The organism is Hydrogenophaga sp. (assembly GCF_030651625.1).
Lineage (GTDB): Bacteria > Pseudomonadota > Gammaproteobacteria > Burkholderiales > Burkholderiaceae_C > Hydrogenophaga.
On the sequence record NZ_JAUSCF010000002.1, the window covers coordinates 1 to 57671 of the forward strand.

Sequence of the window (57671 nt, forward strand, 5' to 3'; positions counted from 1 at the left end):
CCGCGTTGGCTTGCTCAAAGATCGGCGCTACCGATACCCGGTGCCGCTCAGTTCCTTATCGACGCTGGAAGGCGGGGTGGGGGCAATCTCCGCCAGTCGGTCAGTGCCGTTAGCCGGTATTTCAGGCCCTCCACCCCAACACCTCAACCATACAAGCCGGGTCCTCGGCGTCACTGGAATGAGGCATTTCGCTCCGGAAGTGTTGTAGTGAAACACCCTGCACCGCTTCGCGTCGCCCCCAAGGGGAGTGGGACCGGACGTCTGGCAAAGCCGGCCCGGCGGTGCCCCTGGGTTGGACCGTTTCAGGCGGCGCGCGGTGGAGCAACTGAAGTGCAGCATCGCCCATGCAAAAGGCCCGCTGGTGCGGGCCTTTTGCATGGGCGATGCGTGAAACGCGAAGGCGGGTCAGCCGCCCTTCTTCGAACGCTTGCCGGGATTCTTCTTGCTGCGAGTGGCCACGCCACGCTCCAGGCTCACGCGTTGACCGCGGCCGGGGGAGGTCAGCGAAACGCCAGGCACGGGGGTGGGACGGGGGGTGGCTCTGCGGTCGGCTTCGGTGACGATTTTGTTGCCCATGGCTGCATCCTGAGAAAGTTGGAGAAAAACCGCTATTGGACCACAAGCGCCGTGCCGGACGCCAGGATCAGGCTGCGTCCACCATGTTCCAGGTGAATGCCGAGTCGGTGGACAGCGCTTCTTCACGGTGCACAGGCATTTGCCAGCCGTTCTGCGGATTCGCCTGAGCGGAAATATCGATGCGCGGCGCCTGTGCAATCACGCCGCCAAAGATGGTGGCAAACGACGCGTCGGCCGCATCGCGCCCGGTGCCGATGCGGATGAAGCCCATGGGAATGGCGGTGCCTGAGGGGTCGAACATGTACCAGCGGTGGCCCAGGTACACCTCCACATAGGCATGGAAATCGGTGGGGCCCAGCGCGGGGTCTGCGCCATAGTCGATGGCAGTGGTGAAACGGGCGGGAATGTTCAGCGCGCGGCACATGGTGATCATGAGGTGCGCGAAATCGCGACACACACCTTTGTGGTCGTTGAGCGTGTCCAGCGCCGAGGTCATGGAATTGCTGGTGTTCGACTCGAACGTGACCTGGCTCTGCACCCAGTCCTTGATGGCCTGCACACGCCGGTAGCCCTGCGGCATCTGACCAAACAGCTCCATGGCCATCGCTGTCACACAGTCGGACTGGCAGTAGCGGCTGGGATAGATGTAGCTCAGCACATCGGTGGGCAACTGGGCCACCGGGGTCTCAAACACGCTGTCGGGCTGGGCCACATGGTGGGTGATGTCCAACGTGGCCCGGTATCGCAGCGTGAGCGGACCAGGACCCGCCGTGAGGCGCAGCGTGCGGTTGCGGGTGGCGGCATCTGTGTGCATGACCATGGGCACCGGCTGGCTCACCTGTAGCTCTTCCCACACCACCTTCTGCTGCGGTGCGTGGGCGGCTTGCACGTTGAAGATGAAATCGGCGCAGGGAGGCGCCACGTCGTACTGCAGGTCGATAGCAAGGTGGATGCGGACCATAAATCACCGTGTTGAGGAATGTGGGTGCCTTTGCGGCGGATGCAGCGCGTGACAGCGCCAGTGAACGGTGAAACATTCAAGACCGATGGTCCATCTTACGCCCAGCATGCTTTTCTCTCTGTGCGATGTCGAACCATAGGAACTCTTCATGTCCCCCCTTTCGCGGAAGCCGCTCAGGAGCGCGTAAGCTTGAAAACATGCGCGCCCTGCTGACGACTTTTTCACTGCAAGAACTGCGCCACCACCCGTGGCGCAACGCGTCGGCGGTGGCGGCGGTGATGCTGGGCGTGGCTTTGGCCTTTGCAGTGCACCTGATCAACGCATCGGCGCTGGCTGAATTCTCGAGTGCGGTCAGCTCCGTCAACGGTCAACCCGATCTGGAACTGCGCGCGCGTCAGGGCCTGATGGACGATGCGCTGGTGGAGCATGTGAGTGCACACCCTGGTGTGGCATTGGCCAGCCCGGTACTGGCGCTTTCCACGGCCGTGCTGGATGCGCGCGGCGAAAAGCTGGCGGTGCAGTTGGTGGGCGTGGACGCCCTGTCGGTGGCCGGCGTGTCACCCGCACTCATGCCGCGCATTGAACAAGCAGACGATGGCACCGGGGGGCGACGGCTGGACCTGTTCGCGCCCGACGCTGTGTTTCTGAATCCGGCAGCACGCCTGGCGCTCAGCGCAGAAGGCAAACTGCCCGCCACACTTCAAGTGCAAAGTGGTCTGAGCCTGCGCACCGTGCGCGTGACCGGCACAGTGAGCGCACCGGGTGGGCCCATGCTGGTGATGGACGTGGCCGCGGCGCAGGCGCTGATGGACCGCGTCGGCGATATCAGCCGCATCGACCTGCGGCTGGCACCTGGCACGCAGGCAGATGCACTGCTGGCTTCGCTGGAGCTGCCGCCACAGGCGGTGGCGCAGCGCCCGGAACAGGCCACCGAGCGCGTGAGCAACCTATCCCGGGCCTACCGCGTGAACCTCACGGTACTGGCGCTGGTGGCGCTGTTCACTGGCGCATTCCTGGTGTTCAGCGTGCTGTCGCTTTCGGTGGCGCGGCGTCAGCAACAGTTTGCGCTGCTGGGCGTGCTGGGATTGTCTGCGCGTGAACGGCTGAACCTGGTGCTGGCCGAATCGGCCCTGCTGGGCCTGCTGGGCAGTGTGCTGGGCGTGGCGCTGGGCACGGCACTGGCGGCAATGGCATTGAGTCTGATGGGGGGCGACCTGGGGGGTGGCTACTTCTCAGGCGCCACGCCGCCGCTGCAGTGGCAGCTCTGGGCCGCGCTGCTCTATGGCGGGCTGGGAATGGCCGCCGCCGTGGCGGGTGGTTGGTGGCCGGCGCGCGCCACCGCGCAAATGGCGCCCGCCCTTGCCCTCAAAGGCCTGGGGGGTGCAGGCAGCGACACGGTGCGCCGACGCCACTCGGCGGCACTCGCGCTGGTGCTGCTGGCCGCCGCACTGGCCTGGGCACCGCCCGTGGCCGGTATTCCGCTGTTTGCCTACCTGTCAGTGGGCTTGCTGCTGGTGGGCGGTATCGCGGCGCTGCCGCTGGGGGTGAGCGCCTTGCTCGACCGACTGGCGCCCTGGGTGGCCCGCCATGCCTTGCCCCTTCTGGCGGTGGAACGATCACGCCGCATGCGCGAAACCGCTGCCGTGGCCACCAGCGGCGTGGTGGCCAGCCTGGCCCTGTCGGTAGCGCTCACCGTGATGGTGGCGAGCTTTCGCGATTCGGTCACGCAGTGGCTCGATGGCGTGCTGCCCGCGCCGCTGTACGTGCGCGCCGCAGGCAGCAGTCTGAGCGAGAGCAACACCTTGCCACCCGATTTTGTGCAGGCGGTGAGCCAGGTGCCGGGTGTAGCGCGGGTGGACCCGCTGCGCGCCACGTCGCTGCAGTTCAGCCCCACGCTGCCTGCGGTGGTGCTGCTGTCCCGCCCGCTGGACAGCGCAGGCACTTCCGGCCAGAGCCTGCCGCTGGTGGGCAACCCACTGCCGGTACCCCCTGCTTCACAAACCCAGGACGTGGTGCCGGTCTACGTGAGCGAGGCCATGCTGGACCTGTACGACGCCCAACCCGGTGGCTGGCTGCCAGCACTGGGGCTGGCCTTTCCTCCAGCGAGCAAGGGAGCGCCCGAACCCCGCTTCTTTGTGGCAGGCGTATGGCGAGACTATGCGCGCCAGCACGGCAGCGTGGTGATGGACCGGTCCGATTTCGTGCGTCTCTCTGGCGACGAGCGGGTGAACGATCTGGCGCTGCATCTGGATGAAGGCACGGATGAAACAGCCGTGCAGGAAGGTATCCGGGCACTGGCGAGGAAGCAAGGTGCTGATGAGCTGATCGAGTTCGCGTCGGCCGGGCAGATACGCGCCGTGTCGCTGCGCATTTTTGACCGCAGCTTCGCCGTGACCTACTGGCTGCAGGCGGTGGCGATTGCCATCGGCCTGTTCGGCGTGGCCGCCAGTTTCAGCGCGCAGGTGCTGGCGCGCCGGCGCGAATTCGGCCTGCTCGCGCACCTGGGACTCACGCGGCGGCAGATCCTGGGCCTGGTGGCGCTCGAAGGCCTCGCTTGGACGGTGCTGGGCGCCATTGCCGGCCTGCTGCTGGGCCTGGCGGTGAGCCTGGTGCTCGTGCACGTGGTGAACCCGCAGAGTTTCCACTGGACCATGGACCTGGCCCTGCCCTGGGCGCGGCTGCTGGCCCTGTGCTTCGCCGTGGTGCTGGCGGGTACGGCCACCGCCTGGCTGGCGGGCCGTGCGGCGGCCAGCCGCGACGCGGTGCAGGCGGTGAAGGAAGACTGGTAAAACCCCAGCCATGAACTTCACCCCGTCTGCCCCGGTCTGGACCCACCAGGCGATCGCCCTCATCGAAGCCGATTTCTGCCGCAGCGCCGACACGCACCTGATCGCCCTGCCCGTGCCCGGGTGGGCAGCGCACGGCATCGACCTCTACCTGAAGGACGAATCCACCCACCCCACCGGCAGCCTCAAGCACCGGCTGGCGCGCTCGCTGTTCTTGTACGCGCTGTGCAACGGCTGGTTGCACGAGGGCACCACCGTGGTCGAAGCGTCGAGCGGCTCGACCGCCGTGAGCGAGGCCTACTTCGCCCGCCTGCTCGGCTTGCCGTTCATCGCGGTGATGCCGCGCAGCACCTCGCAGGAAAAGGTCGACCAGATCACGTTCCACGGGGGGCGCTGCCACTTCGTTGAAAAAGCCGGTGAGGTGTATGCCGCCGCGCAACAACTGGCGCAGGACACGGGCGGCCACTACATGGACCAGTTCACCTACGCCGAACGCGCCACCGACTGGCGCGGCAACAACAACATCGCGCAAAGCATCTTCGAACAGATGGCCCGCGAGCGCCACCCGGTGCCGCGCTGGATCGTGGTGGGCGCGGGCACCGGCGGCACCAGCGCCACCATTGGCCGCTACCTGCGGTACCAGCGTCACGCCAGCCGGTTGTGCGTGGCCGATCCCGAAGGCTCGGTGTTCGCGGCCTACCACCGCAGCGGCGACGCCACACTCACCGCACCGGGCTCGCGCATCGAAGGCATCGGCCGCCCGCGCGTGGAGCCCAGCTTCATACCCAGCCTGATCGACCGCATGGTCGAAGTGCCCAACGCCGATTCATTGGCCGCCATGAACGCGCTCTCCGCGCTGCTCGGCCGCCGCGTGGGGCCCAGCACCGGTACCAACCTGGTGGCCATGCTCACGCTGGCACAGGAGATGAAGGACCAGGGCGAAACCGGTGCGATTCTTTCGCTGCTGTGCGATAGCGGAGAACGCTACCGGCCCACCTATTTCGACAACGACTGGGTCGCCGCCCAGTTCGGCGACTGCAGTGCCGCGCAGGCGCGTATCGCCAGTCAGCTTCAGGGCCCATGACGACCTTGCCCTCAAGACCAACCATCGCAGACGCTGCCTGGATCGACCGGCGACGCTGGCTGCTGGGCACGGCGGCTGCGCTGGCGTTGCCGGGTGCGCGCGCACAAACTCCCCCCCACCAGCCGGGCGATGTGCTGCAACCGAGAGCCTTGGTATTTCCTCGCGACCACGGCAGCCACAACGAGTCCCGCACCGAATGGTGGTACCTCACTGGCCACGGAAAAGACGCACAAGGCCGCGCCTTCGGCTACCAGATCACCTTTTTTCGCAGCCGCGTCGACGAGGCACAGTCGCTGCAGAGCCGACTGGCGGCGCGACAACTGCTCTTCGCTCACGCCGCCATCACCGACGTGCAAGAGGCCAAGCTGTGGCACGACGACCGCATCGCCCGCTGGAACGGCCTGCCACCCACGCAGACGGAGCGCGGCGTGTTCGCCAGCGAAAGCGACATGCAGGTGGTGCTGCGCGACTGGTCGTTCCAGCGCCTGGCCGACGGCCGCTACCGCTCTCGCATCGAGGGTAGAGACATCAGCATCGACCTCACCGGAACGCCCACACAGGCGCTGCTCTTGCAGGGTGAGCAAGGCTTTTCACGCAAGGGGCCTGAGCAAGCACAGTCCAGCTTCTACGTCACCCACCCGCAACTGGCGGTAAGGGCTGCCCTCACGGTGCGGAGCCAGCGGTTCGATGTGCAAGGCACCGCCTGGCTGGACCACGAATGGAGCGAGGCCGTGCTGGCGCCCGACGCGGTGGGCTGGGACTGGATCGGCATGAACCTGTTCAACGGCGACAGCCTCACTGCTTTCCAGTTGCGCCGTCAGGATGGCAGCGCACTGTGGAGCGGCGGGTCGTTCCGCAGTGCCGCCGATGCTGCCGACCCGCTGGGCGGCCAGCGCTTCGCCGCCGATGCCGTGCGCTTTGAACCCTTACGCAACTGGACCAGCCCCCTCACCCGCGCCACCTACCCGGTGGCCTGGACCGTCACCACACCGGCAGGGCGCTTCACCGTGCAGGCGGTCATCGACCCGCAAGAGCTCGACAGCCGCCAGAGCACCGGCACCATTTACTGGGAAGGCCTGTCCGACCTGCTCGACAGCCAGGGCCGGCTGGTGGGGCGTGGGTACCTGGAGATGACGGGATATGCCACGCGACTGGTGTTGTAGCGAGCCCCGGAGGTCAAACCGTGCCCGCGAGCACTTCGACAGGCTCAGTACGACCCTCTTTCCAGAGCCTCCTGATCTGGGCATCGCTACCGCAGGTAAGGCGGTAGTGGTGATAGCGCACCGAGTGCTTTTTGTAGAAGTCCTGGTGCTCATCTTCGGCCAAATAAAAAGGACTGGCCGGCGCCCGTTCGGTGTGAATGACCTTGAACCGACCACTCTTCACCAGCGCCAGATGGCTGGCCTCCACCACCTGGCGTTCATCGTCGTTCTGCCAGTAGATAGCGCTGCGGTACTGGGTGCCAATGTCGCAAAACTGCCGGTTCTTCACGGTGGGGTCGATCTGGCGCCAGAAGTGCTCCACCAGCGCGGCGTAGCTCACCTGGGTGGGGTCATAGATCACGCGCACGGCCTCTGCGTGACCCGTGTGGCCGTTGCTGACCTCGGTGTAGGTGGGGTTCTTCGTGCGGCCGCCGGTGTAACCGGACTCGGCCTCCCGCACGCCCGGCAGGCTCTCGAAGGCTTTCTCCATGGACCAGAAACAACCGCCGGCAAAAATCGCGGTGGCGGTGGCGGCGTGGACCACACCGGTCTGCGCGGTCAGGCAGGCGCTGACGAGCAGGGTTGCAAGCGTCTGGTTCATGGAGAGGAAAACGGGTGGGGTAATGGCATCCTGCGAATCTGCTGTGGAGCCTTTCAGACGCGCAGCGCCGGCAGCTCAGCACCCTCAGGCACAAACGCCAGCGCCACGCCGTTGTTGCAGTAGCGCTTGCCGGTGGGGCGAGGCCCGTCATTGAACACGTGCCCCTGATGCCCGCCACAGCGTGCACAGTGGTACTCGGTGCGCGGGAAAATGAGTTTGAAGTCGGTGGACGTGCCCACCGCATCCGGCAGGGGCTGCCAGAAGCTGGGCCAGCCCGTGCCGCTGTCGTATTTGTGTGCGGCACTGAACAGCGGCAGGTTGCAGGCAGCGCAGACAAAGGCGCCCGGGCGCTTTTCACCGTCCAGCGGGCTGGAGCCAGGGGGTTCCGTGCCGTGTTCGAACAGCACGCGGTAGGCAGCGGGTGACACGATCTGCCTCCATTCAGCCGCCGTTTTTTTGAGCGGGAACGGCGCGGTGGCAAGGGCGCTGGCCGGCACAGAAGCACCAGCAAGCAAGCCAGTCAGGGTCTTCAACATGGTTCGTCGCTCCATCACTTGTTCCTCGGTTCGCTACGCGTGGGCACTGCGCCTGCGCACGGCCTTTCCAGGTCGGAGATTCAACCCCTTTTTCCCTACCATAGGGCAGATTCCGTTCACATGAGTCGGACCATGTGCAACATCCTTACAGACCAGACTGGCAGTAGCGGCAGCAGAGGCCAAGGCGGCCAAGCGGCTACATTGGTGCGGCTCCCAATCTGCCCACCACTTCATGACCCCCATCCCCGAACGTCCGCTGTCCGTGCGCTTCCTGCGCTTCCTCGGGCCACTGGTGCTCACCAATGTGCTGAACGCCCTGTCTGGCACGCTCAACATCATCTTTCTGGGGCAGTTGCTGGGCGCGGCCTCCATGGCGGCCGCAGTGGGCTTCTTCCCTGCGTTCATGTTCCTGATGGCCTTCGTCATCGGACTGGGCACGGGCGCTTCCGTGCTGGTTGGCCAGGCCCATGGCGCGCGCGCGCCGGAGAAGGTGCGCGAGGTGGCCGGTGCCGTGTTACTGGGAGGGGTGCTGCTGGGCGTGTTGGTGGGTGTGGCAGGTGCTGTGTTCGCGCAGCCCCTGATGGGCTGGCTGGGTACCCCACCAGAAATACAGGCGGACTCGGTGCGCTATGCGCGGGTGATGATGTTCGGTCTGCCGGTATTTTTCACCAACATGCTGGTGGCGTCCGTGCTGCGCGGCATGGGTGACTCGGTCACGCCGCTGCGCATGCTGATGGTGTCGTTCGCCTTGTCGGCCGTGATCACACCCGCGTTGATCCTGGGCTGGTTCGGTCTTCCCCAAATGGGTGTGGCCAGCGCCGGCTGGGGTACGTTGATCGGCACACTGGCCGCTCTTGTCTGGCTGGTCTGGCGCTTCCATCGCCAGAGCCACCTCTTGGCCTGGACGGCGCTGATGCCCCATCTGCGGCTGTCCCGCCGGTTCTTGACGGTGGCCCGACTGGGCGTTCCCACCGCGCTGTTCTTCATCACCAGCGCGGCGGCCGACATGGGCTTGCTGGCCCTGGTCCACGGCCATGGCGTGCACGCCACAGCGGCATGGGGTGCGGTGAGCCAGACCACCGCCTACGTGCTCTTCCCCGCCATGTCCATCGCCATTGCGGCTTCCGTGTTCACTGCGCAGGCCGTGGGAGCCGGCGATACGGCGCGCATCGATCAGGTGACCCATGTCGGCCTGATCATGAACCTGGTGCTGACCGGATCTCTCGCGGTTGTGGTGGCGTTTCTCGCGCCACAGATCGCTGCCCTGTTCGTGCAGGACCTCGCCGTGATCGAGCTCGCCGCCACGGTGCTGCGCATCGCGGTCTGGGGGAACATCATCTTTGGTATGGCCAGCGTATTCAGTGGCGTGATGCGCGCCACCGGCACAGTGCGGGTGCCCACCCTGATGTCGCTGGGATGCCTGGTTTTCCTGCTGTATCCGCTGGGCCGGATATTCGACAGCACCCTTGGCCTGCCGTTCATCTGGCTGACCTACCCGGTGACGTTTGCCATCGCGTTGCTGCTGCAAGTCGCCTACTTCTATGGTGTGTGGAAGCAGCGACCTGTCCACCGTCTCATCTGAACACCCTGCTCAAGAAAACCCGGCACACTTGCAGCATGAGCCTCACTTCTGCGTCTGAACGCCCCAAGGCGTCTTCTGCCACTTCACTCAGTGGCCTGCTGCCTTTCATGCGCCCCTACAAGGTGCAGATCGCACTGGCGGTGCTGTTCCTGACGCTCGCCGCGGTCGCCACACTGTTGTTTCCGGTCGCGCTGCGTCACCTGATCGACACCGGGCTCGTGCCGGAAGACCGCAATGCGCAGGCGATGGCCCTGCAGGGGCACTTCCTGGAACTGTTCGGCGTGGCCGTGGCCCTCGGCCTGTTCTCGGCCGCCCGTTTCTACATCGTGAGCTGGCTGGGCGAACGCATCACCGCCGACCTGCGCAACGCGGTCTACAGCCATGTGCTGCGCCAGAGCCCACAGTTTTTCGAGACCACGCAAACCGGCGAGGTACTCAGCCGCCTCACCACCGACACCACGCTGGTGCAGACGGTGGTGGGTTCGTCACTGTCCATGGGGCTGCGCAACGCGTTCATGGGGCTGGGAGCGCTGATCATGCTGGTGATTTCACACCCCTACGTGATGATCCAGGTGTTGCTGGTGATCGGCCTGGTGGTGCTGCCCACCATGTGGTTCGGCCGCCGGGTGCGCAAGCTCTCACGTGCCAGCCAAGACCGCGTGGCCGACTCCAGCGCCATTGCAGCCGAAGTGCTCAACGCCATTCCCATTGTGCAGAGCTACACCGCCGAAGACCGCGAAGCCAGGCGATTCGACAACTCCACCGAACACGCCTTCCACACCGCCGTGCGCCGCAGCCGGGCCCGTGCCGGGCTGGTGGCCTTCATCATCATTGCCAACGCGGCACTGGTGCTGTGGGGTCTGTATCAGGGCACGCAAGCCGTCATTGCGGGTGACCTCAGTGCCGGCCAACTGGGGCAGGCGGTGCTCTACACCATCATCTTCGTGGGCGCGGTGGCGGTGCTGGGCGAGGTGTACGGCGACCTGCTTCGCGCGGCCGGCGCCAGCGAACGCCTGGTGGAGTTGCTGAACACCCAATCGCCCGTTCAGTCGCCTGAGCGGCCACAAGTGGCCCAGGCGCCCCAGGGCGGCAGCAGGGTGCGGTTCGACGACATCACCTTCCACTACCCTTCGCGACCGGCGCAGGCGGCACTTTCGGAATTCAGCCTCGACATCCCGCCTGGCCAGACGGTGGCGCTGGTGGGCCCGAGCGGAGCAGGCAAGAGTACCGTGTTCGGGCTGCTGCTGCGCTACTACGATCCCTTGGTGGGCAGCATCCGGCTCGACGGGGTGCCCATCGACCACCTCAGCCTGCACGACCTGCGGGAACGCATCGGCATCGTGCCGCAGGACCCGGTGATTTTCTCCAGCAGTGCCATGGAAAACATCCGCTATGGCAAGCCCGATGCCACCGATGAAGAGGTGCGCGCCGCCGCTCATGCTGCGTTTGCAGACGAATTCATCGCCAAGCTGCCTGAGGGCTACGACACCTTCCTGGGCGAACGCGGCGTGCGACTTTCAGGTGGTCAGCGCCAGCGCATCGCGATCGCCCGTGCCATGTTGAAGAACCCGCCCCTGCTCTTGCTCGACGAAGCCACCAGCGCGCTCGATGCACAAAGCGAGCGCATGGTGCAGGCCGCACTTGAATCGGCCATGAAAGACCGCACCACGCTGGTCATCGCCCACCGACTGGCCACCGTGCAACAGGCCGACCTCATCGTGGTGCTCGACCACGGCCGCCTGGTCGAACAAGGCACACATGCCGAGCTGGTGGCCGCAGGAGGCGTGTACGCCGGGCTGGCGGCACTGCAATTCAATGTGTAGCTCCCCCCTGCGCCGCTGACGCGGCTTCCCCCCTCTCTGGCGCGCCTGCGGCGCTTGGAAGGGGGACGACCTCTCGGGCCGGCGAAGCCGGACCCTTGAGGTCCCTGGACGGGGGCACTTCACGCGATGCAGATCACACGCCGGGAGACAATGCACTTTCTGCGCGACATTAGAAGAGGCGTTTCCAGGTGGAGATGTCCCCATCCAGGGGCACCGAAGGTCCGGCTCTGCCGGCCCAAGGGTGCCGTCCCTCCTCCAAGCGCCGCAGGCGCGCCAGAGAGGGGGGAAGCCGCGTCAGCGGCGCAGGGGGGTGTTACGCAAATCCGCGCAGTTCGCGCAAAGCCACCGACACCGGGGCCAGGTCAGGCGTTTGTCCCGCGATGCTCTCTCGCATGGCATTGAGGCGTTCGATGGCCTTGGCATGGTTTTCCAGCCATTGCGCCAGGGGTTGCCGGCTGGACAGCAGCGACAGCGACATCTGCGCTGCGATGGAATACACGTCGTCTCTGGCGCTCGCGCGGGCCTGTGTCTGCCACAGAGATTCGGTGGGCAACTTGCCGATCTGCTGGCGCCAAAGCACGAGGCCAAGCGTCTGCTCGAGGGCGAAATACGTCCGAGCGGCCTGCTCCAGCGTGCAGTCGGCCTTGGCAGCCACGTCCACCAGATCCAGCACCGGGTATAGGTAGTCCAGCACCGTGAGGTCGTCGGCCAGCTGCACGTCCACCCCGGCCTCGGTCAGTCGTGTGCTGTCTGCCTTCCATTGCGCCAGGGCCGTGGCAGGCAGCCACTGGTCCACGTGCTGACGCAGCGTCAGGGCCGCTGGCTGGTAGTGCGCAATCATGCTCGGCAGATCACCCTGGCCCCGGTGACGCAGCATCCAGCGGCTGGCGCGCTGGGCAATGGCCGCCAACTGGGTCAGCAGGTTCAACTGCAAATCGGAACCGATGCGGTTGTCCAGTGCGTCGATGCGATCCCAGATCTGCTCCAGCCCAAACACCTCACGCGCCAGCGTGTAGGCGCTGACCACGTCGCTGGCTGTGCACGACGCCTCATTGGCCAGGAAGTTGACGAAGGTGGCCCCCACCCGGTTCACCACTGCGTTGGTCATGTAGGTTGCAATGATTTCCCGGCGCAGTGCATGGCGGCCGATGTATTCGCCAAAGCGTTCACCCAGTACTTTCGGAAAGTACATCTTCAGCACGCGAGCGTAGAAAGGATCGTCTGGCAGCGTGCTGGCGCACAACTCCTCGAACAGGTTCATCTTGGCGTAGGCCATCAGCACCGCGTTCTCTGGTCGCGTCAGGCCCTTGCCTTCGCGTTTGCGCCTGGCCAGCTCCTCGTCGCTGGGCAGGAACTCGATGGTTCTATTGAGCAGTCCCGTGCTTTCCAGCCAGCGCATCAGGCTTTGCTGCCCGTCCAGCAGGTATACGGGGCGTGCGGCGGCCAGTTCGATCTGCTGGGTCTGGTAATAGTTGTCCTGCAACACCAGCAAACCAACCTCGTCAGTCATGCTCGCCAGGAGCTCGTTGCGGCTGTCCAGCGTCAAGGCGCCAGCCTCCTGCACCGCGCCCACCAGGATCTTGATGTTGACCTCGTGATCCGAACAATCCACGCCGGCGGAGTTGTCGATCGCGTCGGTGTAGATCAGCCCCCCCGCTTGCGCAAATTCAATGCGGCCATTCTGCGTACAACCCAGGTTGCCACCCTCGCCGAACACCTTGCAACGCAGTTCGTTGCCGTTGACGCGAAACGCATCGCCGGCTTTGTCGCCCACCTGCGCATGGCTCTCAAAGCTGGCTTTCACATAGGTACCGATGCCACCGTTGTAGACCAGATCCACGGGCGCCTTGAGAATGGCGTTCAGAAGTTCGTTTGGCGCCATCTCGGTGGCCTCGGTGCCCAGAACGGCCCGCGCCTGCGGGCTCAGGCGAATGGATTTGGCGCTGCGGGGGAACACTCCGCCACCCTCGCTGATGAGTGACTTGTCGTAGTCTTCCCAGCTGGAGCGCGGCAGCTTGAACAGCCGTTCGCGCTCGGCATAACTGACAGCAACGTCCGGGTTGGGGTCGATGAACACATGGCGGTGATCGAACGCCAGCACCAGTTTGATCTGGGTCGACAGCAACATGCCATTGCCAAACACATCGCCCGACATGTCGCCGATGCCGGCCACGGTGAAGGGCTGGCTTTGCGTGTCCACACCCAGGCCACGGAAATGGCGCTTGACCGACTCCCAGGCCCCGCGTGCGGTGATACCCATCTTCTTGTGGTCGTATCCGACCGACCCTCCCGAAGCAAAGGCGTCGCCAAGCCAGAAACCATAGGCCGCACTCACGCTGTTGGCGATGTCGCTGAAGGTGGCTGTACCCTTGTCGGCCGCCACGACCAGATACGGATCGTCCTCATCATGGCGCACCACATCGGCGGGCGGCACCACGGCACCCTTGACCAGGTTGTCGGTGACATCGAGCAGACCCGAGAGGAAGGTCTTGTAGCAGGCCACGCCTTCGGCCAGATAGGCCTCACGGTCCGAGGCCGGTGGCGGATTCTTGAGCACGAAGCCACCCTTTGAACCTACTGGCACGATCACGGTGTTCTTCACCATCTGCGCCTTCACCAGGCCAAGGATTTCGGTGCGAAAGTCTTCGCGCCGGTCCGACCAGCGCAAGCCGCCACGCGCCACCTTGCCACCTCGCAGGTGCACACCTTCAACCCGGGGCGAGTACACCCATATCTCGAACAGTGGCTTGGGTTCGGGCATGCCGGGGATGCTGCGCGGGCTGAGCTTGAAACTCATGTGGTCGCGCCCCTTCTGGTAGGCGTTGGTGCGCAATGTGGCATTGATCGTTAACAGGAACTGACGCAGCACGCGGTCTTCTTCCAGACTGGCCACCTCCGCGAGCAATGCCTCAATCGCTTGCACCTTCTCGTCGGTTCGTTCCTGACGGCGGTCGGCTTCGGCTGGGTCGAATCGCAGCGCAAACAGCTCGAACAGGTTTTGCGCGATCTGCGGATTCCTGTTGAGCGTGTCTTCAATGTAGCTCTGACTGAAGGCAAAAACCAGTTGCTTGAAGTAGCGCACGTAGGCCCGCAGCACAGAGATGGCGCGCGCATTCAGATCCGTGGTCAACACCAGCCGGTTGAGCGCGTCGCTTTCCACTTCCTGGCGCCACACGGCATGAAACAACTCTTCAAAACGCGGCTTGAGTTCGGCCACATCCAGAGGATGGGAAAACGCCATGCCCCAGTCGTGGATCCAGTGGCCCTGGGGCGCAAAAAGATAGGGGTGTTCGTCCAGCACGCGGGCGCCCATGGCTTCCATCACCGGCATGGCATCGGACAAAGGGATCTTCTGCGTGGAGTAGGTTTTCAAGCGCACCTGGCCCTGGCGGTCGTACAGGTTCAGTGCCAGCGGCTGCTGTTCGCCCAGTTGGCTCAGGATGACCGCGTCCTGGGCGGCGGTCTCGGCATCGAAGTCTTCACGGTACGCCGTGGGGAATGCGTCCAGCAGGTCGCTCAACCTGGCCGCTCCCTTGCCATTGCGCGCCAGCAACACGGCATGCACGCCGTCGACCCAACGCTTGCATGCCTGGGCCACCTGTGCCTCCAGCTTGAACAGGTCCACGTCCTGCGGTAGCTGGCCCTTGGCCCGCACGATGTAGTGAATGCGCGCCAGGGCACTGTCGGTGAGCATGGGCGTGAATTCGACCGACTCCGCATCAAACGCCTCTGCCAGCAAGGCGCCCACCTTGACGCGCAGCTCTGTGGTGTACACATCGCGAGGCACATACACCAGCACCGAGGCCAGGCTGCCAAAAGCGCCGCGACGCGCGAACAGGCGCACCCGCTGTCGCTCCTGCAGACGCAAGATGCCAATGGCGTGTTGAGACAGCGTGTCCGGGTCAATCTGCAAGAGTTCGTCGCGCGGGTAGGTTTCCAGAATGGCCTGCATGGCCTTGTGAGCGTGGCTGCCCTTGACCACGCCTGCATCGTCCATGACCTTGGCCACGTGCTGACGCACCACCGGAATCTGCTCCACCGACGCGGCGTAAGCAGCAGCCGTGTAGAGGCCGAAGAAGCGGCTCTCACCCACCAGCTTGCCCGATGCGTCAAGGCGCTTCACGCTGATCGCGTCGAGCCAGGCGGGGCGATGCACGGTGGAACGCCGCATGGCCTTGGTCGAGAGTACAAGGACCGTGCTATCAAGGAAATGTTGCGGGGGCTGGCTGGGCAAAGCCTGTTCGCCGGCGTTCTTCAGCAAGCCCAACGCCGTACCGGGCACGGGTTCCAGCTGCTCACCATTGAATGCATAGTCTTCTGCCGCCAGAAAGGTGAAATGCCCCTGTTCCAGCCAGGTCAGAAAGGCCTTGGCTTCGTCGGCGCCCGGCGAATCCAGTGCCGTGAAGCTGGCATTGAGCACCTGCACGCGAGACAGCATGGCCCGCCAGTCCTGCACAGCACACCGAACATCGCGCAAAGTGTCTTCGATCCTCCGGCACAAGCCTTCGCCATCCGGATCCGAGGCGAGCCGGTCGCACTCCACCAGAATGCACGACACCATCTGCCCCTTTGCCGGTGCGTGATCCACCGCGCCTTCGATGCGTGTCACCTTGCCCGAGGCGTCTCGCGTCACGCTCAGCAAAGGATGGACAATCCAGTGCACTGTGCGACCGGTGCCGTTGACCGCCATGGTGACCGAATCAACCAGAAAAGGCAGATCAGGATGCACGATCTGCACCATGTTCGTCGCGGCATCCAGTGCATGATCGACGGGCTGTGTCAACAGTTGGACCCGCACCTCGTTGGCGGCTGACGCCTCCAGCAATGCCTGGTGTGCTTCTGCCATGAGCTTGAGCATGCCGGGATCGCGGTTGCGCATCTCGTCGGGGTCGGCAGCGGCAAAAAACAGTTCCTGAAAACTCGGTTTCATCGTTTTTATCCAGTCGGATGGGGTCAGGGAGAAGTCACTGAGCAGGTCTCAGGTCGCGCAAATTCTAGGAGCGAACAGTGCCTCCCAACCGGGTCAGTAGTGGATTGCATGGACCCATACCATGGCTTTATGCATGAAATGCATGGAGAAAGAAGTACGCCAACCGGAGCAGCCAAGGCCACGGTACCGCAAAAACCAGGTTTGGCAAACACGCTCCAGCAAGGGGCGGCATTCGCGCACTGGCGCATCCCATGCGTCTCTGCGCACGGCTGAAGGGGTGCTACTGCAGCGTTTCCTTGAGCGGTGGAAGATCGGGCAGTGGCAGGACCTCGATGCCCTCCTCGATCAAGGCAAGCGCTTCTTCCGGACTGGCGCGTCCCCTGATGCTTCGCTGATCGATCTCTCCCTGATGCATGGCCCGTGCTTCGTCGGCAAAGCGCTCACCCACGTCTTCGGTATGGGCGAGCACATGGCGCATCGCCATGAGCATTTGCGTCTGCAACGTCGTTTGCGCGCCTCTGGCCTGCACCGCCTGCTTCTGTAACGGATCCGGACTGGAACCTTCGGGCTCGCGCGCCGCACCCAGATTCAACCGGGGCGCCGAAAGCATCTTGTGCACCTGTGCATCGCCACACATGGGGCACGTGACCAGGCCGTCCGCCAACTGGTCACCGAAATCGCGCTCAGAAGCGAACCAGCCTTCAAAGCTGTGCTGCCGAGAACACTGCAGGTCAAGAACCTTCATGGGGCGGATTATCCGGCAGAGGCATGGCTGGATCTGCCGACCAGTCCAGTGCCCAGGCGCCTTGCAGCACTTGTTGCAACCACAAAGTGCCAACCAGGGTCTTGCCATCGACCACTTCGCCATTGCGGCACCACGCATGCAGTTGGTTCGGTGTGGCAGTGATCACGTCGAGAAATTCGCCCTCATCCAGTTTGCGTTCTCCCAGGCTCAATCCGCGAGCGAACCAGATATCGATAAGCTCATTCGAATAGGCAACGGTGGGAGCGAGGCGCCCTGCAAAAGCCCATTCTCTGGCGCTGTAGCCGGTTTCTTCCCGCATTTCACGTCGGGCGCAGGCCAGGCTGCCCTCCCCTGCATCCAGTTTGCCGGCAGGAAACTCGATCATCACGCGCTGCATCGGGTGGCGGTACTGGCGCTCCAGCACCACCTGGCCATCGTCAAGCAGACCAACCACCATCACAGCACCGGGGTGCAGCACGTATTCCCGCGTGGCATCGCGACCACTGGGCAAACGCACCGCATCACGCACCACGTGCAAGAAATGACCATTCAGCAGCTCGGTGCGATCGAGCGTGGTCTCTCGCAGATGGTCATCGCTGCCCATGGGTAAGTCACTCATTCAGATGGGTCTGGTAGGAAGGAGGTGGCGCAAGGCGACGTGGAGGTGTTGTCAGTACTTTCCGGAGCGGACTGCCCCCCATCCAGCGACACCCAGGATCCGGCTCTGCCGGTCCGAAGGTGTGCCCCCTTGAGGGGGTGGCGCAAAGCGACGCGGGGGTGCTTCATGTTCTCCGCTTGAACAGGTAGCGGTAGACAAAACCCGGGAAAGCAAGTGTCAGGAACAAGGCTCCCGTGGTGGCGTAAAACTCCCACCCTTGCGGGGAGATCTGACCAGCGTATTGCTCAAGTGCCAGACCGACCGCCCCCACCAGCAAATAACAAACGAACAGTTCGGCAGCGCGCATCCCCAAGGTCTTGGGATTGGCGCGCGGTATCACAGCCAGCCAACGGTCATTCAAAAATGGGATATTCGCGGCCACGAGCGCGGCCAGCAGCACCAGCCAGATAGAGGTTTGATGGGTCATGGTGGGACGTTCGACTGAACCTGGGGCAGTGAGTTCACCCCGATGATCAAACGCATCTTCAGATAAACAGCGTGGAAACCGCCTGCGCACACAAGGTCATCAATCCCCCGGGCACGATGCCCAGCAAGAGCACAAGGGCACCATTGATCGAGAGCACGGAGCGTGCGTCTGCGCCCGCGACGATTTCTGCGGTCTGGGTAGCTGCGTCAAAGTACATCACCTTGACCACGCGAAGGTAGTAGAAAGCACCTACCAGCGACATCAACACCGCAAACACCGCAAGGCCGATGTAGAAAGCGCCGCTGGACGCCAGCAATGCCTGCAGCACCGAGAGTTTGGCGTAGAAGCCCACCAGCGGCGGCACGCCAGCCAGGGAAAACATGCAGATCGCCATCACGCCGGCATACAACGGACTGCGCTGATTCAGGCCTGCGAGGTCACTGATGTTTTCCGACTCAAAACCGTCGCGTGACAGCAGCAGAATCACACCGAAAGCGCCCAGCGTGGTCAATACATAGGTGACCACGTAAAACATCGACGATCCGTAAGCGTTGGCCATGTTGCCGGTATCCCCATCGACCACACCCGCGAGCAGGCCCAGCAACATGAACCCCATCTGGGCGATGGTGGAGAAGGCCAGCATGCGCTTGAGGTTGGTCTGTGCAATGGCCGCCAGGTTGCCCACCAGCAATGAGGCCACAGCGAGCACGCCAAGCATCTGTTGCCAGTCGAACGCCAGCGGCAACATGCCTTCAACGAGCAAGCGGATGACGATGGCAAAGGCCGCCAGCTTGGGCGCACCACCAATCATCAGTGTGATCGCGGTGGGCGCACCGTGGTAAACATCTGGCACCCACATGTGGAAGGGCACCACGCCCAGTTTGAAGGCCAGGCCCGCAACCACAAACACCAGGCCCAGCACCAGCACCTGACTCGAGCCCTTGAGCGTGGCTTCGCCACCTGCAATCGCCTGCATCACCGTCGACAGGTCCAGCGAGCCGGTCGCGCCGTACACCATGGACAGGCCGTAGAGCAAAAAGCCGCTGGCCAGGGCGCCGAGCACGAAGTACTTCATGGCGGCTTCGGTGGCCTGCACGTCATCGCGCCGCAACGCCACCAGCGCATAGCTGGAGAGCGTCAACAATTCCAGCCCAAGGTAGATCACCAGGAAATTGTGGCCCGAGATCATGACGAACATGCCCAGCAGCGCAAACAGCGCAAGGGTGAACATTTCACCGCCGCGCAACATGTCTCGCGCACCTGCATAGGTCCGGCCATACACGAGTGTGACCATCACGGCCAGTGCAGCGAAGCACTTGAGCCAGTTGCCCATGGGATCGCTGACGACCATGCCACCCCATCCCATGATGGTGATGCCCGTGCTGGCGTAGTAACCCTGCAGCACCGCCACGACCGCCAGGGTCAGCAATGTCAGTACGTAGGTGGCGCCGCGCAGCGGACTCTTGACGGCGAGGTCCAGCAACGCGATCACGCAGGCCATCACCAGCAACAGGATTTCAGGGTAAGCCGCGACCCAGCTGAGGTTGTCAATCATGTAAGCGCTCTCTTGCATTTTGCTGGTCACGGAATCAGTTCAGTTTGGAGATGGCCACGTGGCGCAGCAATTCGGCGACCGAGGCGTCCATCACATCGGTGAAGGGCTTGGGATACACGCCCATGAACAGCACGGCAATGGCCAGCACAGCCATGACGAGGAATTCACGCGCATTGATGTCGGTCAACCCCTTGACGTTGTCGTTGGCCGGCGCACCCAGGTACACCCGTTTGAACATCCACAGCGAATAAGCAGCGCCAAAGATCAGCGCCGACGCGGCGCCCATACCAATCCAGAAATTCGCTTTGACGGCCGACAGGATCACCATCCACTCACCGACAAACCCGGCCGTGCCCGGTAAACCTGCGTTCGCCATCACGAACAGCAGCGCAAATGCGGTGAAATTGGGCATGGTGTTGACCACACCACCGTAGTCGGCAATCTCACGGGAGTGCACGCGGTCGTAGAGCACGCCGATGGCCAGGAACATGGCGGCCGACACAAAACCGTGGGCGATCATCTGCACGATACCGCCCGCCATGCCGAGATCATTGAAGACGAAGAAGCCCAAGGTGACGAAACCCATGTGGGCCACCGACGAATACGCCACCAGCTTTTTCATGTCCTGCTGCACCATGGCCACCAGACCCACGTAGATCACCGCCACCAGCGACAGCGCAATCATCAGCCAGGCCCATTCGTGAGAGGCATCCGGCAGGATCGGCATCGAGAAACGCAGGAAACCATAAGCCCCGAGCTTGAGCATGATGGCGGCCAGCACAGCCGATCCGCCGGTGGGTGCCTCGACGTGCACATCCGGCAACCAGGTGTGCACGGGCCACATCGGCACCTTGACCGCAAAAGCCGCGAAGAAGGCGAAGAAAAGCAGTGTCTGCGCCGTGCTGCTCAGCGGCAACTGGTACCAGTCGGCCAGAGCGAAACTGCCTGCCGATTCGGTGTAGAGGTAGATGAGCGCCACCAGCATCAACAGGGAGCCCAGCAGCGTGTAAAGGAAGAACTTGAACGCGGCGTAGATCTTGTTGGGGCCGCCCCAGATACCAATGATCAGGTACATCGGGATCAGCGTGGCCTCAAAGAACACGTAGAACAGCATCGCATCCTGCGCACTGAACACACCGATCATGAGGCCCGAGAGAATCAGGAAGGCGCCCATGTACTGGTTGACACGCTGCGTGATGGACTCCCAGCTGGCAACCACCACCACCACATTGATGAAGGCCGTCAGCAACACCAGCCAGAGCGATATGCCATCCACACCCAGGTGGTAGTGCACATTGAATCGCTCAATCCAGGTGGCCTTCTCCACAAACTGCATGCTCGCCGTGCCCAGCTCGAAGCCGGCGTAGAGCGGCACGGTCACAGCCAGTCCGGCGATGGCGCCCACCAGCGCCATCCAGCGCACCATGTGTGCCTGATCGTCACGGCCCAACGCCAGCAGCACGACGCCAAAAAATACCGGCGTCCAGATCGCAAGGCTCAACAAACCCATCTTGTTCTTCCTCTTATTTGGCGAGCCAGACGAAATACGTCATGAACAGCAGCACGCCCACGATCATTACCAGCGCATAGTGGTACAGGTAACCGGTCTGCGCGCGGCGCACCACGGACGACACCAGCCCCACCAGCTTCCAGCTGGCGTTGACCACCCCTCCTTCGATGACCCCTCTGTCACCACCCTTCCACAAGCCAAGCCCGAGCCCGCGTGCCCCACGTGCCAGCACGTTCTCGTTGAACCAGTCCATGTAGTACTTGTTCTCGAGGATCGTCACGACGGGGCGCAGCGCACGGCCAATGGCCGCTGGCAGTGCCGGGTTCACCAGGTACATGTACCAGGCCGTGATCGCACCTGCCAGCGCCAGGTAGAGCGGTGGCGTGAAGAAGGCGTGGCTGACCATGGCGAGAGGGCCATGGAAGATCTCGGCGAACTTGACCATCGCCGGATGGATTTCGGTGTTGATGTAGATCGCATCAGCAAAGAAGCTGCCAAAAACCATGGGCTGGATCGTCATGTAGCCGATGACGACCGATGGGATGGCCAGCAGCAACAAGGGCACGGTGACCACCCAGGGCGACTCGTGCGGCTTGCCGTCGCCATGTCCGTGGTCGTCATGGTGACCATGGTCATCGTCATGGTGCGCTTCCGGATTCTGGTCGTAGCGCTCCTTGCCATGGAAAACCAGGAAATACAGACGGAACGAATAGAAGGAGGTGACAAACACACCGGCCAGCACTGCGAAGTAGGCAAAGCCCGAGGCTGGCAATGCGCTGAAATACACCGCCTCGATGATGCTGTCCTTGGAGTAGAAGCCTGAGAAAAATGGCGTGCCGATCAAGGCCAGCGTGCCCAGCAGAGACGTGATCCATGTGATGGGCATGTATTTGCGCAAACCACCCATCCAGCGGATGTCCTGGTTGTGGTGCATGCCGATGATCACGGAGCCCGCTGCCAGAAACAGCAGCGCCTTGAAGAAGGCGTGCGTCATCAAGTGGAACACCGCCACCGAATAGGCGGAAGCGCCCAGTGCCACGGTCATGTAACCCAGTTGGGACAAGGTCGAGTAGGCCACCACACGCTTGATGTCGTTCTGGATGATGCCCAGAAAACCCATGAACAGCGCGGTGATGGCACCGATCACCATGATGAAGTTCAGCGCCGCATCAGACAGCTCGAACACCGGCGACATGCGGGCCACCATGAAGATGCCCGCCGTGACCATGGTGGCCGCGTGAATCAGCGCCGAAATGGGGGTGGGACCTTCCATGGAGTCGGGCAGCCATACGTGCAGAGGAAACTGGGCCGATTTGCCCATGGCGCCAATGAACAGGCACACACCGATCACGGTTACGAGCAGCCACTCCGTACCCGGGAAGAGAACGGTGCTGAGCTCCGGGATCTTCGTGAAGATCTCCGTGTAGTTCAGCGTGCCCGTGTAGGCCACGATCAGGCCAATGCCGAGGATGAAGCCAAAGTCGCCCACCCGGTTGACCAGGAAAGCCTTCATGTTGGCGAAGATGGCCGTGGGCTTGTTGAACCAGAACCCGATCAGCAGGTAGGACACCAGGCCCACGGCTTCCCAGCCAAAGAAGAGCTGCAGCAGGTTGTTGCTCATGACGAGCATGAGCATCGAGAAGGTGAAGAGCGAGATGTAGGCGAAGAAGCGGTTGTAGCCGGCGTCTTCCTCCATGTAGCCAATGGTGTAGATGTGCACCATGAGCGAAACGAAGGTCACCACGCACATCATCATGGCGGTCAGACCGTCCACCATGAAACCGATTTCCATCTTCAGGCCGCCCACCACCATCCATTCATAGATGGTCTGGTTGAAGCGGGCACCACCGATCACGTCCTTGAGCGTCATTGCCGACAGGATGAAGGCCAGCAGCACACCCAGGATGGTGAAGGTGTGGGAGGCACGGCGCCCGATCACGTTGCCGCCAAACGTGGTGCCCAGGATGCCGGCCAACGCGGCCCCGACCAGGGGGGCCAGCGGGATGGCCAGCAGGGTGCTTGCAGAAAGGGTGGAGCTCATCGTTGTGGTGTCTCGTCTGAATCGGGCTTCAACCCTTGAGGGTGTTGATTTCTTCGACGCTGATGGACGATTTGTTCCTGAACAGCAGCATCAGGATTGCAAGGCCAATGGCCGACTCGGCCGCTGCCACCGTCAGGATGAAGAACACGAAGACCTGGCCGTGCATGTCACCCAGGAAATGCGAGAAAGCCACAAAATTCATGTTCACGGCGAGCAACATCAACTCGATCGCCATGAGCAGGACGATCAGGTTTTTGCGGTTCAGGAAAATGCCGATGACCGAGAGGGCAAAGAGGATCGCGCCCACGGAAAGAAAGTGTCCCAGCGTGAGGCTCATGCCTTGCCCTCCTCGGTGGCAGCCGCGTCAGAGGCAGGCGCCTGTTTTTGAGTCGCTGCCATGGGCACCACCACCAGGCGGTCGCCCGCACGCACATGCACCTGCAGGCCAGGGTTGATGGCCTTGCTGTCCTTGCGCTGGCGCAGGGTCAGCGCAATAGCGGCGATCATGGCCACGAGCAGGATCACCGCAGCCACCTCAATGGGGTACAGGTACTCGGTGTAGAGCAACAAACCCAGTTCGCGGGTGTTGGAATAGTCGGCCGCGTTGACGCCCACGCCCGCCGCATCCGGACTGGCAGACACGGAAGGAAAGCCGACCCAGAGCACGGCGATCAGTTCGGCCGCAACCAGAGCACCCAGGATTGCCGCGAGCGGAAAGTGCTTCCAGAATCCCTGGCGCATCGAATCCATGTTGATGTCGAGCATCATCACCACAAACAGGAACAGCACCATCACCGCCCCCAGGTAGACCAGCACCAGCGTGATACCAAGAAACTCGGCTTTAAGCAGCAACCAGAGGGCTGCCGCCTGAGAAAAAGCCAGCATCAGGAAAAGCACTGCGTGCACAGGGTTGCGCGCAGTGATCACGCGGAAGGCTGCAAAAAGCAGCACGGCCGCGAACAGATAGAAGAAGCCGGTCTGGTAGTCCATAGAGGGGGTCTGGCTGGATGCGCGGGGCGATTTCGCAGGTGGGGTGTCGCTGAACGGTCAACGGTATCTGGCGTCAGCCGCCTTGGCCGCAGCGATCTCTGGCTCGTATCGGTCACCGACGGCCAGCAACATCTCTTTGGTGAAGTAAAGGTCGCCCCGCTTTTCACCGTGGTATTCAAGGATGTGGGTTTCCACGATCGCATCCACCGGGCAGGCTTCTTCGCAGAAGCCGCAGAAAATGCATTTGGTCAGGTCGATGTCGTAGCGCGTGGTGCGACGGGTGCCGTCTTCGCGCTGGTCGGATTCGATGGTGATGGCCACGGCCGGGCACACGGCTTCGCACAGCTTGCAGGCAATGCAGCGCTCTTCACCGTTTTCGTAGCGGCGCTGGGCATGCAGGCCACGGAAACGCGGCGACAGCGGCGTTTTCTCTTCTGGAAACTGCACTGTGATCTTGCGACGCAAGGCATAGCGCCCGGTCAGGGCCATGCCCTTGACCAGTTCGACCAGCAGAAAGCTCTTGAAAAAATCGCGGAACGAGAACGGTGCGACAACCGCTGGCGATGCGGCTGTGGAGGCGGTGGTGGTAGACATGATCGGTCGCCCTGCTTAGTTCCAGATATTCCAGGACGTCTGCATCAGGCCGCCAACCAGCAGCAACCAGATGAGGGTCACGGGAATGAAAATCTTCCAACCCAGACGCATGATCTGGTCGTACCGGAAGCGCGGGAAGGTGGCTCGGATCCAGATGAACATGGACACCACCACAAAGGTCTTGAGACCCAGCCAGATCCAGCCGGGCACCCAGTTGAAAACGGCGCTGTCCACAGGCGGCAACCAGCCACCCAGGAACATCAGCACGCCCAGGATGGAGACCAGCCACATGCTGGCGTACTCGGCCAGGAAAAAGATGGCGAAGCCCATGCCGGAGTACTCCACCATATGGCCGGCCACGATCTCGGCCTCGCCCTCGACCACGTCGAACGGGTGACGGTTGGTTTCGGCCACACCGGAGATCAGGTACACCACGAAGATGGGCAGCAGCGGCAGCCAGTTCCACGACAGGAAGTTCAGCCCCATGTCGGCGCCCATACCGCGCGCTTGCGACGCGACGATTTCGCCCAGGTGCAGACTGCCAGCGGTCATGACCACCACCAGGAAACAGAAACCGATGGCGATCTCGTAGCTCACCATCTGCGCCGATGCGCGCAACGCTCCCAGAAAGGCGTATTTGGAGTTGGACGCCCAGCCCGCAATGATCACGCCGTAAACCTCGATCGACGTGATGGCCAGAATCACCAGCAGCCCGGCATTCACGTTGGCCAGGATGGCATCGGGCCCGAAAGGCACCGCCACCCACGCGGCCAGCGCCGGCATGATGGCCATGATGGGCCCGAGGCGGAACAGACCGTTGCTGGCGGCCGTGGGGCGAATCATTTCCTTGGTCAGCAGCTTGACCGCATCGGCAATCGGCTGCAGCAGACCAAACGGGCCCACGCGGTTGGGGCCATGGCGCACTTGCATGAAACCCAGCAGCTTGCGCTCCCAGAGCGTGAGGTAGGCCACGGCGCCCATCAACGGCGCAAGCACCGCCACGATCTTGACCAGGATCCACAGCACAGGCCATGCGGCCGTTGTCCACCACGGCGCTGCGATCAGGCCCAGCCCGCCGTTGTACATCGCATCGATCATGCTGCCACCTCTCCCGATGAGACCTTGCCATCGCGGCCGTCGGATGTGATTTGCAAGGCGGGCGCGCGGCGCACCAGACCATCGAGCTGGTAAATGGACGCCACGCAGGGCACACGAGCGGCGGGCGCCAGATCGGGCACCACGCTGCCGGCGTTGTCCAGGCGCATGACATCCACGAACGCACCCGAAGCCACGCCGGGCAATGCCTCGGCAAGCACCGCCTGTGAAGAATCGGCATCAAAACCGCCCAGGCCCAACAGATTTCCCAGCACCCGCAGCACCTTCCACGCGGGTCGGGTCTCGCCCAAGGGCTTGACCACGGCATGGAAACTTTGCAGTCGCCCTTCGGCGTTGACGAACGAGCCGGACGTTTCGGTGAACGGCGCAATGGGCAGCAGCACATCGCTGAACTCAAGGTTGGTCTTGAAAGGGCTCAGTGTGACAACCATGCCGGCCGACGCCAGGTCTTTTGCTGAAGCGGCTGAATCGCGGCCAGGTTCTGTGTTCAGGAGCAACACGGCCTTGAGCGCACCGCCCAGCATTTGGGCGACATTCAGTCCGCCACGCCCTGGTACGGCACCCACAAGTTGTGCACCGACCGTGTTGGCGGCCTCACTCAGGTAACCCACGGTGGCACCCGTGTGTTCGGCAATCCAGTTGGCGAGCGACAGCAGGCTGGCCGCTTTCTCGTGGTGAGCGGCTGCATTGCCAAGCAGCACGGCTTTGCGCTCACCGCCCAGCAGTGACTTGGCAATCGCACGCGCTTCGTCGCGCACCTCTTCGACAGCCACTGGCGCCTGAACACCGGCTTCAGCAGCCACGGCCGCTGCAATACCGGCTAGCTCGCTCACCCACCGGCGGCTGTCGTTGACAATGCGCTGAGCCAAGGGCATGGCCCAATCGGCCGAGTTGTCGTTCAGCAGGTGAACCACCCCGCCCTTGCGCACCGCCTGACGGATGCGCTGGGCAAACAGGGGGTGGTCCTTGCGAAGGTTCGAACCCACCACCAGCACACGCTGCAGGCCCGCCAGGGCCTCAATGGGCATGCCCAGCCAGCGTGCATGGCCTGCGACAGCGGCGCGGTTATCGGAGTCGGCGTGGCGCAATCTCGAGTCGATGTTTTCCGATCCCAGGCCACGCACGAAAGCACCGGCCAGCGCCAACTCTTCAACCGTGCTGTGAGGGCTGGCAATCAAGCCAATGGCTTCGGCGCCGTGGTCGGTCTTGACCTGCCTGAGGCCGTTGGCCACGTATTCCAGGGCCGTCTGCCAGTCCACCGTCTTCCAATCGCCGCCTTGTTTGAGCATGGGCGCTGTCAGGCGGTCTTCACTGTTCACGGCCTCATAGGAAAAGCGATCACGATCAGCGATCCAGCATTCGTTGACGGCCTCGTTTTCCAGGGGCACGACGCGCATCACCCGGTGGTTCTTGACCTGGATGATGAGGTTGGCGCCAGTGGAATCGTGTGGGCTCACCGACTTGCGCCGTGACAGTTCCCAGGTGCGTGCCTGATAACGGAACGGCTTGCTGGTTAGCGCACCGACCGGGCAGATGTCGATCATGTTGCCCGAGAGTTCGGAATCAACAGTTTCGCCGATGAAGGTTTCGATCTCGGCGTGTTCACCGCGATGCGACATGCCGAGTTCCATCACGCCGGCCACTTCCTGGCCAAAGCGCACGCAGCGCGTGCAGTGGATGCAGCGGCTCATCTCTTCCATCGAGATCAGCGGGCCCACATCCTTGTGGAACACCACACGCTTTTCCTCTTCGTAGCGCGAACCCGAACTGCCGTAACCCACGGCCAGATCCTGTAACTGGCACTCGCCACCCTGGTCGCAAATGGGGCAATCGAGCGGATGGTTGATCAGAAGGAACTCCATCACCGACTGCTGGGCCTTGATGGCCCTGTCACTTTTGGTGCGCACGATCATGCCCTGGGTGACCGGCGTGGCGCAGGCCGGCATGGGCTTGGGTGCCTTCTCCACGTCCACGAGACACATGCGGCAATTGGCCGCGATGGACAACTTTTTGTGATAGCAGAAGTGAGGTATGTAGGTGCCAGCCTTCTCGGCCGCATGCATGACCATGCTGCCAGTGGGCACCTCCACCTTCTTGCCGTCGAGTTCGATTTCAACCATGTTTCTTCCGATACCGATGTCAGACCACTGCCGGAGCTTCTGGCCTTGTCCCGGCGTCGGCCCGGATCATGGCCTCGAACTCGGGCCTGAAATGCTTGATCATGGCGCGCACCGGCATGGCCGCAGCATCGCCCAGGGCGCAGATGGTGCGGCCCATGATGTTCTCAGCCACGTTGTCCAGCAATGCCATGTCGGCAGGGCGACCGTCACCCCGGTGAATGCGGTCCACCAGCCGCCACAGCCAGCCCGTGCCTTCGCGGCAGGGCGTGCACTGGCCACAGCTTTCGTGCATGTAGAAATAGGACAGACGTTTGAGGGATTCGACCATGCAGCGCGAATCGTCCATGACGATCACCGCCCCCGAACCCAGCATGGACCCGGCCTTGGCGATGGAGTCGTAGTCCATCGTGCAATTCATCATGATGTGCGCAGGCAGCACCGGCGACGAAGAGCCGCCCGGGATCACGGCCTTGAGCTGGCGTCCCTTGCGCACACCGCCTGCGAGTTCGAGCAGCTTGGCGAAGGGGGTGCCCATGGGCACTTCGTAGTTGCCGGGCAATTCGACATCGCCGCTGACCGAATAGATCTTGGTGCCACCGTTGTTGGGCTTGCCGCACTCCAGGTAGGCCTGGCCACCATTGCGGATGATCCATGGCACCGCCGCGAAGGTTTCGGTGTTGTTGATCGTGGTCGGTTTGCCATACAGGCCGAAGCTCGCAGGAAACGGTGGCTTGAAACGGGGCTGGCCCTTCTTGCCCTCCAGCGATTCGAGCAAGGCGGTTTCTTCGCCGCAGATATATGCACCAAAGCCGTGGAATGCATGCAACTGGAAGTTGAAACCACTGCCCAGCACCTTGTCACCCAGATACCCGGCGGCTCGTGCTTCTTCCAGCGCGGCTTCGAAGCGCTCGTACGCCTCGAAAATCTCGCCGTGGATGTAGTTGTAACCCACTGAAATGCCCATGGCATAGGCGGCGATCGCCATACCCTCGATGACGATGTGCGGGTTGTACAAAAGAATGTCGCGATCCTTGCAGGTCCCGGGTTCGCCTTCGTCGGAGTTGCACACCAGGTACTTCTGACCGGGGAACTGCCGTGGCATGAAACTCCACTTCAGTCCAGTAGGAAAACCGGCGCCACCGCGGCCGCGCAACGCAGAATCCTTGACCGTTGCAATGACCTGATCCTGTGTCAGGCCCTCGCCGCCGTCCTGCCCCAGAACCTTTCGCAAGGCCTGATAGCCGCCTCGGGCCTCATAGTCCCTGAGCGACCAGTTGCTTCCATCCAGTCCCGCATAAATCTGGGGATTGATGTGGCGATCGTGAAAACAGGTCTGCACGCCGGTGGCGCGAAACTGGGACATCACTTGCTCTGCATTCATGCTCTGCCCTCCGAAGCACTCAAGCCATCGATGAGCTGGTCGAGCTTTTCGTGGCTCATGAAGCTGCACATGTGGCGGTCATTGACCAGCATCACAGGCGAATCGGCACACGCACCCAGGCATTCGCTCTGCTGCAAAGTGAACATGCCGTCAGGCGTCGTTTCACCCATCGCGATCCCCAGCTTCTCTTCCAGGTACGCAAGGGCCTTGCCGCCATCCCGCAACTGGCAAGGCAGGTTGGTGCACACGTTGAGCTTGAACTTGCCCACCAGGCGCTGGTTGTACATGTTGTAGAAGGTGGTCACCTCGTGCACGGCCATGGGCGCCATCCCGAGGTAATTGGCAATCGCCTTCTCCGCTTCCAGACTCACGAACCCGTGCTCTTGCTGGGCAATGGCCAGACAGGCCATGACCGCCGACTGCGCCTGGTCGGCCGGGTACTTCGCCACTTCGCGCGCGAAACGCTGCAACGTTTCTTCGGACAGCAAGGGCGACCTCACGGGTGGGTTGACTGATGTCATCGGTCAATCTCTCCAAAAACAATGTCCATGGTGCCGATGATGGCAACGGCATCGGCCAACATGTGGCCTGTGGCCATCTCGTCCATGGCGGACAGGTGCGCGAAGCCGGGCGCGCGAATCTTCAGGCGGTAGGGCTTGTTCGCGCCGTCGCTGACCAGGTAAATACCAAACTCGCCCTTGGGGTGCTCCACCGCCGCGTAGGCCTCGCCTTCAGGCACATGGAAGCCCTCTGTAAAGAGCTTGAAGTGGTGGATCAGCTCTTCCATGCTCGACTTCATCGATTCACGGGAAGGTGGCGCCACCTTGTGGTTGTCGGTGATCACGGGGCCGGGGTTCACCCGCAGCCAGTCCACACACTGCTTGATGATGCGGTTGGACTGCTTCATCTCTTCCATGCGCACTAGGTAGCGGTCGTAGGTGTCGCCGGTCTTGCCCACGGGGATATCGAATTCCATGCGGTCGTACACGTCGTAAGGCTGCTTCTTCCGCAGATCCCAGGCAATGCCGGAACCACGCAGCATCGGACCGGTCATGCCCAGATTGAGTGCGCGTTCTGGCGTGACCACGCCAATGCCCACGGTGCGCTGCTTCCAGATGCGGTTGTCGGTCAACAGGGTGTGGTATTCGGCGAGGTAGGTCGGGAAACGCTGCGTGAAATCGTCTATGAAGTCCAGCAAAGAACCCTGGCGATTGGCGTTCATTTCCGCCATGGCGCGCGCGTTGCGGATCTTGCTGTACTGATATTGCGGCATGCTGTCGGGCAGGTCGCGGTACACACCGCCCGGGCGGAAATACGCAGCGTGCATGCGAGCGCCAGACACGGCCTCATACATGTCGAAAAGGTCTTCGCGCTCACGGAACGCGTAGATCAGGATGGTGGAACTGCCGCAATCGTTGCCATGCGAGCCCAGCCACATCAGGTGGTTGAGCAGGCGCGTGATCTCGCTGAACATCACACGGATGTACTGCGCACGGATGGGCACCTCGATGCCCAGTAGCTTTTCAATCGCCAGGCAGTACGCGTGCTCGTTGCACATCATCGACACGTAGTCCAGCCGGTCCATGTAAGGCAGCGACTGGATGAAGGTCTTGTGCTCGGCCAGTTTCTCGGTGGCGCGATGCAGCAGACCGATGTGTGGGTCGGCGCGTTGCACCACCTCGCCGTCAAGTTCGAGCACCAGACGAAGCACACCGTGAGCGGCAGGGTGCTGCGGACCAAAGTTCAGGGTGTAGTTTTTTATCTCTGCCATGTCACTTGTCCAACACGCTGGTCATCAGCCTCGCCATGGCCGAGAGCGAGCCATATTCAGGGCACCCGTGGAACCGGCTTGGCCGGGCCACAGGGTGCGTCGCCCTCCAAGCCGAAGGCGCAAGAGAGGGGGAAGACGCGAAGCGGCGCAGGGGGTGCTTCACTTCAGGCCTCCGTAGTTGTCCTCACGAATCACACGAGGCGTCACCTCTCGCGGCTCGATGGTGACTGGCTCGTAGATCACCCGCTGGCGCTCTGCGTCGTAGCGCATTTCCACATGGCCCGATAGCGGGAAGTCCTTGCGGAAAGGATGGCCGATGAAACCGTAGTCGGTCAGGATGCGTCGCAAATCGTCATGGCCTTCGAACACAATGCCATACAGGTCGAAGGCTTCGCGCTCATACCAGTTTGCCCCGGCCCAGACCGACGTGACCGACGACAACACGGGGAACTCATCTTCATCGCAGAAGACGCGCACCCGGACGCGGTGGTTGTGCGTGATCGAAAGCAGATGCACCACCGTCGCAAAACGAGGGCCTTCCCAGCGACCTTCTCCGTAAGTGGAGTAGTCCATGCCGCAGAGGTCAATCAATTGCTCGAACCTGAGCTGCGGCGCATCGCGAAGCTGCTGCATGACCGACAGGTAATCGGCAGCCCCTACTGTGAGCGTCACCTCTTCACGTTCCACACGAATGGTCTGTGCGCGCTCGCCCAGACAGTCGGCAAGCACCGTCTTCAACACATCAGGATTTACAGCAAACTCGCTCATGAAAACCGTCTTTCTTGGACTGGCCGTCTGCGTCGACGCTCAGGCGCGCGCAATGGTGTTGGTGCGACGGATCTTCTGCTGCAACTGGATGATGCCGTAGAGCAGCGCTTCCGCCGTGGGTGGGCACCCAGGCACGTAGACGTCAACCGGGACGATGCGATCGCAACCGCGAACCACGGAGTAGCTGTAGTGGTAGTAACCGCCGCCATTGGCGCAAGAGCCCATGGAAAGCACCCAGCGAGGCTCGGCCATCTGGTCGTATACCTTGCGCAATGCAGGCGCCATCTTGTTGCAAAGCGTGCCAGCCACGATCATCAGGTCGGACTGCCGCGGGCTGGCCCGAAACACCTCCGAACCGAAGCGCCCGATGTCGTATCGCGCTGCGGCCGCATGCATCATTTCGACCGCACAGCAGGCCAGTCCAAAGGTCATGGGCCACAGCGAGCCGGTCTTGGCCCAGTTCACCACCGAGTCGTAGCTGGTGGTGACAAAACCTTCCTTGAATACGCCTTCAATCATGTACCACTCCGAAGCTTTGACTCACCTTGCCCACACTCATTCCCAATCCAGCGCACCCTTCTTCCATTCGTAGGCAAAGCCCACCGTGAGAATGGCCAGAAAGACCACACCAGCCAGGAAGCCGGTCATGCCGATGTCCGAGAAGGCAACCGCCCAGGGAATCAGAAAAGCTATTTCGAGGTCGAACAGGATGAAGAGAATGGCCACGAGGTAGTAGCGCACGTCGAACTTCATTCGGGCATCTTCAAAGGCTTCGAAGCCACATTCGTAGGGAGAGTTTTTTTCTGCATCCGGTCGATTGGGACCAAGGATGTAACCCAAGACCTGGGGAATGATCCCAATGGCAATGCCGACCAGTATGAAGAGGAGCACGGGGAGGTACTGATCGAGACTCATCTGGGATATGTCCACTGACATGGCTGGGCGCCATGTTTGCCTAAGATTGGTGCCGACGGCGAGACTCGAACTCGCACAGCTTTCGCCACTACCCCCTCAAGATAGCGTGTCTACCAATTTCACCACGTCGGCTGCGCCTGCATTGACGGCGCACGAGGAACGGTGTGCACCTTGCTGACAACTCTTAGAGTTTACCCTGAAACACCCCCTCTTTTTGGGATGGTTCGAGCCTTTTTCAGTCGAAGAATGGGCTCTTGCAGGTGGCTGCAGAGCTCGCGCCGGGCATCGCCCGTTGCGAGCTCCAATCCCAGGAAAACCGACTATTTGCCAGGAATCTGTGCGGCGCCAGCATCAGTACCAGCAGGGTTCGCCGGCGTCACAGGTGGCGGAACATCCCTCGCAGGCGGTGCGTCACCCACGCCTGGAATCTGCTGCGACGGCACCACGACGCCTTCGAGCACACTGCCCGAACTCGGTGCCTCACGCAGGTTGCCGAAGTAGGCCAGTCCCAATGTGCACCCCAAGAACACAGCCGCCAGTACGCCCGTCGTGCGCGACAGGAAGTTGGCTCCTCCGGATGCACCAAAAAGACTGGCAGAACCAGCACCGCCGCCGCCGAAAGCCGCTCCGGCATCGGCGCCTTTGCCATGCTGCATCAGGATCAATCCGATCATGACCAGGGCAGACAGAATCTGCACTGCCAAGAGGAGGGTCAACACTACGTTCATCTTCAACTCCAGAAACTGTGCGCCACCAACAGCGACGCAGGGGATAAGGGACTCAGCGGGCGACCGCAGCAATGCTCAGAAAATCGGGTGCCTTGAGAGAGGCGCCACCAATCAGGCCGCCATCAATGTCGACTTGCGACAGCAGGCTCGCAGCATTGGAGGCGTTCATGCTGCCTCCGTAAAGGATGCGCACCCGCTCAGGGTGTTCGGTCGCGGCGGCCAACTGCACGCGCAACACCGAATGCACATGCTGCGCCTGCTCGGGTGAAGCCGTCTTGCCCGTGCCAATGGCCCAGACGGGTTCGTAGGCAACCACGATTTCGCTGGTGCAATGGGCGACGGCGTGAATCACTGCCGCCAGCTGTCGCTTGACCACCCCCTCGGTTTGGCCCGCTTCGCGCTCTGCCAGCGTTTCGCCCACGCAGACGATGGGCGTGATGCCCGCAGCCAGGGCACGCTGTGCCTTGGTGGCCACCAGCGCATCGGTTTCACCGTGGTACTGCCTGCGTTCGGAGTGACCGACGATGACGTAGCGGCAACCGAAATCCTTCAGCATGGCGGCGCTCACCTCGCCGGTGTACGCGCCCAGTTCATGAGCTGAAACGTCCTGCGCACCCAAGGCGAGCTTCGCACCTATGAGCAAATGCTGCACCTGGGCAAGGTAGGGCGCAGGCACACACAGGGCCAGTTCGGCCACCGGCTCCTCTGAGCCGATCCCGGCGAGCATGGCACTGACCAGGGCTTCGTTCGCGACGAGCGAGCCATTCATCTTCCAGTTGCCAGCAATGAGTTTTTTCATTTGAATTGCTCCTGGGCAAAGCCACGTCCGCTCAGGACCACGACAGCACCAGTTTGCCAATATGGCGATTCGATTCCATCAGTTCGTGGGCGGCTGCCGCATGCTCGGCTTGAAACACCTGGTGAATCACCGGTTTGATGGCGCCACTGGCCAGCAACGGCCACACCCTCTCGCGCAGCGACCGGGCAATGGCAGCTTTGAAGGCCACCGGACGTGGACGCAAGGTGGAACCGGTGATGGTCAGGCGGCGACGCAGCACCATACCCGCATTGATTTCTGCCTTGATGCCGCCTTGCACCGCAATGATCACCAGTCGCCCGTCTTCGGCCAGGCAATCGAGTTCGCGCGCCACATAGGCACCTGCCACCATGTCGAGCACCACGTTGACGCCTTGACCCTCGGTGAGATCGGCCACGGCGCGCACGAAGTCCTGCGTCTTGTAGTTGATGGCGTGATCGGCACCAAGCGCCAGGCAGGCAGCGCATTTTTCGTCGCTGCCGGCAGTGGCAATGACCCTTGCCCCCAACGCCTTCGCCATCTGGATCGCGGTGACACCAATACCGCTGGTGCCTCCCTGGATCAACAGCGTTTCCCCTGACTGAAGGCGAGCCCGATCGAACACGTTGCTCCAGACGGTGAAGAACGTCTCGGGCAACGAAGCCGCCGCGATATCGTCCAGACCATCCGGGATGGGCAGGCATTGCTCTACCGGCGCCACGCAATAAGCGGCATACCCACCACCCGCCACCAGCGCACACACCCTGTCGCCGATATTGAAACCGGCCGAAGCCATTGCAGCCTCGTCTCCGGACTCGATCACGCCCGCCACCTCCAGACCCGGGATGTCGGAGGCACCCGGCGGAACGGGGTAATTGCCGGTGCGTTGCAGCACGTCGGGGCGGTTCACGCCCGATGCACTCACGCGGATCAGCACTTCGCCCACCCCAGGCTCCGGCATGGGCCGCTCGGCCATGCGCAAAACCTCGGGTGCACCGAAAACGCTGATTTCGACGGCTCTCATGCCTGACCTTGTCATGAATCAGGACTCAGGCTGCTGCTGAGGGGTTTCACCCACGTTGCGTGCGGCCAGTGCTTTCATCGACAACTTCACGCGACCCTTTTCATCGGTCTCGAGCACTTTGACGCGAACGATCTGGCCTTCGGTGAGGTAGTCGGCGACCTTCTCCACACGCTCGTGTGCGATCTGGCTGATGTGCAGCAGACCATCCTTGCCGGGCAGCAGGTTGATCAGGGCACCGAAGTCAAGAATTTTGGTGACCGGGCCTTCGTAGACCTTGCCGATTTCAACTTCTGCGGTGATCTGTTCGATGCGGCGCTTGGCTTCGTCGGCTTTGGCCGAGTCGGCAGAGGCGATGGTGATGGTGCCGTCTTCGTCGATGTTGATCTGGCAGCCGGTTTCTTCGGTCAGCGCACGGATGACAGCGCCGCCCTTGCCGATCACGTCACGGATCTTCTCTGGATTGATCTTCATGGTGAACAGCTTGGGCGCGAAGCTGCTCACTTCGGTCTTGGCTTCGCCCATGGCTTCCTGCATCTTGCCCAGGATGTGCATGCGCGCCTCCTTGGCCTGAGCCAGCGCCACCTGCATGATTTCCTTGGTGATGCCCTGGATCTTGATGTCCATCTGCAAGGCCGAGATGCCGTTGGTGGTACCCGCGACCTTGAAGTCCATGTCGCCCAGGTGATCTTCGTCACCCAGGATGTCGGTCAGCACGGCGAAGCGGTTGCCGTCTTTGATCAAACCCATGGCGATGCCGGCCACGTGGGCTTTCATGGGCACGCCGGCGTCCATCAGGGCCAGGCAGCCACCGCAGACCGAAGCCATGGAAGAGGAACCGTTGGACTCGGTGATTTCGGAAACCACACGCATGGTGTAGGGGAAGTCTTCCTTGCTGGGCAGCGCGGCGATCAGCGCGCGCTTGGCCAGGCGGCCATGACCGATCTCGCGACGCTTGGGCGTGCCGAAACGGCCGGCTTCGCCGGTGGCGAAGGGAGGCATGTTGTAGTGCAACATGAAGTTGTCCTGGAAATCGCCAGCCAGTGCGTCGATGCGCTGCGCGTCGCGGTCGGTGCCCAGCGTGGCCACCACCAGCGCCTGGGTTTCACCACGTGTGAACAGGGCCGAGCCATGGGTGCGGGGCAGCACGCCGTTGCGGATTTCGATGGCGCGCACGGTACGGGTGTCGCGACCGTCAATACGCGGTTCGCCGGCCAGAATCTGACCACGCACGATCTTGGCTTCGATCTCGAACAGCAGGGCTTCAATGGCCACGCTGTCGAATTCCACACCTTCGGCCTTCAGGGCAGCAAACACATCCGCGTAGGCGGTGCGGCAAGCCTGGGTGCGGGCCTGCTTGTTGCGGATCTGGTAGGCGGCTTCGAGCTTGGCCTTGGCCAGTTCGTCGATCTTGGCAATCAGCGGCTCGTCCTTGGCGGGCGGATGCCAGTCCCAGGCCGGCTTGCCGGCGTCGCGCACCAGGTCGTTGATGGCGGCGATGGCAATGTTGCCTTGCTCGTGACCGAACACCACGGCGCCCAGCATGATTTCTTCAGACAACTGGTCGGCTTCCGACTCCACCATCAGCACGGCGGATTCGGTACCGGCGACCACCAGGTCGAGTTGACTGTCTTTCAACTGTGTCTGACCGGGGTTGAGCACATATTCGCCGTTCACATAGCCCACACGGGCGGCGCCAATGGGGCCATTGAACGGAATGCCGCTGACGGACAGAGCAGCCGAGGTGGCGATCATCGCTGCGATGTCCGCCTGCACTTCGGGGTTCAGGCTCACCACATGCACGATCACCTGAACTTCGTTGTAGAAGCCTTCGGGAAACAGGGGGCGAATGGGGCGATCAATGAGGCGGCAAGTCAGCGTTTCGAGTTCGCTCGGGCGGCCTTCGCGCTTGAAGAAACTACCGGGAATCTTGCCGGCAGCGTACGACTTCTCTGTGTAGTCGACCGTCAGCGGAAAAAAGTCCTGGCCAGCCTTGGCTTCGGTCTTGGCGACCACGGTGGCGAGCACCACGGTGTCGTCGATGTTGACCAGCACGGCGCCGGTTGCCTGGCGCGCGATTTCGCCAGTTTCCATGGTGACCGTGTGGGGGCCCCACTGGAAGGTCTTGGTGACTTTATTGAACATGGTCATGGTCTATCTCCTGGAATGGTTTCCGTCACCTGACGGAAAGCAAAACGTGCAGAGGTACTGCACAAAACCCGGAAACCTCGATCCAGAACACGATGCCATTCCAGAAGGGCTGAGCAGGTGCCGGAAGACACGCAACCTCTTTGGAATGACACAGCTTCGCTCTGTAATCGCAGCTCCGGAATCAAATAAGTGGAAAAACAAGCAAAAAACGCCCGAGCCAGCGAACCAACTCAGGCGTTTCGTGCGTTAAACCGGGCTCAAGTTACTTGCGCAGACCCAGTTTCGCGATCAGCGCGAGGTAACGCTGTGCGTCCTTGGACTTGAGGTAGTCCAGCAGCTTGCGACGACGACTCACCATGCGCAGCAGACCACGGCGACCATGGTGATCCTTGGCGTGGGTCTTGAAGTGGGGGGTGAGTTCGTTGATGCGTGCGGTCAGTATGGCGACCTGCACTTCTGGGCTGCCGGTGTCACTGGGGGCACGGGCGTTGTCCGCGATGACAGCGGCTTTGACGGATTGTTCGATCATTGAATTTCCTGCTATTGCAACATGCGTCCCGACGCAGCAGGCTGGTCAATTGGAAAAGGTCCGCAACCGGCCGCCGCAACGGGCGTGAATTGCCGTACCCCGAAAGGCATGGCAACCCGCAAGTATATCGCACCTCGCCATCTTCGGACCGTATCGTGCCGGGGTCGGGTTTCAGTGCTCCGCCGGCTTGCGGGCAACGATGAAAGGCCTGACGTCCTTGCCTTTCGAGCCGTGCCACTCCAGGCTCACGATTTCCAGCCCGTGTAGCGCCAAAGCGTTCTCCAACTGCACTGAACTGAAGCACAGCACATGAGGTGCCTTTCCCAAGGCCCGCATCAAAGGCAATGCCAGACGGGGAACAAGGGGGTTCATGTCATTGAGGCAAGGCGTCTTGGAAATGAACAGGCCTCCTGGCTTCAGGGCGTGGAGGACCGAGCTCAGCGCCTGCTCAAGGTCGCCCACGAGGTGCAGAACATTGAAAGCGAGCACGGCATCAAAGCAAGGCTGCGTGGTCAAGGGAGCGTCGGCATCGGCCACCCGAAACGTCAGTTGGGGTACCGGCTGGGTGGCCAGCTTTTCGCAGGCGATGGCCACCATCTCTGCCGAAACGTCGGTGGCCACCATGCGGCGGGTACCGGGCGCCAGACGCAAGGCGGTGGTGCCCGTGCCGCAGCCGATCTCGAGCACTTCGTGCTCCGGGGCAAGCAGGGCCTGGACCCGTTCCAGCGTCTTTTCGTAGCCGGCGATGTCTCCGATCGGATCTCGGGCGTATTTGCGCGCAATCTTGTTCCAGAAGCGTGCCTTGTTTGCGGCGGAGGTGGTGTCGGTGATCTGCTCGCGTTTGGAAGGAACACTTGATTGCATGTGTTTCGAGGTGCGTAGGGTTTGAACAGCGGTTGCGGATGGTGGATGTCACGGATGCTATCCATGCACAACAAATTAGGGAATTGCGATAACTCGCAGACAACTTATGCATCTACGCATGGATCAAGTCGACTGGAATCAGCTGAAGGCCATCCTGGAAACCGCTCGGATACACGGGTGGTGTTCGAAGCACTGACGCGGGGGTTGGTGCCCGATGGAGCTATGACCCAGCCAGCCACCCTTTGAGACGGTCCACCCCCTGCGCCAGTCGCTGCGGGTCGCGGCTGGCAAAGCACCAGCGCAACCAGCCGGTGGCTTCCGGGCCAAAGGCACTGCCGGGCGCCAGACCCAGCCCCGCTTCGCGCACGAGGCGCTTGGCCACATTCAGGCAGTCGGGCTGCCCGTCGATGCTGAAGAAGGCGTACATGCCCCCTTTGGGCAGGGCCAGCCTGACGCCGGGTACGGCTTGCAGCAAGGGCACCAGCGTGTCGCGGCAGGCCTTGAGGTGGGCCACCAGAGCAGGTGTGACCTCGTCGCCACGTTGCATGGCCGCCACCGCTGCGCGCTGCACGAAGACCGGCGCGCATGATGTATTGAACTCAATCAGCTTGGCCATTTCCCGGGTGAGCGTCGCCGGCACGACCAGCCAGCCCAGACGCCATCCGGTCATGAGAAAGCTCTTGGAAAAGCTGTGCGCCACGATGAGGCGATCATCGGATTCGGCCACATCGAGAAAACTGCTGGCCGCGCCATTGGCGGTGTCGCCCGCGTAGTAGAGCCGCTCGTAGACCTCGTCGGCCACGATCCAGGTGCCAGTGCGGCGGCAATGTGCCAGGATGGCGGCCTGTTCGCTGCGGCTGAGGGTCCAACCCGTGGGGTTGTTGGGCGCGTTCAGGATGAGCAGGCGCGTGGCCGACGTGATGCTGGTCAAAAGCTCATCGAGGTCCAGCGCCCAGGCACCGACTTCGGGACCCTCGGCGACCACGCGCAAGGGCACCGCCTTCACCTTCGCACCCATGATCCGGGGCTGGGCCACCAGGTTGGGCCACACCGGTGTGACCACCACCACTTCGTCACCCGCATCAACAAGCAACTGTGAAGCCAGCATGAGGCCGTTGACCCCGCCTGAGGTGACCGCAAGGCGTTCAAACCAACGGTCTGTCCCTGGTCCGGGATGCAGGCCCTCGGTGTAGGAGGCAATCGCCGTTCGCAGTTCAACCAGACCCAGGTTGTGGGCATAAAAGGTTTCGCCAGCCTGCAAGGATTCGACGGCTGCGGTGCGAATGAAATCGGGCGTGACTTCGTCGCTTTCACCGAACCAGAACTTGAGCACGCCTTCGTGCCCCAAACCTTCGTTGGCCACTTCGCGAATGCGCGATTCGGCCAGTTGACTCACCACATCCCGCATCAAATCGCTCCTACCCGTTGAAGGCTTGGCCCACTGCAAATTCCAGGCTCAGGGCCGCTGCATGCTACAGCGGTGCGGCTGCTCAGCCTGTGCCGGGGTGAGCTGGCGGATCACGCGAAAGCCGTAGCCTGAACCTTCCACATCAAACTGGGTGCCGGGTGTGCCTTGTCGGTCCATGACCGCCACCGCCAGCGGCTGCTGGAACTGGTGGTCCGCGGCGCGCATCCGCGCGGTCTGGCCGGCCAGCGTGACTTCGGCCTTTTCCAGTTGCGCGGCAATGGCTGCTGCGCTGATGGATCCGTCTTTGGCCCCGGCGCGTTCGATGGCTTGTGCAAGCGCTTCGATCATGAGTTGCATGCGCATGTGCACGTAATCATCGGCCGGATTGGGGAAGCGCTGGCGGAAGGATGTGTAGAAAGCCTGGGATTCCGGGGTGGGCACGTTGGGAAACCAGTCGGCCACGGCGATCACCTTGCCGATACCGGCTTCTCCCATGGCCGCAGGTGCACCGAGCGCATTGCCGTAGAAGGTGTAGAAGGTGCCTTCAAAGCCCACTTCGCGCGCGGCTTTCACCAGCAAGGTGAGGTCGTTGCCCCAGTTGCCGGTGAGCACCGCCTGCGCGCCGCTGGCTTTGATCTTGGTGGCGTAAGGCAGAAAGTCCTTGATGCGGGCCATGGGGTGAAGTTCGTCCCCGACAATTTTCATGTCCGGCCGCTGCGCCGCAAGCTGGGTACGCGCCTCGCGCAGCACGGCCTGGCCGAAGCTGTAGTCCTGCCCGATGAGGTAGATGCTCTCAACGGCCTTGTCTTCGCTGAGCACGCTCATGAGCGCGGTCATGCGCATGTCGGCGTGGGCGTCGAAACGGAAGTGCCAGAAGCTGCACTTTTCATTGGTGAGCACCGGGTCCACCGCGGAATAGTTGAGGAAGATCACCTGTTTGCCAGCGTCGCGCTGGTTGTGCTTGCCGATGGCGTCGATCAGCCCGGTAGCGGCAGCCGAGCTGTTGCCCTGGGTCACGATGGTGATGTCGCGGTCGATGGCCGAACGCAGCGCGGAAAGCGCTTCCTCGGTCTGGCCTTTGCTGTCAAAACGCTCGATGACCAGAGGCCGATTGCCGCCAGGAAGCCTCACGCCACCGCGGGCGTTGACCCGCTCGGTGGCCCAGACCAGATTGCGGAAGACGGCCTCGCCGGTGTTGGCGAATGGGCCTGACAGGCCTTCAATCATGCCGATGCGGATGGGGGCGGCGGCAGGGGCAGGCGCTTGTGCCAGCACGGCAGCGGCAGCGCAGGTCAGCCCGAAAGTGAAAAGGAGTCGACGGGTAGCGGTGAAGATCTGCATGCAATGTGTGAACAATCTTTGAATGATCGCGCCCGCCCGCTGGGCGACGCACCCTGGTTTCCCAATGTGTCACATGGGAGACACGGGCGCGTAGTGTAGTGGGTCGCGTAGCGCATCGGCCGCAGGTGTGCCCGATCTCAGTGGGCAGCAATGTGCGGTACCGCGATCATCCCAGACTGGAATACCTTCGGCACGGAGGTGCCGCAGACAGGGCATGACGGTCGGCGGGCATGCGTTTCCATGGCGCATGCAGAACGAAGGGGCCAGTCGAAATTCCATCACCAGTTGGCTGAACGGCTCCTGAGCTTCCATTCGCCAGCGCGCAACTGGTAGATGCCAACGGCACCAAAGCTCTGCTCGCCCCTGGCATCCCAGCGCATGGTTCCGGTCACAGGTGCGTAGCCTTCAAGGCTGCGCAACGCTGCCAGCACCTTCTTTCGATCGGCCGACTTGGACGCGCGAATGGCACCCGTCAGCACATAGGTGCTGTCGTAGCTGTAGTGAGCGCCATATGCAACAGGCTGTTTGAAGCGGTCCTGGTAGCTGGCCACAAACTTCGGACCGGCACCAAACTCCACCGCGTTGAGCACGGGTGAGGTCGCTGAGATCTGGTTGATCAGACCTGAGGCCTTTGTCATGGTGGTGGTTTTGATCGTGTCGCCACCAACCAGATGCACATCGGTGTGGCCCACTTTGACCAGGGCCTCCAGCAATGCAATGGCCTGGAAGTCGTTGAGCATGGACACCACCACGTTGGTCTTGTCCGCTTTCAACTGGGCCGCGAACTCGTCGAACGCCACCGTGGAGCCATCGAACGACTGGCGCACGGTGACATCCTTGTTCAGCTCTTTCAATCGTTTGGCCGCGCCTTCAGCGAGGCCTATGCCGTAGGTGGTGCCTTCGTCAACCACTGCGTAACGGCTGGCGCCTTCTAGGCCAGCCGCGTACGCGCCCATGGCCCTGGCCTGCAGGTTGTCGTTGGCCACCATGCGCAGCGTGGTTTCAAACCCGAGTTCGGTGTAGCGCGGATTGGTCGAAATGGCGATCTGTGCAACGTTGGCCGCCGCATAAACCGGAGCGGCTTCGATGCTGACGCCTGAATTCAGGTTGGCGATCACCGCGACCACGCCGGCATCGACCAGTTGCTGGGCCACGGCTTTTCCGGTGGCAGGGTCGGCCTTGTCATCTAACGCCACCACTTCAAGCGTCACAGGCTTGCCGTCGACCTTGAATCCCTGCTTGTTGAGTTCTTCCACCGCCAGCGTGACGCCATTGAGCAGATCCTGGCCCAGGTCGGCCAGAGAGCCACTCAGTGGCTGAGCGACACCGATTTTGATGGTGTCCGGGACGCCTGAACCGCAACCGGTGAGCAGCCCCACCGCAAGCAACGCAGAAGCCAGCAGGTGGCGGGAAATACAGCGGCGATCAATGACAGCTTTCATCAAGGGGGCTCCTGAGATGCGAAGGAATCTCGAACGTCCGTTGCAATTGAAGCGTGAACAGACGCTCGCAGGCTTAAAGGCCAGCGGAGCTTAATGGCGAGGGTGGCCATGCCACCGTGCGGTTTCTCACCTCAATGCCGTGATTAGCGCAATTAATGATTCAGTAGCACGACCGCAGGTCTTCATTCCCTGCGTTCGGGATCTCGCGCATTGCCGAGGGTCAGCGACCCGCCAGCTCCGCCAGGCTCCAGCGCGGCCTGACGTCGAAAGCGTAGGGCTGATCCGCCCGTTGAGCCTCACTCAATCCCACCTGCCAGCGCATGCCTGCCGCCAGCGCAATCATGGCGCCGTTGTCCGTGCACAAGTGGAGTTCGGGATAATGCACGCGCACCCGACGCCGATGGCAGGCAGCATCGAGTTGTTCGCGCAAGCACGTGTTGGCGCCAACGCCCCCAGCCACCACCAGCCGCTTCAGTCCAGTGGCGTCGATCGCCGCCAGCGATTTTTTCACCAGCACATCGACGATCGCCGCCTGCACACTGGCGGCCACGTCGGCACGCTGCTGGTGCGTCAGTGGGTCGGCCAGGTGGGTGGTGGCGGGTCCATCGGGATGTGCATGCACCAGGCGCTTGACCTGCGTGAGCACGGCGGTCTTCAGGCCCGCAAAGGAAAAATCCAGGTCGCCGCTGTGCAACAGAGGGCGTGGAAAACGGAATGCGATGTCGCTGCCCTCCAGCGACAGGCGCGCCAGCGCGGGCCCGCCAGGGTAGCCCAGGCCCAGCAATTTGGCCGACTTGTCGAACGCTTCGCCCGCAGCATCGTCGATGGTCTCGCCCAGAAGCTCGTACCGCCCCACCCCATCCACGCGCATGAGTTGCGTGTGGCCACCGGACACCAGCAGCGCCACAAAAGGAAACTCGGGTGGGTCTGCACTGAGAAAAGGAGACAACAGATGCCCTTCGAGGTGGTGCACACCCAGCACCGGCTTGCCCAGCGCAAAACCCAGTGCGCAGGCCACGCCGGACCCCACCAGCAGCGCGCCCGCCAGGCCAGGGCCCCGGGTGTGGGCCACAGCGTCCACGTCTGCCAGTGAGAGCCCGGCCTGTACGAGCACGGCATCGGTCAGCGGCAGCACGCGCCGGATGTGATCTCGGCTGGCGAGCTCAGGCACCACACCACCGTAGGCCTGGTGCATCTCGATCTGGCTGTGCAGCGCATGCCCCAGCAGGCGGGGCGTGCCATTTCCACTCGCATCGACCAGGGCCACGCCGGTTTCGTCACAGGAAGATTCGATGCCAAGGATTCGCATGACGGGAGTGTACGGGGCGGCACAATCACGCACCGGGCGTGCGGCATGCTTGTTGCTGCATGGTTCACACCCACTCTCCCCAACACGCCTTTCCACATGAAATCGGGTCTTCACTTCCTGGTCGCTGCCAAACGCTGCGAAATCGATGAGCTGCAACAGCTGACGCGCACCAGTGCGCTGGTGAACGTGACCGGACGACTGGTGCATGGCTTGCAGCGCGAGAGAGGATTGTCCAATCTGGTGCTGGGGTCCCAGGGTGCACGCTTCACAGAGGTCCTGTCAAAACAGATCGGTGAATGCCAGCAGATTGAAGCCGAGTTGCGTGGCTGCCTGGACCGCATGGACACCAGCGCCACCCTGACTGGCAATGGGGCGCGCCTGTACAGCCGCATTGCCTATGTGCTGCACGGGCTGGACGCTCTGCCCGGCTTGCGGGATTGCGTCAGGACCCTGGGCTGGACGTCCCGCCAGGCCACTGATGCCTATGCGCGACTGGTGACAGGCCTGCTCGCGGTGGTGTTCGAGGCCGCCGACAGCGCCACCGACCCCAAAGTGTCTCGCCTGCTGGTGGCGCTGTTCAACTTCATGCAGGGCAAAGAGTTTGCAGGGCAGGAGCGCGCCGTGGGTTCCGCGCTGTTTGTCAAGGGGCGTGCCGATGCCGGCGAACAGCAGCGACTGCTGCATCTGATCGAATCACAGGAGCGCTGCCTGCAGGTGTTTGTGGAGTTCGCCGGGGCCGATGTGGAAACTCTCTGGAAGCAAAGCCAGGAAAGCGCCACGCTGGCCGAACTGGAGCGGATGCGCCGCATTCTGTGCACCGCCAGTCATGGCACCACCCTCGACGCTGGCTTGAGTCAGATCTGGTTCGACTGCTGCAGCCGGCGCATGGACAGCATGAAGGCGGTGGAGGAGCGGGTGGCTGACGATCTGCTGCGGGTGTGTCACGACAAGGTGGCCGCAGCCAACGCCGATCTGGCGGCCTACAACGCGTTGAGCGCCGCACCGCCGTCCGCAACCGATGCCATGTCGTTCTTCGAAGACGCTGCCCCGGCGCCGGGCACACCCGGTCTGGGCATGGCGACCCAGGGGTTTGGCCTGCAACTGGAGCGCTCAATCCTTGAACTGGTCCAGGAACAGGCACAGCGGTTGCAGACCATGGGCGACGAACTGGACACGGTGCGCGCGAGTCTGAACGAGCGCAAGGTGATCGAACGGGCCAAGGGTCTGCTCATGGCACACCGCAAATTGAACGAAGAAGCCGCCCACAAGATGATGCGACAGATGGCCATGAATCAAAATCGGCGCCTGATCGAAGTGGCTGACGCGGTGCTGGCCATGGCCGATGTGCTGCCCGAAGGCCCCCGTTGAGCGCCATGGGTGCACCCCGGATGCTGCGGCGCACAACAACTGTGCCTGACGACACCGTCGCACCAAACTGACGCCAGACAAGGCACGCGCCGGGCTGGACCTGCGCACCGGGAACGGTGCCCAACCGGCTGCTCAACTGGCATTTTCTCTTTCAAAATCAAACAACTGAACATCGGCATGCCGCCAACAGATCGGTCTGGCACGCTCCCTGCTTAAGTTGATGCAAACGGAAGGACGCCAATGGCGGCGCTCTTTCCGAAGTCTCCCCAGACACGGACAACGGCGTCCATTTCCAGCTTGCAGCGCAGGCCAGGAAATGGGCGCCGTTTTTGTTTGGGGTTTCGAATTGTTCATCAGCCAGGAGTTTGTCCATGACAGCAGAAACCGCTTCCACAAAAACCGCCGCCCCCGTTCAAGAGACGTCTGCAGCGTCGCGCCGGGATTTCCTGATCAAGGGCAGCGCTGTCGGCACGGCCGCGCTGTTCTCCACGTTGGGCCATCACGGCGTCTGGGCAGCGGGTTCGGACGCGCCCGAGAAGGTCGAGGTGAAGATCGGCTTCATTCCGCTGACCGACTGCGCCAGCGTGGTAATGGCAGCCGAGCTGGGCATCGACAAGAAGTACGGCGTGAAGATCGTGCCGACCAAAGAGGCCAGCTGGGCCGGTGTGCGCGACAAGCTGGTCAACGGCGAACTGGACTTCGCCCATGTGCTGTACGGACTGATTTATGGACTTCAGCTGGGCACCGCCGGCCCCAGGAAGGACATGGCCATCCTGATGAACCTGCAGCAGAATGGCCAAGCCATCACTCTCTCGAAAAAGCTGGCAGAAAAAGGCGCTGTGGACGGTCCGTCGCTCGCCAAGCTGATGGCGGCTGAAAAGCGTGAGTACACCTTTGCCCAGACTTTTCCCACCGGCACACACGCCATGTGGCTGTACTACTGGCTGGCTGCCGCAGGCATCGACCCCATGAAGGATGCGCGCGCCATCGTGGTGCCACCGCCGCAGATGGTGGCCAACATGCGCGTGGGCAACATGGACGGCTTCTGTGTCGGCGAACCATGGAACCACCGCGCCATCATGGACGGCATCGGCATCACCGCCAATACCACGCAGGACATCTGGAAGGACCATCCCGAAAAGGTGCTGGGCACTTCGGCGGAGTTCGTGCAGAAAAATCCGAATACCGCACGGGCCGTGACGGCCGCCATCCTGGAGGCCGGCAAATGGATTGACGCCGGCCTGCAAAACAAGCTGAAGATGGCTGAGACCATTGCACAGCGCTCGTATGTGAACACCAGTGTGGATGCGATCAACCAGCGCATCCTGGGCCGCTACCAGAACGGCCTGGGCAGGACCTGGGACGATCCTGATCACATGAAGTTCTACAACGACGGATCAGCCAACTTCCCCTATCTGTCGGACGGCATGTGGTTCCTGACACAGCACAAGCGCTGGGGCCTGCTCAAGAGCCACCCAGATTATCTGGCCGTGGCCAAAGCGGTCAATCGCATCGACATCTACAAGGAAGCAGCGTCTGCCAGCAAGACACCGCTCCCCAAGTCCGACATGCGCAGCGCCAAGTTCATCGACGGCGTGGTGTGGGATGGCAAGGACCCGGCCAAATACGCCGACGGATTCAAGATAAAAGCGTGACCCACTCCCGCAAAGATTGACCCACCCTCGCGCCGCACCTTCGGTGCGTCACCCCCTCGAGGGGGCAACGCTGGCGGACTGGCAGAGCCGGATCCGCGGCGTTACTGGACTGAAGACACCTCTCTCGCCGCTTTGCACTGAAAGGACATCACGATGGTCAGCGCTGTTTTTCATTCACCGCTGGAAGGGGTTTCGTCCCCCAAGGCTTCCCCTCGTAGCGCCGACCCGGTGGCGCCGTATCCGCCTTCAACTGCCATGTCTTCCACAGCTTCAACACCGTCCACCACCCTCTCGGCCAGCGTCTCACGCGCTCGGAGCTGGGACTTCAGTTTCCTCTGGACCGCCGTGCTGCCGCCCCTGCTGGGACTGGCGTTTCTCGTGATTGTGTGGGCACTCGTGGCCGGTACCGGAGAGAGCGGCATCCCCACGCCTCTGGAAACCTGGAAGCAGGCACTCGAGGTGTTTGCCGACCCGTTCTACCAGGTGGGGCCCAATGACCAGGGCGTGGGCTGGAACGTGCTCATGTCGCTGCAGCGCGTGGCCATCGGTTTCGGCCTGGCGGCGATGGTGGGCATTCCGGCGGGTTTCATGATCGGACGTTTCACCTTCCTGAGTCGGATGTTCAATCCTCTCATCAGCTTGCTGCGCCCGGTGTCGCCACTCGCCTGGCTGCCCATTGGCCTGCTGGTGTTCAAAGGTGCCAACCCGGCCGCCATCTGGACCATCTTCATCTGCTCCATCTGGCCCATGATCATCAACACCGCGGTGGGCGTGCAGCGCGTGCCGCAGGACTACATGAACGTGGCGCGCGTGCTCAACCTGAGCGAGTGGAAGATCTTCACCAAGATCCTGTTCCCTGCGGTGCTGCCCTATCTGCTGACCGGTGTGCGCCTGGCCGTGGGCACGGCGTGGCTGGTGATCGTGGCCGCCGAGATGCTGACCGGTGGCGTGGGCATCGGTTTCTGGATCTGGGACGAGTGGAACAACCTCAATGTGGCCAGCATCATCATCGCGATCTTCGTGATCGGCATCGTGGGTCTGCTGCTCGAATTCGGCCTGATCAAACTGGCCACGCTGTTCACCTTTGAAGAAGTCAAGAGCTGAGGCTCAGGAGTTCCCCATGCAAGCAAGCAAGTACATCGACATCCAGGGCGTCGAACAGACGTTCAAGACCAAAAAGGGCAATTTCCCGGCCCTGCGCGACATCGACCTCACGGTATCCAAGGGAGAGTTCGTCACGCTGATCGGCCACTCGGGATGTGGCAAGTCCACGCTGCTGAACCTGATTGCCGGTCTGACCATGCCCACCAGTGGCGTGCTGCTCTGCGCCGACAAGGAAATCGCTGGCCCGGGCCCGGAGCGCGCGGTGGTGTTCCAGAACCACTCTCTGCTGCCCTGGCTGACCTGCTTTGAAAACATCTACCTCGCGGTGGAGCGGGTGTTCGGCGCCAAGGAAAGCAAGGTGCAGCTCAAGGCGCGCACGGAAGAGGCCCTGGCGCTGGTGGGCCTCACGCCGGCTGCGAACAAACGGCCTGGTGAGATCTCGGGTGGCATGAAACAGCGCGTGGGTATTGCGCGCGCGCTGTGCATGGAGCCCAAGGTGCTGCTGATGGACGAACCCTTCGGCGCCCTCGATGCATTGACACGCGCCAAACTTCAGGACGAATTGCTGGAAATCGTGGCACGCACGCACAGCACGGTGGTGATGGTGACGCACGACGTGGATGAGGCCGTGTTGCTGTCCGACAGGATCGTGATGCTGACCAACGGCCCGGCCGCCACGATTGGTGAGGTTCTGTCGGTCGATCTGCCGCGGCCTCGTCATCGCGTGGCGCTCGCAGACGATCCGCAATACCAGCGTTGCCGAAAGTCGGTGATCGACTTTCTCTACACGCGCCAGGCACACGTGGAGAAGGTCGCCTGAGCGATGGCTGGCCGCCCTGCCGGCGAACAAGTCCAGACAGCGTCGCTTCAGGCGCTGATGGCCCGCTTCGAGGGGCGCTCGGATCCACCTTCAGCGCCGATGATCTCCAGGTCGGTCGGGGGACCTTCCAAAGGCTCTGAGAGATCGATATCACCTGCCTCCGGCAACACATGCAGACGACTGCGTTGTTTGACTTTGGCAGGCACGCCAACGGCAATCGAGTCGGACGGGACACTGCGTGTCACCACCGAATTGGCCCCGATGGCCACGTTGTCGCCGATGGTGATTCTCCCCAGCACCTTGGCGCCGGCACCAATGTCCACGTTGTCACCGAAGGTCGGCGCACAAGGATCGTCGACACGCGCCAGCCCCACCACCACACCCGTTCGAATGCGGCAGTTGTCGCCAAACTTTGCATAACCGCTGATCACGATGCCGCCGAAGTGATCGATGACAAAGTTTTTCCCTACTGTGACTTCACAAGGCAACTCGATGCCGGTGAGCACCTGAACGGTCTTGTAAAGCACCTTGTAGACAAACGAAAACGGCATGCGCACCCATCTTGGACGAATGCCATGGCGCCAGCGACCAAAACGGTAAACCGTCATGACCCACAGACCCTGAGCGCCCAAGCTTCGACCGTGGGCGTGGTAGTCAGCGCGGATGTGTTCAAACATGGTGGATTCGCGAAGTCAATGCTCGGGTCAGAAAAGGTCTATTCGAAAAATGGTTCACCAAAAAAAGCGGGGCGGTCATGCCTGTCCGCCATGCAGCCCCGCTCACCGGGTATTGCCGGATCGCAACGGTTTTTCGCAGCAAACCCAAGGCAATACCCCCGAAGCATCGGTTGGGCACCGAACAACACAGGCATTGGGGGTTTCGCCAGATGACGTGGCGCGAGCGTCTTCGGCGTCAAGCCAAGATTGTCTCGTTTGGCTGGCCTCATCTCAGTGCGCCACCGCACATAGATAACGACGCGTTGCTTTGAAGATACTGCACTCAAAGGCGGGCCGTTTAGTGACAGTGAGGCCGGCAAGCGCAGGACAGACTGAATCTGACTGCCTTTCGAAGGTATCACGTGCAAGGCCCAGACCGGTACTCGCTCCCCAACAACCGCATCCGCCGACGGGTCGCGTGACCCTTCAGCACGCCCGCAGCAAACCATTTGCGCCAGAGGCGCACGATCGTGAGCGGGCTGTGGTCTCCAGCAACTTGGTGCATCCCGCCGTGACCCGGTCTGGTGAGCCACATCACCAGATTTGGTGCATCACGCACCACGCTTGGCACCAGCAGGCTGCGTCCGTTCAGTGGCTCTTTCGTCACCTGCCAAAGCCGACAGACGCTCAACCATTCGTGACAAGAACGCCATGCACCCTGCAAGGCCCGTGCTTCGCACTGATGAACAACCTGCCAAGACACAACCAGGGATGGACCCGACGGCGATCGACGCGTCACCACCATGAAATTGGATGGCATGCCTATTGCTTGATGCTCACCGGGCGCAACGAAGCGCCTACCTCGCCCAAGCGTCGAGGATTACGCGCACAACGACGTGCGCGGCTGAGCCAGACGGCAATGAAGCCTGCCTGGCGTCGACTGTTCAGTCGACCAGATCGTGATCCCTACTCAATGCCTTGTTCAGACGTGCCCGCGCGCAATGGCGCGCACTGCCCGACTCCAAAGCACCTTTTTGAATGGAACGCCCGCTATGGGAAAAGCAAAACTCGTGATGGTCGGCAACGGCATGGCTGGCGTACGCACACTTGAGGAACTGCTCAAGATCGCCCCGGACCTGTACGACATCACCGTCTTCGGCGCCGAGCCCCACCCCAACTACAACCGCATCCTGCTCTCGCCTGTGCTGGCGGGCGAACAGACGCTGGACGAGATCGTGCTCAACGACTGGTCCTGGTACACCGACAACGGTGTCACCTTGCACGCCGGGTTCAAGGTCACTGAGGTGGATCGCATCAAGCGCATGGTTCACGCCGTGGGCCCATATGGCCAGCAGGTCTCGGCCGAGTACGACCGCCTGATCATGGCCACCGGCTCCAATCCGTTCATCCTGCCCATTCCCGGCAAAGACCTCAAGGGCGTGCTCGCCTACCGCGACATTGCCGACACGCAGGCCATGATCGACGCGGCCACCACCTACAAGCACGCGGTGGTGATTGGCGGCGGCTTGCTGGGGCTGGAGGCGGCCAACGGACTGATGAAGCGCGGCATGAGCGTGAGCGTGGTGCATGTGGCGCCCTGGCTGATGGAGCGCCAGCTCGACGACGTGGCCGGCAAGATGCTGCAGGCTTCGCTGGAAGAGCGCGGCATGAAGTTCTTGATTGGCGCCCAGACGCAGGAACTGGTGGGCGATGAGCAAGATGGCAAGAGTGGCCGAGTGAAAGCCATCCGTTTCAAGGATGGCAGCGAAGTACCGGCCGATCTGCTGGTGATGGCAGTGGGCATTCGCCCCAACACCGCGCTGGCAGAAAGCATGCGCCTGCATGTGAACAAGGGCATCGTGGTGAGCGACACCCTGCAGACCGTGACCGACCCGCGCATTTATGCCGTGGGCGAGTGCGCGGCACACCGTGGCATTGCCTACGGCCTGGTGGCGCCCTTGTTTGAACAGGGCAAAGTGCTGGCCACCCATCTGGCCGAATTCGGCATCGGACGCTACACCGGCTCGCTCACCTCCACCAAGCTCAAGGTCACCGGCATCGACCTGTTTTCTGCTGGCAACTTCATGGGTGGCGACGGCACCGAAGAGATCGTGATGAGCGACCCCTTCGGCGGTGTCTACAAAAAACTGGTTATCAAGGACGACAAGCTCGTGGGTGCCTGCCTGTATGGCGACACGGTGGACGGCAGCTGGTACTTCAAGCTGCTGCGCGAAGGTCGCGCGCTGAGCGACATCCGCGACAAGCTGATGTTCGGCGAAAGCAACATCGGTGACGTGGGCCACCAGGGCCACAGCAAGGCCGCCGCCATGGCAGACAGCGATGAAGTCTGTGGTTGCAATGGCGTGACCAAGGGCAGCATCTGCAAGACCATCAAGGACAAGGGCCTGTTCACGCTGGAAGAGGTGCGCAAGCACACCAAGGCCAGCGCTTCCTGCGGCTCGTGCACCGGCTTGGTGGAACAGATCCTGATGTTCACCGCCGGTGGCGACTATTCAGCCACACCCAAGCTGAAAGCCATGTGCGGCTGCACCGAACACGGCCACGCCGCCGTGCGCGAAGCCATCCGCACCCCTTTGCCCGATGGCAGCAAGCTGCTCACCACGGCCCAGGTGTTCGCCCAGCTGGGATGGAAAACACCCAACGGCTGCGCAAGCTGCCGCCCGGCGGTCAACTACTACCTCATCAGCACCTGGCCCAAGGAAGCCCGGGACGATCCGCAAAGCCGCTACATCAACGAACGTGCGCACGCCAACATCCAGAAAGATGGCACCTACAGCGTGATCCCGCGCATGTGGGGCGGCGAGACCACGGCCGACGAGCTGCGCCGCATCGCCGACGCGGTGGACAAGTACAACATCCCCACCGTCAAGGTCACGGGCGGCCAGCGCATCGATTTGCTGGGCGTGAAGAAGGAAGACCTGGTCAACGTGTGGAAAGACATCGGCATGCCCAGCGGCCACGCCTACGCCAAGGCGCTGCGCACGGTGAAGACCTGCGTGGGCAGCGAGTGGTGCCGCATGGGCACACAAGACAGCACACAAATGGGCAAGGACCTGGAGCGCGCCATGTGGCGCATGTACGCGCCGCACAAGGTGAAGTTCGCCGTCAGCGGTTGCCCGCGCAACTGTGCCGAGGCCGGCATCAAAGACGTGGGCATCATCGGCGTGGACAGTGGCTGGGAGATGTACGTGGGCGGCAACGGTGGCATCAAAACCGAGGTGGCGCACTTCTTCGCCAAGCTCAAAACCGCCGAAGAAGTCATGGAATACACCGGCGCCTTCATGCAGCTTTACCGCCTGGAAGGCTGGTACCTGGAGCGCACGGTGCACTACATCAACCGCGTGGGCCTGGACTACGTGAAAAAGAAGATTCTGGACGACGCCGAAGGCCGCAAGGCGCTGTGGGAGCAACTGCAGTTCACCCTCGACGGCGAGCCCGACCCATGGTTCGAATTCGACAAAGCGGCGGTGGACACGCGCCAGTTCATTCCCATCCAACCCATGATCACCGAAGGGAGTGCGGCATGAGCGCCCGCGACTGGACCCTCATCTGCCAAGTGCAGGAAATCCCCGTGCTCGGCTCGCGTCGCGTGGCCCGCAAACAGGGGCTGGACGTGGCCGTGTTCCGCAACGACCGCAACGAAGTCTTTGCCCTGCTGGACCGCTGCCCGCACAAGGGTGGCCCGCTGAGCCAGGGCATCGTGTTCGGCACCAGCGTGGCTTGCCCGCTGCACAACTGGACCATCGGTCTGTGCGACGGGCAGGCTTCGGCACCCGACGAAGGCTGCACGCCCAAGTTCGCGGTAAAGGTGGAAGACGGCCAGGTGTTCCTGGACGCGAACGAACTCACCACCCAGGCGACGGACCTGACCCGCCCGATCGCTGGCCCCGCGAGGCGTGGCCCCCACGCTCCACCGCTGCGCGGGTCGCTGCCCCCCGAGGGGGCTGATCCGGCTTGGGGCGGCCCGGCGCCGGATCGCCGCGTCTCATCCCCTCTCCCTCTGGGAGCGGGCTAGGGTGAGGGCCGGCGCCGTGCCATTCTTCTCCGGAAGCGGCCCCAACCCCCACCCGCTCCCAGAGGGAGAGGGTGTGAAAGCCATCACCCGATCCACCTGCCCCTACTGCGGCGTGGGCTGCGGCGTGCTCATCGAGAGCCAGGGCGATCAGATCACCGGTGTGCAGGGCGACCCGGACCATCCGGCCAACTTCGGCAAGCTGTGCAGCAAGGGCCAGACGCTGCACTTCACCGCCTCGCCTGCCGTGACCGCACAGGCCCGGCTGCTGCACCCCATGCTGCGCACCGCCCGCGGCGGCCCTGCACTGCGCACCGACTGGGACAGCGCCATGTCCCTGGCTGCAGACCGCTTCTACAGCGTGATCTGCGAACACGGGCCCAACGCCGTGGGCTTCTACATCAGCGGCCAGTTGCTTACCGAGGACTACTACGTCTTCAACAAGCTGGCCAAAGGGCTCATCGGCACCAACAACGTCGACACCAATTCCCGCCTGTGCATGAGCAGCGCGGTGGCGGGCTACAAGCTCACGCTGGGTGCCGACGCACCACCGGCGTGCTACGACGACGTGAACCACGCCCAGTGCCTGTTCATCGTCGGCAGCAACGCCGCCTTTGCCCATCCGGTGCTGTTCCGCCGCATTGAAGAAGCGCGGCAACGCAACCCCCGCGTGAAGGTCATCGTGGCCGACCCGCGGCGCACCGACACCGCCGAACTCGCCGATCTGTTCCTGCAGATCCAGCCCGGCAGCGACGTGATGCTGTTTCACGGCCTGCTGCACATCATGCTGTGGGAAGGCTGGTCCGACCCTGCCTACATCGCGGCCCACACCAGCGGTTTCGACGAACTCAAGACACTGGTGAGGGACTGCACGCCCGACCGGGTGTCCGATGTGTGCGGCATCCGCAAGGAAGACCTGCTCATCGCCGCAAGATGGTTCGCAGGCCTGGACGGCCAGGGATCCGCAGAACGCAAGCCCACGCTTAGCCTGTACTGCCAGGGCCTGAACCAGAGCAGCAGCGGCACGGCCAAGAACGCCACGCTCATCAACCTGCACCTGGCCACCGGCCAGATCGGCAAACCTGGCGCTGGTCCCTTCTCGCTCACAGGCCAGCCCAATGCCATGGGTGGCCGCGAAGTAGGCGGCCTGGCCAACCTCATGAGCGCCCACCGCGACCTGGCCAACCCCGCGCACCGCAGTGAGATAGCCGCGTTCTGGGGTGTGCCCTCGGTGCCCGACAAGCCGGGCAAGACGGCGGTCGAGATGTTCCAGGCCGCCGCCGACGGCGAGATCAAGGCCCTGTGGATCGCGTGCACCAACCCGGCGCAGTCCATGCCCGACCAAGCCACCGTGCGCCGCGCGCTGGAGCGCGCCGAGTTCGTGGTGGTACAGGAAGCCTTTGCCACCGCCACCACCTGCGACTTCGCCGACCTGCTGCTGCCCGCCACCACCTGGGGTGAAAAAGAAGGCACGGTCACCAACAGCGAACGCCGCATCAGCCGCGCCCGCGCCGCCGTGCCCGCGCCCGGCGAGACCCGCCACGACTGGCAGATCGTGGTGGATTTTGCGCAGCGGCTGGAACGCTTGCTCGCAGCTCGCACCGAGCTCTCCCCCACCGTTCGCCCTGAGCCTGTCGAAGGGCTCGCCCACGCGGTGCTGGTGAAGGCTTCGACAAGCTCAGCCCGAACGGGGGGTGGCTCAGCCCAAACGGAGGGGGGCTCAGCCTTAACGGAGGCTGACCTGGACCAAACCGAAAGCAGCCCCAGCCAAGAACACGGCACGCTTTTCCCCTACGACAACCCCGAATCCATCTGGCTCGAACACCGAGAATCCACCCGAAACCGTGACCTCGACATCACCGGCCTCTCTTACGACATGCTGGAAACGCAAGGCCCGCAACAGTGGCCATTGCGCGAGGGCGAAGCACACGGCAAGGCCCGCCTGTATGAAGACGGCAACTTTCCCACCGCCGACGGCAAAGCCCGCTTCGCTGCCCTGCCTTGGAAACCCGTGGCCGAACCGCGCGAGTCGCGCTTTCCTTTCTCGCTGACCACTGGGCGCCTGCGTGATCAGTGGCACGGCATGACGCGCACCGGCACGCTCGGCCGCCTGTTCGGTCATGTTTCCGAACCCGCGATTCAAATGCACCCGCAAGACATGGAGCGCCGTGGCCTGAAAGACGCCGATCTGGTGCATGTGACCAGCAAGCGCGGCTCCATCGTGCTGCCGCTGCAGGGATCAACCAGCATCGGTCTGTCGCAAGCCTTCATTGCCATGCACTGGGGCCCCGAATACCTGAGCGGGCGCAGCAGCAACGGTGGCGTGCTGGCCGGTGTGAACGCGCTCACCACTTCGGCCTGCTGCCCCACATCCAAGCAGCCCGAACTGAAACACGCAGCGGTCAAGGTGCTCAAGGCCGAATTGCCGTGGTCCTTGCTGGCCATGGCCTGGCTGCCGACCGACCGGGCGCTGGCTGCTCAAACATCACTGCGCGCCCTGATGCCCACATTTGAATTCGCCACCTGCGTGCCCTTCGGGCGCGACCGCACCGGCGTGCTGTTTCGCGCAGCAGCCCACGACGCCCCCGATGCCGCCGTGGTGGAACAAGTGGAGGCTTTACTGGGCCTCCAGACAGCAGACGCCTTGCGCTACGTCGACCGCCGCCTGGGCCAGCGCCGCACCGCACGACTGGTGCGCACCGGTGATGCCACCCGGCTGGAAGCGTTCGTATTGGCGGGCGACACCCGGGCTGAAGCCTGGATTCGCCCGCTCTTGCAAGACGAACTGCCAGCAGAAGCCTACGGGCGCCTGTTGCTGATGCCCGGTGCCAAGGCACCGGTGGCGGTGGTGGCGCGTGGCAAACAGGTTTGCACCTGTTTCAACGTGACCGAAGACCACATCACTGCCCAACTACCGTCCTGCGGTGGTACCGACAACGAGCGCCTTGCGTTGCTGCAAGGCCGTCTGCGGTGCGGCACCAGCTGCGGGTCGTGCATTCCGGAATTGCGTCGCCTGGTACGCGCCATACCTAAGGCCCTCCGAGTGGCTTGAGAAGTTGAGCGCCTTCCAGTCAATCGGCATATAACCTGAAGTCATCTGAACTCCCCGACAATTGCGCGCCATGGGCATCAGTCAGTACATCAAGGAAATCGGTCGCGGCAAGGACGGCGCGCGTTCGCTCACGTGTGAGCAGGCCGCTGACCTGATGGGCCAGGTGCTCGACGGCACGGTGACCGACCTGGAAGTGGGCGGCTTCTGCCTGGCCATGCGCATCAAGGGCGAAACGGCCGAAGAAATGGCGGGTTTTCTCGATGCCACGCACCAGCGCCTGCATCGCCTGCCCGACAACAGGCTGACCACCGTGGTGCTGCCCAGCTACAACGGCGCCCGCAAGCTGCCGGTGCTCACGCCCCTGCTGGCGCTGCTTTTGGCGCGGCGCGGTGCTGCGGTGTTGGTGCACGGCACGGCCACCGAAGACAAACGCGTGGTCAGCGCCAGCGTGTTCGCGGCGCTGGGCATCCACCCGGCAACTGGACCCGTCGCGCTGGGTGCCGGCCAGATCGTTTACGCGCCCACCGAGGTGCTGAGCCCCGGTCTCAAGCGTCTGCTCGACGTGCGCCGAGCGGTGGGCCTGCGCAATCCGGCCCACAGCCTGGTCAAACTCATGAACCCCTGCCAGGGTCAGGCCTTCATTGTGGGCAGCTACACCCACCCCGAATACGCCAGTTCCATGGCAGCCACCTTCGCCCTCACCGGCACGCACGCCATGCTGC

General features: G+C 62.6%; 45 protein-coding genes, 1 tRNA gene and 1 pseudogene (1 of these 47 running past the window's edge). 13 read left to right on the forward strand and 34 right to left on the reverse strand.

From position 1 onward, the window contains the following. Positions 1-405: 405 nt before the first annotated feature. Both Q7V46_RS00375 and Q7V46_RS00380 read right to left on the reverse strand, forming a co-directional pair. Positions 406-576 (reverse strand): hypothetical protein, encoded by a 171-nt coding sequence (locus Q7V46_RS00375; protein WP_304911515.1) that lies wholly within the window; start codon positions 574-576, stop codon positions 406-408. Between the two features lie 67 nt (positions 577-643). Beyond that, on the reverse strand, positions 644-1537 hold the full coding sequence (locus tag Q7V46_RS00380) for a transglutaminase family protein (protein WP_304911516.1): 894 nt from the start codon (positions 1535-1537) through the stop codon (positions 644-646). A gap of 197 nt (positions 1538-1734) precedes the next feature. On the opposite strand from Q7V46_RS00380, the gene Q7V46_RS00385 reads away from it, so the two are divergent. The 3 genes from Q7V46_RS00385 to Q7V46_RS00395 are packed head-to-tail and all read left to right on the forward strand — an operon-like array spanning position 1735 to position 6570. Continuing rightward, the gene (locus Q7V46_RS00385; protein WP_304911517.1) at positions 1735-4326 is read left to right on the forward strand and encodes an FtsX-like permease family protein; all 2592 of its coding nucleotides are present in this window, start codon (positions 1735-1737) and stop codon (positions 4324-4326) included. Positions 4327-4336: 10 nt separating this feature from the next. Continuing rightward, on the forward strand, positions 4337-5407 hold the full coding sequence (locus Q7V46_RS00390; RefSeq protein ID WP_304911518.1) for a PLP-dependent cysteine synthase family protein: 1071 nt from the start codon (positions 4337-4339) through the stop codon (positions 5405-5407). After that, on the forward strand, positions 5404-6570 hold the full coding sequence (locus Q7V46_RS00395) for a carotenoid 1,2-hydratase (RefSeq protein ID WP_304911519.1): 1167 nt from the start codon (positions 5404-5406) through the stop codon (positions 6568-6570). The genes Q7V46_RS00390 and Q7V46_RS00395 overlap by 4 nt, the downstream gene beginning before the upstream one ends. A gap of 13 nt (positions 6571-6583) precedes the next feature. Here the strand turns inward: Q7V46_RS00395 and msrA are convergent, their stop codons facing one another. Together msrA and msrB are read right to left on the reverse strand one after the other, a co-directional pair. Then, positions 6584-7210 carry a peptide-methionine (S)-S-oxide reductase MsrA gene (msrA, locus tag Q7V46_RS00400; RefSeq protein ID WP_304911520.1) on the reverse strand — a complete coding sequence of 209 codons (627 nt, stop codon included), beginning with the start codon at positions 7208-7210 and terminating at the stop codon, positions 6584-6586. A 53-nt stretch (positions 7211-7263) separates the two neighbouring features. Beyond that, on the reverse strand, positions 7264-7761 hold the full coding sequence (gene msrB / locus Q7V46_RS00405; protein ID WP_304911521.1) for a peptide-methionine (R)-S-oxide reductase MsrB: 498 nt from the start codon (positions 7759-7761) through the stop codon (positions 7264-7266). Positions 7762-7978: 217 nt separating this feature from the next. Here msrB and Q7V46_RS00410 point away from each other — a divergent pair, with 217 nt between their 5' ends. After that, on the forward strand, positions 7979-9328 hold the full coding sequence (locus Q7V46_RS00410; protein WP_304911522.1) for an MATE family efflux transporter: 1350 nt from the start codon (positions 7979-7981) through the stop codon (positions 9326-9328). Positions 9329-9363: 35 nt separating this feature from the next. Further along, positions 9364-11151, forward strand: coding sequence for an ABC transporter transmembrane domain-containing protein (locus Q7V46_RS00415; protein ID WP_304911523.1), 1788 nt, complete (start codon positions 9364-9366; stop codon positions 11149-11151). A 313-nt stretch (positions 11152-11464) separates the two neighbouring features. On the opposite strand, the gene Q7V46_RS00420 is transcribed toward Q7V46_RS00415, so the two are convergent. The 29 genes from Q7V46_RS00420 to tsaD all read right to left on the reverse strand — a co-directional run bounded on the left by Q7V46_RS00420 (position 11465) and on the right by tsaD (position 44261). Next, complete coding sequence (locus tag Q7V46_RS00420; RefSeq protein ID WP_304911524.1) at positions 11465-16081, reverse strand: NAD-glutamate dehydrogenase; 4617 nt, start codon at positions 16079-16081, stop codon at positions 11465-11467. 280 nt (positions 16082-16361) lie between these two features. Continuing rightward, positions 16362-16826: a DUF1178 family protein gene (locus Q7V46_RS00425; RefSeq protein WP_304911525.1), complete on the reverse strand. Its 465-nt coding sequence runs from the start codon at positions 16824-16826 to the stop codon at positions 16362-16364. Then, positions 16813-17445 (reverse strand): NUDIX domain-containing protein, encoded by a 633-nt coding sequence (locus Q7V46_RS00430; RefSeq protein ID WP_304911526.1) that lies wholly within the window; start codon positions 17443-17445, stop codon positions 16813-16815. The genes Q7V46_RS00425 and Q7V46_RS00430 overlap by 14 nt, the downstream gene beginning before the upstream one ends. Positions 17446-17608: 163 nt before the next feature. Continuing rightward, positions 17609-17911 (reverse strand): DUF2818 family protein, encoded by a 303-nt coding sequence (locus Q7V46_RS00435; RefSeq protein WP_304911527.1) that lies wholly within the window; start codon positions 17909-17911, stop codon positions 17609-17611. 58 nt (positions 17912-17969) lie between these two features. Then, a complete protein-coding gene (gene nuoN / locus Q7V46_RS00440; protein WP_304911528.1) occupies positions 17970-19466 on the reverse strand; it encodes an NADH-quinone oxidoreductase subunit NuoN in 1497 nt (498 codons plus the stop codon). Positions 19467-19500: 34 nt separating this feature from the next. After that, complete coding sequence (locus tag Q7V46_RS00445; protein ID WP_304911529.1) at positions 19501-20976, reverse strand: NADH-quinone oxidoreductase subunit M; 1476 nt, start codon at positions 20974-20976, stop codon at positions 19501-19503. A 13-nt stretch (positions 20977-20989) separates the two neighbouring features. Beyond that, positions 20990-23017, reverse strand: coding sequence for an NADH-quinone oxidoreductase subunit L (nuoL, locus tag Q7V46_RS00450; RefSeq protein ID WP_304911530.1), 2028 nt, complete (start codon positions 23015-23017; stop codon positions 20990-20992). Positions 23018-23045: 28 nt separating this feature from the next. Continuing rightward, on the reverse strand, positions 23046-23354 hold the full coding sequence (gene nuoK, locus Q7V46_RS00455) for an NADH-quinone oxidoreductase subunit NuoK (RefSeq protein WP_304911531.1): 309 nt from the start codon (positions 23352-23354) through the stop codon (positions 23046-23048). Next, complete coding sequence (locus Q7V46_RS00460; protein WP_304911532.1) at positions 23351-24007, reverse strand: NADH-quinone oxidoreductase subunit J; 657 nt, start codon at positions 24005-24007, stop codon at positions 23351-23353. The genes nuoK and Q7V46_RS00460 overlap by 4 nt, the downstream gene beginning before the upstream one ends. Before the next feature lie 57 nt (positions 24008-24064). Continuing rightward, on the reverse strand, positions 24065-24601 hold the full coding sequence (gene nuoI / locus Q7V46_RS00465) for an NADH-quinone oxidoreductase subunit NuoI (RefSeq protein WP_304911533.1): 537 nt from the start codon (positions 24599-24601) through the stop codon (positions 24065-24067). A gap of 15 nt (positions 24602-24616) precedes the next feature. Further along, positions 24617-25699, reverse strand: a complete 1083-nt coding sequence (gene nuoH / locus Q7V46_RS00470) for an NADH-quinone oxidoreductase subunit NuoH (protein WP_304911534.1) — start codon at positions 25697-25699, stop codon at positions 24617-24619. Then, complete coding sequence (gene nuoG, locus Q7V46_RS00475; protein ID WP_304911535.1) at positions 25696-27837, reverse strand: NADH-quinone oxidoreductase subunit NuoG; 2142 nt, start codon at positions 27835-27837, stop codon at positions 25696-25698. The genes nuoH and nuoG overlap by 4 nt, the downstream gene beginning before the upstream one ends. A 19-nt stretch (positions 27838-27856) precedes the next feature. Then, positions 27857-29218 carry an NADH-quinone oxidoreductase subunit NuoF gene (gene nuoF / locus Q7V46_RS00480; protein WP_304911536.1) on the reverse strand — a complete coding sequence of 454 codons (1362 nt, stop codon included), beginning with the start codon at positions 29216-29218 and terminating at the stop codon, positions 27857-27859. After that, entirely contained in the window at positions 29215-29739 is a 525-nt protein-coding gene (gene nuoE / locus Q7V46_RS00485; RefSeq protein ID WP_370690242.1) for an NADH-quinone oxidoreductase subunit NuoE, read from the reverse strand. The genes nuoF and nuoE overlap by 4 nt, the downstream gene beginning before the upstream one ends. Beyond that, complete coding sequence (locus Q7V46_RS00490; protein ID WP_304911537.1) at positions 29736-30989, reverse strand: NADH-quinone oxidoreductase subunit D; 1254 nt, start codon at positions 30987-30989, stop codon at positions 29736-29738. The genes nuoE and Q7V46_RS00490 overlap by 4 nt, the downstream gene beginning before the upstream one ends. A 159-nt stretch (positions 30990-31148) precedes the next feature. After that, positions 31149-31757, reverse strand: coding sequence for an NADH-quinone oxidoreductase subunit C (locus tag Q7V46_RS00495; protein WP_304911538.1), 609 nt, complete (start codon positions 31755-31757; stop codon positions 31149-31151). Between the two features lie 39 nt (positions 31758-31796). Continuing rightward, positions 31797-32276 (reverse strand): NADH-quinone oxidoreductase subunit B family protein, encoded by a 480-nt coding sequence (locus Q7V46_RS00500; protein WP_304841957.1) that lies wholly within the window; start codon positions 32274-32276, stop codon positions 31797-31799. A gap of 36 nt (positions 32277-32312) precedes the next feature. After that, entirely contained in the window at positions 32313-32672 is a 360-nt protein-coding gene (locus Q7V46_RS00505; protein WP_304911539.1) for an NADH-quinone oxidoreductase subunit A, read from the reverse strand. 47 nt (positions 32673-32719) lie between these two features. After that, positions 32720-32804 (reverse strand) — tRNA-Leu (locus Q7V46_RS00510). A 188-nt stretch (positions 32805-32992) separates the two neighbouring features. Then, entirely contained in the window at positions 32993-33400 is a 408-nt protein-coding gene (gene secG / locus Q7V46_RS00515; protein ID WP_304911540.1) for a preprotein translocase subunit SecG, read from the reverse strand. Positions 33401-33452: 52 nt separating this feature from the next. Further along, a complete protein-coding gene (gene tpiA / locus Q7V46_RS00520; RefSeq protein WP_304911541.1) occupies positions 33453-34199 on the reverse strand; it encodes a triose-phosphate isomerase in 747 nt (248 codons plus the stop codon). Between the two features lie 31 nt (positions 34200-34230). After that, entirely contained in the window at positions 34231-35220 is a 990-nt protein-coding gene (locus Q7V46_RS00525; protein WP_304911542.1) for an NAD(P)H-quinone oxidoreductase, read from the reverse strand. A gap of 18 nt (positions 35221-35238) precedes the next feature. Further along, positions 35239-37368, reverse strand: a complete 2130-nt coding sequence (gene pnp, locus Q7V46_RS00530; RefSeq protein WP_304911543.1) for a polyribonucleotide nucleotidyltransferase — start codon at positions 37366-37368, stop codon at positions 35239-35241. Between the two features lie 262 nt (positions 37369-37630). Beyond that, positions 37631-37897: a 30S ribosomal protein S15 gene (gene rpsO / locus Q7V46_RS00535; protein ID WP_304911544.1), complete on the reverse strand. Its 267-nt coding sequence runs from the start codon at positions 37895-37897 to the stop codon at positions 37631-37633. A 171-nt stretch (positions 37898-38068) separates the two neighbouring features. Continuing rightward, positions 38069-38761 carry a class I SAM-dependent methyltransferase gene (locus Q7V46_RS00540; protein WP_304911545.1) on the reverse strand — a complete coding sequence of 231 codons (693 nt, stop codon included), beginning with the start codon at positions 38759-38761 and terminating at the stop codon, positions 38069-38071. A 220-nt stretch (positions 38762-38981) separates the two neighbouring features. After that, complete coding sequence (locus Q7V46_RS00545; protein WP_304911546.1) at positions 38982-40169, reverse strand: pyridoxal phosphate-dependent aminotransferase; 1188 nt, start codon at positions 40167-40169, stop codon at positions 38982-38984. Between the two features lie 48 nt (positions 40170-40217). Further along, the gene (locus Q7V46_RS00550) at positions 40218-41510 is read right to left on the reverse strand and encodes a branched-chain amino acid ABC transporter substrate-binding protein (protein ID WP_304911547.1); all 1293 of its coding nucleotides are present in this window, start codon (positions 41508-41510) and stop codon (positions 40218-40220) included. A gap of 278 nt (positions 41511-41788) precedes the next feature. Beyond that, the gene (locus Q7V46_RS00555; protein ID WP_304911548.1) at positions 41789-42952 is read right to left on the reverse strand and encodes a branched-chain amino acid ABC transporter substrate-binding protein; all 1164 of its coding nucleotides are present in this window, start codon (positions 42950-42952) and stop codon (positions 41789-41791) included. Positions 42953-43172: 220 nt separating this feature from the next. After that, entirely contained in the window at positions 43173-44261 is a 1089-nt protein-coding gene (gene tsaD, locus Q7V46_RS00560) for a tRNA (adenosine(37)-N6)-threonylcarbamoyltransferase complex transferase subunit TsaD (RefSeq protein WP_304911549.1), read from the reverse strand. 96 nt (positions 44262-44357) lie between these two features. On the opposite strand from tsaD, the gene Q7V46_RS00565 reads away from it, so the two are divergent. From Q7V46_RS00565 to Q7V46_RS00580, 4 genes are all read left to right on the forward strand, one after another. Continuing rightward, positions 44358-45629 carry a nitrate regulatory protein gene (locus Q7V46_RS00565; protein WP_304911550.1) on the forward strand — a complete coding sequence of 424 codons (1272 nt, stop codon included), beginning with the start codon at positions 44358-44360 and terminating at the stop codon, positions 45627-45629. A 371-nt stretch (positions 45630-46000) separates the two neighbouring features. Continuing rightward, the gene (locus Q7V46_RS00570) at positions 46001-47284 is read left to right on the forward strand and encodes a CmpA/NrtA family ABC transporter substrate-binding protein (protein ID WP_304911551.1); all 1284 of its coding nucleotides are present in this window, start codon (positions 46001-46003) and stop codon (positions 47282-47284) included. Between the two features lie 153 nt (positions 47285-47437). After that, complete coding sequence (gene ntrB / locus Q7V46_RS00575; protein ID WP_304911552.1) at positions 47438-48388, forward strand: nitrate ABC transporter permease; 951 nt, start codon at positions 47438-47440, stop codon at positions 48386-48388. 16 nt (positions 48389-48404) lie between these two features. Then, complete coding sequence (locus tag Q7V46_RS00580) at positions 48405-49208, forward strand: ABC transporter ATP-binding protein (protein WP_304911553.1); 804 nt, start codon at positions 48405-48407, stop codon at positions 49206-49208. Positions 49209-49255: 47 nt separating this feature from the next. Here Q7V46_RS00580 and Q7V46_RS00585 read toward each other — a convergent pair whose 3' ends face one another. Then, positions 49256-49885 (reverse strand): serine O-acetyltransferase, encoded by a 630-nt coding sequence (locus Q7V46_RS00585; protein WP_304911554.1) that lies wholly within the window; start codon positions 49883-49885, stop codon positions 49256-49258. 1031 nt (positions 49886-50916) lie between these two features. Between Q7V46_RS00585 and nirB the strand changes: the two genes are divergently transcribed. The 4 genes and pseudogenes from nirB to ybiB form a co-directional block, all read left to right on the forward strand. Continuing rightward, complete coding sequence (nirB, locus tag Q7V46_RS00590; protein ID WP_304911555.1) at positions 50917-53412, forward strand: nitrite reductase large subunit NirB; 2496 nt, start codon at positions 50917-50919, stop codon at positions 53410-53412. Then, positions 53409-53786 (forward strand): annotated as a pseudogene (gene nirD, locus Q7V46_RS00595) (nitrite reductase small subunit NirD); the annotation flags it as partial. The gene nirB and the pseudogene nirD, both read left to right, overlap by 4 nt. A gap of 187 nt (positions 53787-53973) precedes the next feature. Further along, positions 53974-56949, forward strand: coding sequence for a nitrate reductase (locus Q7V46_RS00600; protein ID WP_304911556.1), 2976 nt, complete (start codon positions 53974-53976; stop codon positions 56947-56949). A gap of 70 nt (positions 56950-57019) precedes the next feature. Then, positions 57020-57671 carry the 5' portion of a DNA-binding protein YbiB gene (gene ybiB / locus Q7V46_RS00605; protein WP_304911557.1) on the forward strand. The gene runs 281 nt beyond the window's last position, so the window shows 652 of its 933 coding nt (coding positions 1-652); the start codon lies at positions 57020-57022; its stop codon lies beyond the right edge, outside the window.

Excerpts from the sequence above, each read along its gene's own strand:
- Q7V46_RS00540 (WP_304911545.1), bottom strand. The coding sequence starts at position 38,761 with ATGCAATCAAGTGTTCCTTCCAAACGCGAGCAGATCACCGACACCACC.
- nuoK (WP_304911531.1), bottom strand. The coding sequence starts at position 23,354 with ATGAGCCTCACGCTGGGACACTTTCTTTCCGTGGGCGCGATCCTCTTT.
- Q7V46_RS00490 (WP_304911537.1), bottom strand. The coding sequence starts at position 30,989 with ATGGCAGAGATAAAAAACTACACCCTGAACTTTGGTCCGCAGCACCCT.
- nuoN (WP_304911528.1), bottom strand. The coding sequence starts at position 19,466 with ATGATTGACAACCTCAGCTGGGTCGCGGCTTACCCTGAAATCCTGTTG.
- Q7V46_RS00550 (WP_304911547.1), bottom strand. The coding sequence starts at position 41,510 with ATGCAGATCTTCACCGCTACCCGTCGACTCCTTTTCACTTTCGGGCTG.
- Q7V46_RS00570 (WP_304911551.1), top strand. The coding sequence starts at position 46,001 with ATGACAGCAGAAACCGCTTCCACAAAAACCGCCGCCCCCGTTCAAGAG.
- Q7V46_RS00460 (WP_304911532.1), bottom strand. The coding sequence starts at position 24,007 with ATGGACTACCAGACCGGCTTCTTCTATCTGTTCGCGGCCGTGCTGCTT.
- Q7V46_RS00380 (WP_304911516.1), bottom strand. The coding sequence starts at position 1,537 with ATGGTCCGCATCCACCTTGCTATCGACCTGCAGTACGACGTGGCGCCT.
- nuoE (WP_370690242.1), bottom strand. The coding sequence starts at position 29,739 with ATGACATCAGTCAACCCACCCGTGAGGTCGCCCTTGCTGTCCGAAGAA.
- Q7V46_RS00505 (WP_304911539.1), bottom strand. The coding sequence starts at position 32,672 with ATGAGTCTCGATCAGTACCTCCCCGTGCTCCTCTTCATACTGGTCGGC.
- rpsO (WP_304911544.1), bottom strand. The coding sequence starts at position 37,897 with ATGATCGAACAATCCGTCAAAGCCGCTGTCATCGCGGACAACGCCCGT.
- Q7V46_RS00420 (WP_304911524.1), bottom strand. The coding sequence starts at position 16,081 with ATGAAACCGAGTTTTCAGGAACTGTTTTTTGCCGCTGCCGACCCCGAC.
- ntrB (WP_304911552.1), top strand. The coding sequence starts at position 47,438 with ATGGTCAGCGCTGTTTTTCATTCACCGCTGGAAGGGGTTTCGTCCCCC.
- msrB (WP_304911521.1), bottom strand. The coding sequence starts at position 7,761 with ATGGAGCGACGAACCATGTTGAAGACCCTGACTGGCTTGCTTGCTGGT.
- Q7V46_RS00585 (WP_304911554.1), bottom strand. The coding sequence starts at position 49,885 with ATGTTTGAACACATCCGCGCTGACTACCACGCCCACGGTCGAAGCTTG.
- msrA (WP_304911520.1), bottom strand. The coding sequence starts at position 7,210 with ATGAACCAGACGCTTGCAACCCTGCTCGTCAGCGCCTGCCTGACCGCG.
- Q7V46_RS00495 (WP_304911538.1), bottom strand. The coding sequence starts at position 31,757 with ATGAGCGAGTTTGCTGTAAATCCTGATGTGTTGAAGACGGTGCTTGCC.
- Q7V46_RS00375 (WP_304911515.1), bottom strand. The coding sequence starts at position 576 with ATGGGCAACAAAATCGTCACCGAAGCCGACCGCAGAGCCACCCCCCGT.
- Q7V46_RS00395 (WP_304911519.1), top strand. The coding sequence starts at position 5,404 with ATGACGACCTTGCCCTCAAGACCAACCATCGCAGACGCTGCCTGGATC.
- Q7V46_RS00545 (WP_304911546.1), bottom strand. The coding sequence starts at position 40,169 with ATGCGGGATGTGGTGAGTCAACTGGCCGAATCGCGCATTCGCGAAGTG.
- Q7V46_RS00445 (WP_304911529.1), bottom strand. The coding sequence starts at position 20,976 with ATGGGTTTGTTGAGCCTTGCGATCTGGACGCCGGTATTTTTTGGCGTC.
- Q7V46_RS00525 (WP_304911542.1), bottom strand. The coding sequence starts at position 35,220 with ATGAGAGCCGTCGAAATCAGCGTTTTCGGTGCACCCGAGGTTTTGCGC.
- tpiA (WP_304911541.1), bottom strand. The coding sequence starts at position 34,199 with ATGAAAAAACTCATTGCTGGCAACTGGAAGATGAATGGCTCGCTCGTC.
- Q7V46_RS00385 (WP_304911517.1), top strand. The coding sequence starts at position 1,735 with ATGCGCGCCCTGCTGACGACTTTTTCACTGCAAGAACTGCGCCACCAC.
- nuoL (WP_304911530.1), bottom strand. The coding sequence starts at position 23,017 with ATGAGCTCCACCCTTTCTGCAAGCACCCTGCTGGCCATCCCGCTGGCC.
- Q7V46_RS00555 (WP_304911548.1), bottom strand. The coding sequence starts at position 42,952 with ATGAAAGCTGTCATTGATCGCCGCTGTATTTCCCGCCACCTGCTGGCT.
- Q7V46_RS00500 (WP_304841957.1), bottom strand. The coding sequence starts at position 32,276 with ATGATTGAAGGCGTATTCAAGGAAGGTTTTGTCACCACCAGCTACGAC.
- secG (WP_304911540.1), bottom strand. The coding sequence starts at position 33,400 with ATGAACGTAGTGTTGACCCTCCTCTTGGCAGTGCAGATTCTGTCTGCC.
- nuoG (WP_304911535.1), bottom strand. The coding sequence starts at position 27,837 with ATGGTTGAAATCGAACTCGACGGCAAGAAGGTGGAGGTGCCCACTGGC.
- Q7V46_RS00435 (WP_304911527.1), bottom strand. The coding sequence starts at position 17,911 with ATGACCCATCAAACCTCTATCTGGCTGGTGCTGCTGGCCGCGCTCGTG.
- nirB (WP_304911555.1), top strand. The coding sequence starts at position 50,917 with ATGGGAAAAGCAAAACTCGTGATGGTCGGCAACGGCATGGCTGGCGTA.
- Q7V46_RS00430 (WP_304911526.1), bottom strand. The coding sequence starts at position 17,445 with ATGAGTGACTTACCCATGGGCAGCGATGACCATCTGCGAGAGACCACG.
- nuoH (WP_304911534.1), bottom strand. The coding sequence starts at position 25,699 with ATGATCGATGCGATGTACAACGGCGGGCTGGGCCTGATCGCAGCGCCG.
- Q7V46_RS00565 (WP_304911550.1), top strand. The coding sequence starts at position 44,358 with ATGAAATCGGGTCTTCACTTCCTGGTCGCTGCCAAACGCTGCGAAATC.
- Q7V46_RS00415 (WP_304911523.1), top strand. The coding sequence starts at position 9,364 with ATGAGCCTCACTTCTGCGTCTGAACGCCCCAAGGCGTCTTCTGCCACT.
- Q7V46_RS00390 (WP_304911518.1), top strand. The coding sequence starts at position 4,337 with ATGAACTTCACCCCGTCTGCCCCGGTCTGGACCCACCAGGCGATCGCC.
- Q7V46_RS00425 (WP_304911525.1), bottom strand. The coding sequence starts at position 16,826 with ATGAAGGTTCTTGACCTGCAGTGTTCTCGGCAGCACAGCTTTGAAGGC.
- Q7V46_RS00580 (WP_304911553.1), top strand. The coding sequence starts at position 48,405 with ATGCAAGCAAGCAAGTACATCGACATCCAGGGCGTCGAACAGACGTTC.
- pnp (WP_304911543.1), bottom strand. The coding sequence starts at position 37,368 with ATGACCATGTTCAATAAAGTCACCAAGACCTTCCAGTGGGGCCCCCAC.
- tsaD (WP_304911549.1), bottom strand. The coding sequence starts at position 44,261 with ATGCGAATCCTTGGCATCGAATCTTCCTGTGACGAAACCGGCGTGGCC.
- Q7V46_RS00410 (WP_304911522.1), top strand. The coding sequence starts at position 7,979 with ATGACCCCCATCCCCGAACGTCCGCTGTCCGTGCGCTTCCTGCGCTTC.
- nuoI (WP_304911533.1), bottom strand. The coding sequence starts at position 24,601 with ATGTCTACCACCACCGCCTCCACAGCCGCATCGCCAGCGGTTGTCGCA.
- nuoF (WP_304911536.1), bottom strand. The coding sequence starts at position 29,218 with ATGAATGCAGAGCAAGTGATGTCCCAGTTTCGCGCCACCGGCGTGCAG.